The following is a 56,093-nucleotide window of genomic DNA, read 5'->3' as shown; positions in this document are numbered from 1 at the left end:
CAAGATGAATATTCAAGTTGCCGAGCGGAGTATCGCGCCCATGACCGGTCACAGCGCGGGCGAGCCCGTGACCCGCAACGAGGAGGCCCACCACGAGCTCTCCATCCGTGTGCGCGACCTCAACCTCTGGTATGGCGCGTCCCAGGCCCTCAAGAATATCAACATCGATGTCTACCAGCAGAACGTCACCGCGCTGATCGGGCCCTCGGGGTGCGGCAAGTCGACCTTCCTGCGCTGCCTCAACCGCATGAACGACCTGATCCCCGGCGTGCGCATCGACGGCCTGGTGGAAATGGACGGCCGCGACGTCAACGAGGCCAGGATGGACGAGGTGGCCCTGCGGCGCCGGGTGGGCATGGTGTTCCAGAAGCCCAACCCCTTCCCCAAGTCGATCTTCGAGAACATCGCCTATGCGCCGCGCATGCACGACCTGGTGAGCCGCAAGGCCGACGTCGACGAGCTGGTCGAGCGTGCCCTGCGCGATGCCGGCCTCTGGGAGGAGGTCAAGGACAAGCTGCACCAGCCCGGCACCTCGCTCTCCGGCGGTCAGCAGCAACGCCTGTGCATCGCCCGGGCCATCGCGGTGCAGCCCGACGTCATCCTGATGGACGAGCCGACCTCGGCCCTTGACCCGATCTCCACGGCGACCATCGAGGACCTGATGGACAAGCTCAAGCGCCAGTTCACCATCATCACCGTGACCCACAACATGCAGCAAGCCGCCCGCGTGGCCGACTACACGGCCTTCTTCCACCTGGGCGAGGTCGTCGAGTACAACGACACCCAGACGATGTTCTCCAACCCGGCCACCAAGAAGGCCGAGGACTACATCACCGGTCGCTACGGCTGACGCGGCGTCGCGGCACCGACAACGGGGAGGCGAGTCATCGCCTCCCCGTTCTCGTTTACGGCCCTGTCACGGCGCGGTCATCGGGCTCGTCTATATATGGGATTCCATATATACTCCCCGCCAGCCCCATGGCCAAGTGGCCGCGGGCGCCGACTTCGCCATGCCGTCCACCCCAGTCACTCGAGAGGCCCTCATGACCCTACGCATCGGCATCAACGGCTTCGGCCGCATCGGACGCCTCGTGCTGCGCTGCCTCTGGCCACGCGTTGCGGCCGGCGAAGTCGCCGTGGTGCGCGTCAACGACCCGGGCGGCGATGCCGCCACCTTCGCCCACCTGCTGGAGTTCGACTCGGTGCACGGCCACTGGGCGCCGGGCCAGGGCATCCAGGCCGAGGCCGATGCCATCGTGGTCGACGGCGTGCGCAGCACCTTCAGCGCCCACCGCGGGACGGCGGACACCGACTGGTCGGACTGCGACCTGGTGATCGAGGCCTCCGGGGTGATCAAGACCCGGGAGGCGCTCACCGCCTACCTCGACCAGGGCGTCGGCCGGGTGGTGGTCTCGGCGCCGGTCAAGGAGGAGGGCGTGCTCAACGTGGTGATGGGCGTCAATGATGACCAGTACGACCCCGGGACACACCGCCTGGTCACTGCGGCGAGCTGCACCACCAATTGCCTGGCGCCGGTGGTCAAGGTGATCCACGCGACCTTCGGCATCCGCCACGGCTCGATGACCACGGTGCACGATATCACCAATACCCAGGTCATCCTCGATGCCCCGAGCTCTCCCAGCAAGCCCGACCTGCGCCGATCCCGGGCCTGCGGCATGAGCCTGATTCCGACCACCACCGGGTCCGCCAAGGCGATCACCGCGATCTTCCCCGAGCTCGAGGGCAAGCTCAACGGCCATGCGGTGCGCGTGCCCCTGGCCAACGCCTCGCTCACCGACATGGTCTTCGAGCTCGCGCGCGAGGTCACGGTGGAGGAGGTCAACGCGGCGCTGCACGCCGCCGCCGAGGGGCCGCTGGCGGGCATCCTGGGTTACGAGCAGCGCCCGCTGGTGTCCATCGACTACCGCACCGACCCGCGCAGCTCGATCATCGATGCGCTCTCGACCATGGTGATCAACGGCACCCAGCTCAAGCTCTACGCCTGGTACGACAACGAGTGGGGCTACGCCAACCGCACCGCCGAGCTGGCCTTGAAGGTGGGGAGTGAGCAGGTGGGCAATGCCTGAGGCAGGCGGTCTCACCGGGCGTCTCAGCACGCTGCCCTTCGAGGTGCGCCAGTACCTGCTGATCACCGGCAACTACTGGGCCTTCACGCTGACCGACGGTGCCCTGCGCATGCTGGTGGTGCTGCACTTCCACCAGCTGGGCTACTCGCCGCTGGAGGTGGCGCTGCTGTTCCTCTTCTACGAGGCCTTCGGCGTGGTCACCAACCTGGTGGGGGGCTGGCTGGGCGCGCGCCTGGGCCTCAACCGCACCATGAACATCGGCCTGGGGCTGCAGGTCGTGGCGCTGGCCATGCTGACGGTGCCCGCCGAGGCGCTCAGCGTGCCCTGGGTGATGGCCGCCCAGGCGCTCTCCGGCATCGCCAAGGACCTCAACAAGATGAGCGCCAAGAGCGCGGTCAAGGTGCTGGTGCCCAAGGACAGCCCCGGTGCCGGGAGTGCCCTCTACCGCTGGGTGGCGATCCTCACCGGCTCCAAGAACGCCCTCAAGGGGGCCGGCTTCTTCCTCGGTGGGCTGCTGCTGACGCTGATCGGCTTCCGGGGCGCCGTCATCGCCATGGCGGTGATGCTGGTCGCGGTGCTTGCGCTGTCGCTGGTGCGGCTCAAGGCCGACCTGGGGCGCCAGACGCGCAAGCCCAAGTTCACCGAGGTGTTCTCCAAGTCGCGGGCCATCAACGTGCTCTCGGCGGCGCGGCTGTGCCTGTTCGCCTCCCGTGATGTCTGGTTCGTGGTGGCCCTGCCGGTATTTCTCCATGATCAGCATGGCTGGAGCCACTGGACGGTGGGGGGGCTGCTGGCCCTCTGGGTGATCGGCTACGGCGGCGTGCAGACCCAGGCGCCGCGCCTGACCGGCCTGGTCAAGGGCGGCGCGCGGGGCGTCACGGCGTTCTGGGCCCTGATACTGGCTGGCCTGCCCGCGCTACTGGCGTTGCTGCCGCTGGCCGAGGCGGGCTGGCTCGTCGGCGGATTGCTGGCCTTCGGCGTGCTGTTCGCCATCAACTCCAGTTGGCACAGCTACCTGATCGTTCACTATGCGAGGGCCGACGGCGTCTCCATGGATGTGGGCTTCTACTACATGGCCAATGCCATGGGCCGGCTCGCCGGCACGCTGCTGTCGGGCTGGCTCTACCAGGTGCAGGGCCTGGCCGCCTGCCTGTGGGTCTCGGCGGCCCTGGTGGCGGCCAGTGCGCTGATGGCCCTGGCCTTGCCGAGCGACGAGATGGCGGGGAGGTCGGCATGACCCTCGAGGTGACCGATGTGCTCAAGTGCCTGGCCGACGAGACCCGGCTGAGCCTGATGCTGCTGATCCGCCGGGAAGGCGAGCTCTGCGTGTGCGAGCTGACCCATGCCCTGGAACTCTCGCAGCCCAAGGTGTCGCGTCACCTGGCGCACCTGCGCCGCGGTGGCCTGCTCGCCGACCGCCGCGACGGCCAGTGGGTCTACTATGGCCTGGAGCCGGGCATGCCCGACTGGGTGATGGCCATCCTGGCGGCGGCCGCCGAGGGGGACGAGGCCCGGCTGGACGCCTTGGCCGCTCGGCTGGCGCGCATGGGCGACCGCCCCGGGCGGCGGGCCGCGCTGTGCTAGGGCGTGTTAGAGCCGCTCTCGCAGCCGGTCAGCCCCGCGCCGGTACCCCCTGAAGCCCGCGTAAGCCCCAGAGGCCCAGCAGCGGCCCGGGAAGCAGCCACCACACCACCCAGGGCCCCTGGCTGGCCCACAGCGAGGCGGTCAGCCAGATGCCCGGCAGGGTCAGCGCAAAGCCCACGGCGTTCATCACCGCCAGGGTCGAGCCCACCTGGGCCCGCGGCGCGGTGGCGGCGGCCAGCGCGGAGAACTGCGGCGAATCGGCAATCACCGTCAGCCCCCAGAGGGCCAGCAGGCCCAGCAGCAGCGGCGGCGGCGCCCAGGCCAGCAGCGGATAGGCCAGCCCGACCAGCCCCGAGGTGGCCAGCGCCCGGCGGGCCACGGTGAGGCTGCCCAGACGGCGGCTCAGCTGGCCACCCGCCACGCAGCCGACCAGTCCCAGGGCGATCATGCCGAAGGCCAGCCAGGGCACCAGGCCGGCCGGCGCCGACAGTCGCGCCACCTCCCTGGCGATCAGGAAGGGCGCCAGGGTCCAGACCGCATAGAGCTCCCAGCAGTGGCCGAAGTAGCCCCCGGCCACGGCACGGAAGCGGCCGTCGCGGAGCGCGGCCAGCCCTTCCCCGAGGCGCGCCCGGCCGCTCGAGGGCGGTAGGTGCGGGCCGTCGCCCAGGGCCAGCACCAGGGCGCCGCCCGTGAGGGCGAGGAGGGAGGCGCCGAGCAGCGGCCATTGCCAGGGGAGCCCCAGGGTCGCGCCGCGCAGCAGGTGCGGCAGGGCGGTGCCGAGCGTCAGCATGCCCACCAGCCAGGCCAGGGCGGCGCCGGTATGGCGGGGCGTCCAGCCGATCACCAGCTTCATGCCCAGGGGATAGATGCCGGCCAGGCAGACGCCGGTGAGAAAGCGCAGCCCCAGGGCCGGCCCCGTATGGGGCGCCGCCAGCACGAAGCCCGCGTTGATCAGGGCACCGGCCAGGCTCGCCGCGGCGAAGACATGGCTGGCACGGAAACGGTCGCCGAGGCCGCTGACGGCCAGGCCCAGGGCGCCGAGGATGAAGCCCAGCTGCACGGCCAGCGTCAAGCGGCCCAGGTCGGCCGCGGTGAGCCCCAGGGTCTCGGCCAGCGACAATCCCACGCCGTTGACGCTGAACCACAGCGAGGTGCCGCAGAGCTGCGCCAGGACGATGATCGCCAGCGGATGGCGCGCCAGCGATCGCCTCATGGGGCGGGAAAGCGAGCGCGGGTGGCGTTGGCGATCCGCACCAGGGCGAGCATCAAGGGGACCTCCACCAGCACTCCCACCACGGTGGCAAGCGCCGCACCGGACTGCAGGCCGAACAGCGCGATGGCGGCGGCCACGGCCAGTTCGAAGAAGTTGCTGGCGCCGATCATGGCGCCCGGCGCCGCCACGCAGTGGGGGACCCGCCAGGCCCAGGCCCAGCCGTAGGCCAGCAGGAAGATCAGGAAGGTCTGCAGGATGAGGGGAATGGCGATCAGCACGATATGCAGGGGATGGGTCAGGATCACCTCGCCCTGGAAGGCGAACAGCAGCACCAGGGTGATGATCAGGCCGATGGGCGTGATCGGGGCGATCCGCGCCAGGAAGACCCTCTCGAACCAGGCCGGACCCTGACGCTGGATCAGGGTTCGACGGGTCAGGTAGCCCGTGCCCAGGGGAATGACGATGTACAGCACCACCGACAGCGCCACGGTGTTCCACGGCACCTGGATGTCCGACACCCCGAGCAGCAGCACCACGATGGGGGCGAAGGCGAACAGCATGATCAGGTCATTGAGCGACACCTGGACCAGGGTATAGGCGGCATCGCCGCGGGTCAGGGTGCTCCACACGAAGACCATGGCGGTGCAGGGGGCGGCCCCCAGCAGGATGGCGCCGGCCAGGTACTGGCTGGCCAGGGCCTCGGGGATCCAGGGGCGAAAGACCACGGTCAGGAAGAAGCCGGCGATGACGAACATGGTGAACGGCTTGATCAGCCAGTTCACCGTGGTGGTGATGACCAGGCCCTTGGGCTGACGGCGTACCCCGAGCACCGCCGAGAAGTCGATCTGGGCCATCATCGGGAAGATCATGGCCCAGATCAGCACGGCCACCGGGATCGACACCTGGGCGACCTCGAAGCGCGACAGGGTCTCGGGAACCACCGGAGCGAACTGCCCCAGCAGCACGCCGGCCAGGATGGCCAGGGCCACCCACAGCGAGAGAAAGCGCTCGAACAGGCCCATGGGGGAGGGAGCATCGCCGCTCCGGGTCTCGATGTTGGTGGTCATGAGGCGCTCCCTGGGTGGCTTCGAGTCGAGGGGGGGAGACGGCCTTCGACCGCTCCCGGCCCGGGCGACGGGCTGGCGCACCCCGGGCGGCAGGGGGCGCCGAGGGTGGCCGAGGTCGCCTGCCAAGATATATGCATTTCCATATGTCATCAATCCTCCCGTTCGCCCCTCGCGGCCGATGACGAGCAGCTGCTAGGCTCAACGGGCTTTGCCCGCCTTCTCGAATCCTGGAGTTACCATGACCGGCCATCCGCCCTTGTGCCTCGATCGGCTCGCCGTCGGCGACCTGCAGCCGGTGTCGCTGTGCGTGGCCGCCGGGGAGGTGCTGTGTCTCGCCGGCCCCAGCGGGGCGGGCAAGAGCCGGCTGCTGCGGGCCATCGCCGACCTGGAGCCCCACCGGGGAGCGGTCACCCTGGGAGAACTGGCCCAGGACGAGCTGCCGGGCCATGCCTGGCGCCGCCGGGTCATGCTGGTCCCGGCGGAGAGCCAGTGGTGGGCCGAGCGGGTGGGAGATCACTTTCCCGCGGGGGACGTTCGGGGTCTGTCGGCCCTGGGCCTGACGCCGGCGGTGCTCGACTGGCCGGTGGCCCGTCTGTCGTCCGGCGAGAAGCAGCGCCTGGCGCTGCTGCGGGCCCTGGCCCGAACCCCCTCGGTGCTGCTGCTGGACGAGCCGACGGCCAACCTGGACGACGTCACCACCCGCCGGGTGGAGGCCTGGTTGATGGCGCGCCTCCGGGATGGGGGCTGGCCGGTGATCTGGGTCGCCCATGACCAGGTGCAGATCGCCCGGGTCGCCACGCGGCGGGGGCGTCTCGAGGATGGACGACTGGTCGAGGAGGTCCCGGCGCCATGCAAGTGATCGACCTCGCCTGGTGGCAACTGGCACTGGCCGCCCTGCTGGTGGTGGCGCTCGCCGGATGCACGGTGGCCGGGCGCCTGGGGATGGGCCGCACGCTGCTGATCGCGGCGGGACGGACGGTGATCCAGCTGGCGCTGGTCGGGCTGGTCCTCGAGGCGCTGTTCGCCTCGGCGCGCTTCCATTGGGTCGCGCTGATGGCCGTGGGCATGCTGCTGATCGCCGGCCGCGAGGTCGTGGCCCGCCAGAAACGCCGCCTGCTCGGCGGCTGGGCCTTCGGCATCGGCACCCTGGCGATGTTCCTGTCCTCCTTCACCGTGGCGGTACTGACCCTGACGGTGATCATCGGCCCCGAGCCCTGGTACCGGCCCCAGTATGCCATCCCGCTGCTGGGCATGATGCTCGGCAACACCATGACCGGCGTGGCCCTGGCCCTCGACCGTCTCACCGAGGGTACCTGGCAGCAGCGGGCGGTGATCGAGAATCGCCTGATGCTCGGCCAGACCTGGCGGGAGGCCATCGGCGATATTCGCCGCGAGGCGATGCGCAGCGGGCTGATGCCGGTGGTCAATGCCATGGCCGCCGCCGGGGTGGTCAGCCTGCCGGGCATGATGACCGGTCAGATCCTGGCCGGCACCGCGCCGGCGCTGGCGGTGAAGTACCAGATCCTGATCATGTTCACCATCACCCTGGGCACCGGCTTCGGCACCCTGGCCGCGGTGGCCCTGGCCAGTCGCCGGCTGTTCGATGATCGCGAGCGGCTACGCCCCGACCGCCTGGCGGCGCCCCGCAAATGAAGGCTCTTCGCCGATCGGCGTGACACGGGCAGGGCCTGGTGTCTCTCGTCCATGCCGCGTGTCCGGGCAAAGGGCGATGAACCGAAAACAAGGACGCCCGCCGCAAGGCGGGCGCATTGGATGGCGAGGGTGCCAGGCTCAGTCGACCAGTTCCACGGCCACCGCCGTGGCCTCGCCGCCGCCGATGCACAGGCTGGCGATGCCGCGCTTGCCGCCCCTGGTACGCAGGGCGTGGATCAGGGTGGCGATGATCCGCGAACCGGTGGAGCCGATCGGGTGGCCCTGGGCGCAGGCCCCGCCGAAGACATTGACCTTGTCGTGGGGCAGCCCCAGGTCGTCCATGGCCATCAGGGTGACCACGGCGAAGGCCTCGTTGATCTCGAACAGGTCGACGTCGTCGACGCACCAACCGAGGCGTTTCATCAGCTTGTCGATGGCGCCCACCGGGGCGATGGTGAACTCGCTGGGATGACGCGAGTGGGTGCTGTGGCCCAGCATGCGCGCCAGGGGCCTGGCGCCGACCCGGTCCGCCGCGGCCTGGCTGGCCAGGATCAGCGCCGAGGCACCGTCGGAGATGGAGCTCGAGTTGGCGGCGGTGATGGTGCCGTCCTTGGCGAAGGCCGGACGCAGCGAGCGAATCTTGTCGAGCCTGGCCTGGAAGGGCTGCTCGTCATGTTCCACCAGGCTGTCGCCCTGGCGGCCGGAGACGGTCACCGGCGCCATCTCGGCGTCGAGGTGACCGGCGTTGGTGGCCGCCATGGCGCGCTCCAGCGAGGCGATCGCGAAGTCATCGAGGCGCTCGCGGCCGTAGTCGCGGCGTGTGGCGATCTCCTGGGCGAAGCCGCCCATCAGCTTGCCGGTCTCGGCATCCTCCAGGCCATCGAGGAACATGTGATCCAGCAGCTGGCCGTGGCCCAGCCGGTAGCCGGTGCGCGCCTTGGCCAGCACATGGGGGGCATTGGACATGGACTCCATGCCGCCGGCCAGCAGGATCTCGCCGGAGCCGGCGCGGATCAGGTCATGGGCCAGCATGGTGGCCTTCATGCCGGAGCCGCACAACTTGTTGACGGTGGTGGCGCCGATGCCGTCCGGGATGCCGGCCTGACGCATGGCCTGACGGGCGGGGCCCTGCTTGACGCCGGCGGGCAGCACGCAGCCCAGGATGCCCTCGTCGATGGCGGCGGCCTCGATCCCGGCCCGCTCGATGGCGGCACGGATCGCCGTGGCCGCGAGTTCCGGCGCGGCGAGGCTGGACAGGCTGCCCAGCATGCCGCCCATCGGGGTCCGCGTCGCGGCGAGGAAAACGATATCGTTGGACTGGCTCATGGCATGTCTCCCGAACGTCGATGGTCGTGATGGTGGCGGAGTCCCGGCCGGGGAGGCGGCGGTGCGTTGACCTGTCGGCGGGGCTATGGTTCTCTCAGGGTCAACCAAGCAAGCGCTAGTGTAAACGTCGATGAATGTAATGAATGACTCGCCTCGCCGCAAGGAACTGACGCGTCAGGCCGCCCAGTTGTTCGTCCAGGAGGGCTTCGATCGCACCACCGTGCGCATGCTGGCCCAGGAGATGGGCATCAAGTCCGGCAGCCTCTTCCACCACTTCCGCGACAAGCAGGAGATCCTCGCCGCGGTGATCGAGGAGGGCACCGAGAATGCCCTGGCGATCGCCCGACAGGCCCTCGACCAATGCGACAGCGACCCCGAGGCGAGGTTGCATGCCATGGCGCGGGCGCATCTGGAGACCCTGCTGACCGACCGCAACGCCCATGTGGTCGCCCTCTACGAATGGCGGCGCCTGGCCCCCGAGGCACGCGACCACCTGGGCCACCTGCGGGATGCCTATGAGGCGTTGTGGGAAGAGGTGCTCGACGAGGCCCTGGCCGCCGGCCTGATCCGGGGTGACCGGTTCCTGGTCTCGCGCTTCGTGATGGGAGCGCTCAACTGGACGGTGCGCTGGTACGACCCCCATGGCGAGCGCTCTCCCGAGGACCTCGCCCGGGAACTCATCGCCATGATTACCCACCCCGCCCACTGAGCCTGCCGCGTCGGGGTCGACCATGGTCTAGCCCCGTCGCTCGTCCCACCCCTTGCCCTGCCGAGACGAAGTCACTAGCTTGTACCTAGCGCTTGATAGGTTGACGCTTACGTCAACTGTAGGTTCCGGCGGCGGGTCGATCCCCGGTCGCCGGACGCGATGACAGTGAAGGCCAGATGGCCGATGGCCGACAACAAGCACAATGGGCCTCCGGACGGCGATGCCGATGGAGCCGACAAGCAGAGAGGCAGCTTATGAGCACACCCGCGACCCTTCCCGGCTATTCCGCCTATTGCGAACGCTTTGCCGTCGATGACGTCATCGCCCGCCTCGATGACCACCGGGACGGCAGGCTCAACGCCTTCGAGGCCTGCTGTGGTCGCCACCTGCGCGAGGGGCGCGGCGAGGTGCCGGCCCTGGTGCACCAAGACCCCCAGGGTCGGGTCACCACCCTGAGCTATGGCCAGCTCGCCGCCGAGAGCGACAAGCTCGCCGGCTGGTTCGTCGAGCGGGGCCTGGGGGAGGGTGACCGCATCGCCTGCATGCTGCCCCGCTCGCCGCAGTTGCTGATCGCCGTGCTGGCCACCTGGCGCATCGGTGCCGTCTACCAGCCGCTGTTCACCGCCTTCGGCGCGGATTCCGTGGACTACCGCCTGGGTCGCGCCGACACCCGGCTGGTGATCACCGATCACGCCAACCGCTTCAAGTTCGACGGTCTCACGCAGTGCCCGCCGGTGCTCGCCGTGGGCGGCCCCGATGCCGAGCACGGCGAGGACCTGGACTGGGCCGCGGCCCTGGCGCATGCGCCGCTGACGCCCCCGCCGCCGCGCCAGTCCCCGGACGCCGCCTTCCTGCAGATGTTCACCTCGGGCACGGTGGGCAAGCCCAAGGGCGTGGCCGTCCCGCTCTCCGCCATGCCGGCCTTCGCGCTCTACATGGAGCTGGCCATCGGCCTGGAGCCCAGCGACCGCTTCTGGAACATGGCCGACCCCGGCTGGGCCTACGGCCTCTACTACGCCATCGCCGGGCCGCTGCTGCTGGGCGTGACCACCCACTTCTGCGAGGCCGGCTTCAGCGCGGAGGGGGCCCTGGCCTTCATGCAGCGGCACGGCATCACCAACTTCGCCGCCGCGCCCACCGCCTACCGCCTGATGAAGGCCTCCGGGCTGTTCGACGCTGCCCACCAGACGCTGTCGCTGCGTCGCGCCAGCTCCGCGGGCGAGCCCCTCAACACCGAGGTGGTGACCTGGGTGGAGAGCGCCCTGGGCTGCCCGGTCATGGACCATTACGGCCAGACCGAGACCGGCATGACCTGCTGCAACCACCATGCTCTCGACCACCCCAAGCATGTCGGCGGCATGGGCGTGCCGATGCCCGGCTATCGGCTGGCGATCCTCGACGCCGAATACCGTGAACTGCCGCCGGGCGAGCCCGGCGTGCTGGCGGTGGATATCGCCCGCTCTCCGGCGCACTTCTTCGCCGGCTACACTTGGCAGGAGAAGCATCCCTTCGCCGAGGGCTACTACCTCACCGGCGACGTGGTGATGCAGGGCGAGGATGGCACCTTCCAGTTCGCCGGCCGCGACGACGACATCATCACCACCGCCGGTTACCGGGTCGGCCCCACCGACGTGGAGAACTCCGTACTGACCCATCCGGCCGTGGCCGAATCCGCCGCGGTGGGCCAGCCCGACGAGATCCGTGGCGAGGTGATCAAGTCCTACGTGGTGCTGCGCGAGGGCGTCGAAGCCAGCGACGCACTGGCCGACGAGATCCGCCAGCAGGTCCGCGAGCGACTGTCCACCCATGCCTTCCCCAGGGTGATCGAGTTCGTCGACGCCCTGCCCAAGACGCCCAGCGGCAAGATCCAGCGCTTCAAGCTGCGCGCGGATGCCGCCGAGAAGGCGGCACCCGAGGCCGCCCAATGATCGTGGAGACATTGCGATGCAAGTGAAGGACAACACCTTTCTGATCACCGGCGCCGCCTCCGGACTGGGGGCGGCTACCGCCGAGCGCCTCGTCGCCGCGGGCGGCCGGGTGGTGCTGTGCGACCTCAGCGAGGCCGTCGAGGCCCATGCCGAGACCCTCGGCGAGGCCGCCCGGGCCGTGCGTGGCGACGTCACCGCCGCGGACGACATCCAGGCTGCCGTGGATGCCGCGGTGGCCCTCGGCGGCGAGCGGGGCCTGGCCGGGGTGGTGCACTGCGCCGGGGTGGTCAGCGTGGCCAAGCTGCTCGACCGCGAGGGCCACCCCGCAGACCTCGAGGCCTATGCACGCACCGTCCAGATCAACCTGGTGGGGACCTTCAACGTCATGCGCCTGGCCTCGGCGGCCATGGCCGGCAACGCCCCCGGCGAGGACGGCGAGCGCGGCGTGATCATCAATACCGCCTCGGTGGCCGCCTTCGACGGCCAGGTGGGGCAGTGCGCCTACAGCGCCTCCAAGGCCGGCGTGGTGGGCATGAGCCTGCCGGCGGCCCGGGAGCTCTCGCGACACGGCATCCGGGTCATGGCCATCGCCCCGGGGGTCTTCGAGACGCCGATGATGGGCGATATTCCCGAGGACGCCGTGGCCGCGCTCTCGGCCGCGGTACCCTTTCCCAAGCGGCTGGGCAGGCCCGACGAGTTCGCCCGGCTGGCCGAGCAGATCGTCACCAACCCGATGCTCAACGGCGAGGTGATCCGCCTGGACGGCGGCATTCGCATGCAGTGACCCGGCTTCGCCGGGCGCTGGAAGAGCCGGACGTCGCCTGGAGCGATAAGCCATAAGCTGTAAGCGCAACCCCCCCGGGCGAAAGCCTCCGGGGGGTTGCTGATGATGCTGGCTTCCCGCTTCCCGCTTCCCGCTTCCCGCTTCCCGCTTCCCGCTTCCCGCTTCCCGCTTCCCGCTTCCCGCTTCCCGCTTCCCGCTGCTTGCCCCTGGAGCAAAACGAACGCTTGACTCTCGATCGGTTCGAGGCTAGTTTCAAACACATGTTTGAAAGCGGCCGTCACCGCCGCCGCTGCCCGACTTCGAGGAGAGACGAGATGCCCGACTACCAGGCCCCGCTGCGTGACCTGCGCTTCGTGATGGACGAGCTGCTGGACTATCCCGCCCACTATGCGCGCCTGCCCGGCGGCGAGGAGGCCAGCCCGGACGTGGTGGCCGCGATCCTGGAGGAGGGCGGACGCTTCGCCCGCGAGGTGCTGCTGCCCCTGAACCAGAGCGGCGACCGCGAGGGCTGTCTGCTGGAGGGCGGCGAGGTCAAGACGCCCCGGGGCTTCAAGGCGGCCTACCGGCAGTACGTGGAGGGTGGCTGGCCGGGCCTGGCGGCGGACCCCGCCCAGGGCGGCCAGGGCCTGCCACCGTCGCTCGCCATGGTGCTCAACGAGATGATCTGTGCCACCAACCTGGCCTGGGGCATGTACCCGGGACTCTCCCACGGCGCCGCCGACGCCCTGCGTCATCATGGCACCGAGGCCCAGAAGGCCACCTACCTGACCAAGCTGGTCGAGGGCGTCTGGACCGGCACCATGTGCCTGACCGAGCCGCATTGCGGCACCGATCTGGGCCTGATCAAGTCCCGCGCCGTGCCCCATGATGATGGTAGCTACGCCGTGACGGGGACGAAGATCTTTATCTCCGCCGGTGATCACGACCTCGCCGAGAACATCGTCCACCTGGTGCTGGCCAAGCTGCCGGACGCCCCGGCGGGCTCCAGGGGGATCTCGCTGTTCGTGGTGCCGAAGTACTTGCCAGAGCAGCTGCCCGACGCGGCCGGCGAGCCCGGCGCGCGCAACGGGGTCAGCTGCGGTTCCCTCGAGCACAAGATGGGCATCCACGGCAATGCCACCTGCGTGATGAACTTCGACGCCGCCCGGGGCTACCTGGTGGGCGAGCCCCACAAGGGCCTGGCCTGCATGTTCACCATGATGAACGCCGCCCGCATCGGGGTGGGCATCCAGGGGCTGGGTCTCACCGAGGCCAGCTTCCAGAATGCCCTGGCCTATGCCCGGGATCGCCTGCAGATGCGCGCCCTGTCGGGGGCCAAGGCCGAGGACAAGCCCGCCGACCCGATCATCGTGCACCCGGACGTGCGGCGCATGCTGCTGACCCAGAAGGCCTTCGCCGAGGGCGGGCGCATGCTGGTGCTGTACGCCGCCCAGATGGTCGACGTGGTGGAGCATGCTCAGGACGCCGCCGAGCGCGAGCGTGCCGAGACCCTGCTCGGCCTGCTGACGCCCATCGTCAAGGCCTTCCTGACCGAGGTGGGCTTCGAGGCCACCAACGAGGGCGTGCAGGTCTTCGGCGGGCACGGCTTCATCCAGGAATGGGGCATGGAGCAGCTGGTGCGCGACGCCCGCATCACGCGGCTCTACGAGGGCACCACCGGCATCCAGGCCCTCGACCTGCTGGGCCGCAAGGTGCTGATGAACCAGGGCGAGACCCTCAAGGTGTTCACCAAGGAGATCCACAAGTTCTGCCAGGCCGAGGCGGCGAACCCCGCCATGGCCGAGTTCGTCCGTCCCCTGGCCAAGCTCAACACGGAATGGGGCGAGCTGACCATGGGCGTGGGCATGAAGGCCATGGGCGACCGCGAGGAGGTCGGCGCGGCCAGCGTCGACTACCTGATGTATTCGGGCTATGTGACCCTCGCCTACCTCTTCGCCCGGGCCGTGAAGCAGGCCAGGGCCAGCCTGGATGCCGGCACCGACGACGCCGCCTTCTACCGGGCCAAGGTCAACACGGCGCGCTTCTACTTCGAGCGCCTGCTGCCGCGGACCCGGGCCCATGCCCAGATGATCCAGGCCGGCGCCGAGCCGCTGATGGCACTCTCCCCCGAGGACTTCGGGCGCGGCTTCGCGCTCTGACTCCGGCACTCTCTCTGATCAGGCGCTCTGATCGGTGGTTGCGCGGCGGGCCCTGGCCCGCCGCTTTTTTGTGCACGGCCGGGAGGTTCCCAGCCGGCAGGCGGTCGAGTCGCTGGTGTCGCGGCGGGCAAGCTGCCATGCTCAACCGGCGCGGGGTGCGCCACGCGCCGAGCCCCCTCCCGTTACCCTGCCGCCAGGATGACCGCCGATGGACAAGATCCTGATCAGTGCCTGCCTGCTCGGCCAGCCGGTCCGCTACGACGGCCGCGCCAAGCCCCAGCACAGCGCCATCCTCGCCCGCTGGCGCCGGGAGGGTCGCCTGGTGGCGGTCTGTCCCGAGCTGCAGGCCGGCCTCGCCACCCCCCGTGCCGCGGCGGAGATCCAGGGCGGCGGCGGCCTGGCGGTGCTGGACGGCGCCGCCCGGGTGGTCACCATTGACGGCGTGGACGTGACGTCGGCCTTCCTGCATGGCGCCCGGCTGGCGCTGGACCTGTGCCGGGCGCATGATGTCCGCTACGCCCTGCTCACCGAGGCCAGCCCCTCCTGCGGCAGTGGAGAGATCCACGATGGCCGCTTCGCCGGCCGCCGGGTCGCCGGTGCCGGCGTGACGAGCGCCTTGCTGGCGCGACATGGGGTACGGGTCTTCTCTCACCACCAGATCGCGTCGCTGGCCGAGGTGCTCGCCGCGGGTGAGCGAGCGAGGGCCTGAGTTCCAGCCAACCAAGGAGTCTGCCATGTCCCGAAAGACCCGCCTGCACGACCTGCTTCAGGTAATGCGCCAACACGATGGCCGCATCGGTGGGCCCGACCTCGCCGAGGCGCTCGGCATATCGCTGCGGTCGCTGTACCAGGATATCGCCGTGCTGCGGGCGGTGGGGGTCGAGATCGCCAGCGAGCCGGGGGTCGGCTATGTCCTTGCCCCCGGCATCACGCTGCCCCCGCTGAGCCTGACCGAGGCGCAGTTCGACGCGCTCGCGCTGGGCCTGAGTCGCGTCAGGGGCGATGCCACCGGGCCGCTGGCGAGCCCTGCCGCCGAGCTGCTGGAGCGGGTATCCGAGGCGCTCCCCGAGGAGCTCGGGGAAAGGCTGGCCAGGATCGGTCGCCAGGCAGAGGCCCAGGACGCCGGGCCCCGGGCGACCGCCGAACCCCGCTCGGATGACCTGATCTTCTACACCAACCCGCTCTCCCGGGCCGGCATCGTCCACTGGATGCTCGAGGAGATCGGCGTGCCCTATCGCACCGTCACCCTCGAATACGGCACCACGATGAAGGCGCCGGACTACCTGGCCATCAACCCGATGGGCAAGGTGCCGGCGATCCGCCACGGCGACACCGTGGTCACCGAGGCCGCCGCCATCTGCGCCTATCTCGCCGATGCCTTCCCCGGCGCCGGGCTGGCACCGCCCCCCGAGGCCCGCGGCGACTACTACCGCTGGCTGTTCTTCGCCGCCGGGCCGCTCGAGGCCGCCGTCTCGCTGCACGACCACCTCGGGCTCCAGCCGAGCGCCGAGCAGCAGATGCGGATCGGCTGCGGCAGCCTCGCGGCGGTGCTCGACACCCTCGCCGGCGCGCTCGACGGGCGTCGCTACCTCGCGGGAGAGGCCTTCAGCGCGGCGGACGTCTATGTCGGCGCCCATCTCGGCTGGGGCATGCAGTTCGGCTCGATCCCCAGGCGTCCCGAGTTCGAGGCCTACTGGGCGGGCCTGCAGGATCGCCCGGCCCGGCTGCGCTGCGCGGCGTTCGTCGATCAGGCCATGGCGCAGGGCGCCTGACACCCGGGTGTCAGGTCGGCGGTGGCGCGTGATGCGCCAGCCGCCCGCGATGCCGCCGTCACTTCCACTTGATGTTGCAGCCCATGGAGGGTTTCTGGTCGGGGCTCGGTGCCCGGTCGGCCAGCACCGCGTCGGCGGCGGCACGCAGGTCGCGGCCGTCGACGGGGGTGTCCTTGCTGGGCCGGCTGTCGTCGAACTGGCCGCGGTAGGCGAGGCGGTGGTCCCGGTCGAAGAGGAAGAAGTCGGGCGTGCAGGCGGCCTCGAAGGCACGGGCGACCTCCTGGCTCTCGTCGACCAGGTAGGGGAAGGTGTAACCCCGGGCCCGGGCCTCCTCGACCATCTTCTCCGGGCGGTCGTCCGGGTGGGCCCGGAAGTCGTTGCTGTTGATGCCGACCACCGCCAGGCCCCTGGCCTGGTACTCCCGGGTGAAGTCCGCCAGGGCGTCCGCCACGTGCTTGACGAAGGGGCAGTGGTTGCACATGAAGACCACCAGCAGCGGCTGGTCCGGGTAGTCGTCGCTGCCCACCGTGTGGCCCTCGGCATCGGGCAGGCGGAAGGCGGGCAGGGGGGAGCCGAGCTCGAGCATGCTGGAAGGCGTGAGGGCCATGGTGTGCTCCTGTCGGGTGGGGGGTTCTCTCTACTAAGGGTATCAGAGCCCCCTAGCAGCCTGTTGGGTTTGACCGATCGTCACGAGAATCACGGATTTCGAGTCAAATTCATCGGTCGATTGAGGCGAATAACCCGCTATTTAACGAAATGGATCGAATGGAGTTGGCCGAAAGACCGGGATTCACAGTAGATCAGCGTCAAGCCCGACAGGCTGCTAGCCGGCGCACAGTCGTCGGCGGGCCGATGCGGGGTCGAGCTCGTGACCGGAGGGCAGGACGGTCGCGGGGTCGTGCAGCCAGGCGGCGAGGTCGGCCTCGGTGCGGTCGCGCCGGGTATACCGGGTGAGCATATGGTAGCCGCCGGGATAGAGGACGAATCGCCAGGCCGGCGCACCGCCGTTCGCCTCGGGCAGCCGGTCGAGCAGGGCGCAGATCGCCTCGGGGGGAATCACCTGGTCCTCGTCGCCGTAGAGGATCAGCGCCGGGCCACGCAGATGCTCGGCGGCTTCCAGGGCGAGGCTCATGGTCTCGGCCACCCCGTAGAGGGTGTCCACCCGGGCGCGGCGCAGGATCAGTGGGTCCTCGGCGAGCTGCCGGCGGATCTCGGGGTCATCGGTGGGATGGATGCCGAGCCGGTGTGCCGTCTTGGCGGAGAAGCTCACGGAAGGGATCAGGCGTATACCGAGCCACAGGCTCAGCCGCTGGTACCAGGGCATGGCGTCGAGCCCCCAGACCGCCGGGGAGATCAGGATGCTGCCGTCCACCGGCGGTGGGCGGGCGTCGGCCAGGGCGAGCAGCACCACGGCGGCGCCCATGCTCTTGCCCACCAGATACAGCGGCGTCTGCGGATGCCGTTCACGCAACTGGCCGGCGACTAGCCTGACGTCGGCCGTCAGGCGCTGGTGTCCGGGCCAGAGGCGGCGTTGGGCGGTCCGCCCGAAGCCACGCTGATCGTGGGCGTAGACGCTGATGCCATGGGGTGTCATGGCCTCGGCCATCACCGCGAAGCTGCCGCCATGGTCGTTGAAGCCGTGCACCGCCAGCACCACGGCGTCGGCCTCCCCCTCGGCGGGCCAGTGCCGCAGCGGCAGGCGATAGCCGTCCTCGGCGATCACTCGGTCGTGTTCGATGCGGGCATGTGCGGCCCCGGGACCCGGTTGTTGCCGGATCGCCTCGCCACAACCGACCAGCAGCAGTCCGGTGAGCAGCAAGGCCAGGGGGCGATGAAGCGAGCTGACGATCATGGGGCTACCCGATGGTGCCGGCCGAGACCGTTGAGTGGGGCTCAGGGGTAGCCCAGGACCAGGCGCAGCCGCTCGGCGTGGCGGGCGACCCAGACGGGATCGATGGGACCCCAGTCGCGCACCACATAGTGGCCGACGTTGTGGCGCTGTCCCGGTGCCGGCTCGAACTCGCAGCGGATGTCCAGCTCCGCCAGGGCGGCCAGGGTATCCTGGGCCGTGCGCCGGGGCATGCCCGTGGCGTCCATGATGGCCGGCACGCTGGCGGTGCCGTTGGCCACCAGGTGAGCCACGTAGAGGCGCCGGTAGAAGCTGCTTTGCGTCTTGCTGAGTGCCATTGCGGTGTCCTGCCTCATTGTCAGCCTGTCAGCCTGACAGCCATGGCCGATCGACGCCAGGCACCGATGCCCCCTGTCCCCCGGCCGGCTTGGTTCACGGCCGGATCCTCCTCATTCGGTCAAGACAATGTCTCGAAAACGGACCATGCTTAACGTAAGGGCGCGCGATGGCGCCTCGTCGAGTGCTGCCCGACCGATCAGTCTGGCGAGGCGGGGAGAGGGGTATGGCGTGGAACGTCTTCGTGATTGGCCATGACGACTTGAGCCGACGCTTGCTGCCGACACTGCGACATGCCGAGGACTATGCCTTTCATGGGCTGCTGCCCCTGAACGAGGCGGTCCATGCTCAGGAGTATCACTTCGATCGCCTGGTGGCCGATGCGCTGGTCGAGCTGCAGCGCTTCCCCGACCCGGTGGATGCCATCGTGGGCGTCTGGGACTTTCCCACCACGGCGCTGCTGCCGGTGCTGCGCGATGCCATGGGCCATCGGGGGCCCACGCTGGAGGCGGTGCTTAAGTGCGAGCACAAGTACTGGAGTCGCCTGGAACAAGCGAAGGCGGTGCCCGAGTGCGTGCCCGCCTTCCAGGCCCTGGACCCCTTCGACGACCAGGCCATCGATACCCTCGAGGTGGACTACCCGTTCTGGATCAAGCCGGTCAAGGCGCACTCCTCCCAACTGGGGTTCCAAATCGACAACGAGCAACAGCTTCGCGAGGCCCTGCCCCAGATCCGGCGGGGGATCGGCAGGTTTGGCCAGCCGCTGGCCGAGGTGTGCACCCATCTCGACCTACCCGACGAGCTGGCCGAGATCGATGGCCACCATTGCGTGGTGGAGCAGATCATCTCGGCGGGCCGGCAATGCACCCTCGAAGGTTATGTCCAGAACGGGCGGATGCAGCTGACCGGCATCATCGACAGCGTCCGAGACACCCGGCACCCCTCCGTGCTGATGCGCTTCGAGTATCCCAGCGCGCTGCCCGATGACGTCCAGGCGCGTATCATCGACATCAGCCGCCGAGTCATGACGCATATCGGCTACGACGATGCCCCCTTCAATATCGAGTTCTACCATGATGACGAGAGTGATCGCATCTGGTTGCTCGAGATCAACCCCCGGCTGTCCCGCTCCCATGCGCCGCTCTTCAAGCTGGTGGATGGAGCCCCGCACTACCAGGTGATGGTGGACGTGGCCCTGGGCATGACGCCACGCATGCCCCACCGGGAAGGCCGCTACGCAGTCGCCGCCAAGCAGATGCTGAGGGTCTTCCAGGGCGGTGTCGTTCGCCGTGTACCGACGGCGGAGGAAATCCGCCTGGTGGAGGCGGCCTATCCGGGTACCCTCGTCGAGCTGAATGTGCGGAACGGCATGGCCCTGGAGTCGTTGCTGCATCAGGATTCCTTCTCCTGGGAGCTGGGGGTGCTGTTCACCGGCGCCGACAGCTACCAGGGGCTGCTGGAGCGGATACGGCTGTGTCGGGAGGGACTGCCGTTCGTCATCGCGCCACCTTCCCGGGAGGGCGCCTGAGCGGGGCCTGCCGGCCAGGGCAGGAGGAGGCTTGCATGAGAGAGGTGAGCGACTTTCCCCATGCCGTCGAGTGTCTCGATCCCGTGTGGATACCGATGGAAGACGGGGTCCGCCTCAACGCGCGCATCTGGTTGCCCGAGGCGGCCCGACGGCGGCCGGTGCCCGCCGTGCTCGAGTACATTCCCTATCGCCTGCGTGACGGTTCGGCGCGGCGGGATGCCGTGCATCACCACTATTTCGCCGGGCATGGCTATGCGGCGGTGCGGGTCGATCTGCGCGGCAGCGGAGACTCCGAGGGCGTGTTGGAGGACGAATACCTCGAGCGAGAGCTGGCGGACGGCGAGGCCATCCTGCGCTGGCTGGCGGCCCAGCCCTGGTGTGATGGTCGGGTCGGCATGATCGGCATCTCCTGGGGCGGCTTCAACGGCCTGCAGCTGGCGGCCCGCCAGCCCCCGGAGCTCAAGGCGGTGGTCAGCGTCTGTTCCACGGATGACCGCTACGCCGACGACGTGCACTACATGGGCGGTTGCCTGCTGGGCGACAACCTGTCCTGGGCCTCGACCATGTTCGCCTACAACTCCTTGCCCCCGGATCCCGCCGTGGTGGGCGAGGCCTGGCGCGACATGTGGCGCCAGCGCCTGGAGGGCAGCGGCCTGTGGCTGGCCACCTGGCTCGAGCATCCGCACCGCGACACCTACTGGCGACATGGATCCATCTGCGAGGATTTCTCCCGGGTGCGGGTGCCGGTGCTGGCCGCCAGCGGCTGGGCGGACGGCTATTCCAATGCCGTGATGCGCCTGGTCGAGCACCTGCCGGGGCCCTGTCAGGGCCTGATCGGCCCCTGGAGCCACAAGTATCCCCACCTGGGCGAGCCGGGGCCGGCGATCGGTTTCCTGCAGGAATGCCTGCGCTGGTGGGATCAGTGGCTGAAGGGGCAGGAGCGGGGCATTCGCGAGGACCCGGCGCTCAGGGTGTGGATGCAGGACAGCGTGCCGCCCACCACCCGCTACGGGCACCGCCCGGGGCGCTGGGTCGCCGAGCCCCGCTGGCCGTCGCCGGCCATCGAGCCCTGGCGATTGCCACTGGCACCGCGGCGGTTATGCCTCGACGGCCAGCGGCGGCGCGAGCACTCGGCGCTGACGGTCCAGTCGCCGCTGACCTGTGGCCTGTTCGCCGGCAAGTGGTGCTCCTATGCCGCCGGCCCCGATCTCGCCCATGACCAGCGCCAGGAGGATGGCGGGGCGCTGATCTTCGACAGCCCGCCGCTGGGCGCATCGGTGGAGATCCTCGGCGGCCCGCGACTCGAGCTGGACGTCTCGGCCGACCGGCCCGTCGCCATGGTGGCGGCGCGCCTCTCGGACGTCGCTCCCGATGGCAAGGCGACGCGGGTGACCTATGGCCTGCTCAACCTCACCCATCGGGACGGCCATGCCGCCCCCGAGGCGCTGGAACCGGGGCGCCGCTACCGGGTAGCGGTGCGGCTCAACGACGTGGCCCAGGTGTTCCCCCAGGGCCATCGGCTGCGGCTGGCGATCTCCACCTCCTACTGGCCGCTGGCCTGGCCGTCTCCCCTGTGCGCGCGCCTGACCATCCACGACTCGGGCAGCGTGCTGGAGCTGCCCCGCCGGCCGCCGCGTGCCGAGGATGACGCGGTCGTCTTCGACGCGCCGGAGGGGGCACCGACCATCCCGGTGACCCTGCTGGCGCCCGAGCATCACAACTGGTATGTGCATCGTGACCTGGCCGAGGACCTCTCGACGCTGGAGGTGGTCAACGACCGGGGGCGGTTGCGGCTCGAGGACTCCGGGCTGGAGGTGCAGGTCAAGGCGGTGGAGCGCTACTGTTCCCGGGCCGACGACTTCGACTCCCCGACGGGCACCACCTGCTGGGAGCGCTCGCTGAAGCGCGGCGACTGGGAGGTGACCACCATCACCCGCACCGTCCTCGCCGCCACGCCCGAGGACTTCCAGCTGCATGCCACCCTGGACGCCTACGAGGGAGAGCGTCGCGTCCATTGCCGCAGCTGGGACCGGCGCATTCCTCGCCGGCTGGTCTAGGCCGACAGGAACCAGTCCTTCATCGCCCCGGTGATGCGGCGCATGTCGTCCTCGTCGGTGATATAGGCCGGCATGGTATAGAGCCAGCGGCCGAAGGGGCGCAGCCAGACGCCTCGCTGCCTGGCGAAGGCGGCCGCACCCTCGAGACTCGTGGCGTCGTGGACCTCGATCACCGCGGTGGCGCCGAGCACGCGCACGTCGGCGACCGCCGGATGGTCGGCAAGCGCCGCGTCGTCGCGCAGCTCCTCGCACAGCACGCCATTGAGGGTCTGGATGCGGCCCAGGTAGTCGTCCTCCTCGAAGACCGCCAGACTCTCGAGGGCCACCCGACAGGCCAGCGGGTTGCCCATGAAGGTGGGGCCGTGCATGAAGGCATGCAGTTCGCTGTCGCCGATGAAGGCGTCATGGACCCGGTCGGTGGCCAGGGTCGCGGCGTGGCCCAGGTAGCCACCGGTGAGGCCCTTGGAGAGCACCATGATGTCGGGGGTCACGTCGGCATGGTCGGCGGCGAACAGCCGCCCGGTGCGGCCGAAGCCGGTGGCTACCTCGTCGAACACCAGCAGCACGTCGAATTCCTCGCACAGCGCCCGGGCGCCGCGCAGGTAATGGGGCGAGGTCATGTTGAGCCCGCCGGCGGCCTGCAGCAGCGGCTCCATCAACAGCGCGCCGATTTCCTGGTGATGGGCCTCGAGCACCTGGCGCAGGGCGTCGAGGTCGGCCTGCACCTCGGCCTCGCTGGCCTCGAAGGAGGCGGTGGGGGCGGGAGCGAAGTGATGCTGGGGCAGGAAGCCGGCGAACAGCGAGTGCATGCCTTCTTCCGGATCGCACACCGCCATGCAGCCGGCGGTATCGCCGTGGTACGCCTTCATCAGCGTCAGCATGCGATGCTTGGCCGGCTTGCCGCGCAGGTAGTGGTACTGCACGGCCATCTTCATGGCCACTTCCATGCCCACCGAGCCGCTGTCGGAGAAGAAGACATGGTTCAGTCCCTCGGGCGAGATGCGCACGAGTTCCCGGGCCAGGCGGTCGGCGGGGTCGTGGGTCAGCCCCCCGAGCATCACGTGGCAGAGTTCGTCGGCCTGGCGCTGGATGGCCTCGACCAGTCGCGGGTGGCGGTAGCCGTGGATCATGCACCACCAGGAGCAGGTGGCGTCGAGCAGCGACTCGCCGCCCTCCAGGGTGAAGCGGGGGCCCTCGCCGCCGACCACCTTGGGGGCGGGAGACTGGGTCTTGAGGTGGGCATAGGGGTGCCAGACGGGGGATGGCATCGGGCCTCCTGGGCGCAAGCGGACGGTGGACGGGCGGGTGCCCGAGCCGGCGGGGCGACCGCCGATTGGCTCCCTACCTTACATGTAAACCCGGTGTCGATGAAGGGGTTGACCATGGGCGCGGCCAGCGGTTCGGGCCGGTACGGGCACGACGGCATGCAGGAGCATGCTCCGGGCGATAAGGAGGAGCGGCCGGGGCGATTCCCGGATACCACGGGAGCAGAGATGATGGTGCGGATGGGGAGACTTGAACTCCCACGCCCGAAGGCACCAGAACCTAAATCTGGCGTGTCTACCAATTCCACCACATCCGCACGGGCTAGGCAGGCGTCAACATTGTACGGACGCCCGGTGCCAAGTCAATTGTGATCGGGTAGCCGCAGGTGATGCGCCGCGGCCCGCGCCCGGGCGTCCGGCGTCTCGGCATCGAGCCGTGGCACCACGCCGAGGCAGGGGGCCGCCAGGCAGCGCTCCAGGGTGGCCAGGTTGTCCCGGTAGAGGGCCGCGTCCTCGGCGAAGCCGGGGTCGATGAGGTTGCCCACCCAGCCGGCCAGCGCCAGGCCGTCGGCACGCACCGCCTCGGCGGTGAGCCGGGCATGACTCAGGCAGCCGAGCCTCAGGCCCACCACCAGGATCACCGACAGCTCGAGGCGCCGGGCCAGCCCGGCGAGGTCCTCATCGTCATTGAGCGGCACCCGCCAGCCACCGGCTCCCTCGATCAGCGTCAGGTCGCGGGCCTCGGCCAGCGCCTCGGCGCTACGCTCGACCAGGGCGTCGAGGGTTGGTATCTCGCCGGCCCGCCGGGCGGCCAGGTGCGGGGCGATGGCCGGCGCATAGGCGAAGGGGTTGACGGTGGCATAGGGCGGGGCGGGCACGCTCTGTGCCTGCAGCGTCAGGGCGTCGATGTTGCGCAGGCCCTGCGGCGTGGACTCGCAGCCGGAGGCGATCGGCTTGAGTCCCAGGGTGGTGAGGCCCTCGCGATGGGCCAGGGCCAGCAGGCCACTGGTCACCAGGGTCTTGCCGGCGTCGGTGTCGGTGCCGGTGACGAAGTAGACGGCCATCTCAGCGCTCCAGGGTCAGGGTCAGCAGGCGATAGGAGACGGGCAGGCCCGCCGGGGTGCGCAGGGCCTCGAAGCGCCGCGCGGCGCGGGCCACATCGTCCCGCGACAGCCGCGAACCGCGGCGGGCCACCTGGGCCCCGACGCCCTTGATGGAGGCCATCACCGCGGCCAGGTCCGGGTAGTGGAAGCGCTCGGTGCGCTCCTCGAGGGTCACGCCGCGAAAGCCGGCCCGGTGGCCAGCCAGGCGATGCGCCCCGGCGTCGCGAAAGCCCAGCAGGGCGGCGGGCCGTTCCGGCCGCGACCAGGCCTGGTGCACCTCGGCCAGGGTCCCGGGGCCCAGGGTATTGATCAGGGCGCGCCCCCCGGGTCGCAGCACGCGGTTCAGCTCGGCCATCACCGCATCCAGATCCGGGCACCACTGGATCGCCAGGTTCGAGACCACCAGGTCGAGGCTGGCCGTGGCCAGCGGCAGGGCGCTGGCGTCGCCGACCAGCCAGCGGATGCCGGTGGGGTGGCGCCGGCGGGCCTGGTCCAGCATGCCGGGGGCCAGGTCCAGGCCGGTGACCCGGCAGGCGTCGCCGTAGCGCCGGGCCAGGTCGGCGGTCATCGCCCCGGGGCCGCAGCCCAGGTCCAGCACTCGCTCGGCACGGGCCGGCAGGCGCTCGAGCAGGGTCTCGCCCATGGCCTGCTGGGCCAGGGCCCGCTCGCGGTAATGGGGCGCGGCCCGGGAAAAGGCGCGGGCCACCCGGGCCCGCCACTCGGGGTCGTCCGGGCGCTGCTTGTCGAGCATCGGCTGGGCGGTCATGACAGGGCCTCCGGTGCGATGGGGGGCGCGGCCGGGGTGGCGGCGACGGCGGCCAGCAGCGCCGCCAGGCGCACGGGCTGGCTGAGCATCGGACAGTGGCCGGCGTTGGCCAGCCGCCAGTCGGCGGCCTCGCGCACCGCGGGGGCGAGCAGCGGGTCGGCCTCCCCCGCCAGGCGGTACACCGAGCAGGGCGCGGCCCCCTGTTGCCGGCCGGTGTCCAGGCGTGCCAGCTGGTCGAGGCCGGCGGCCAGGGTCGTCAGGCCGGCCACCGGCGCCTGACCGATCCGCGCCAGCAGCTGGCGATGGGCGGCCCGGGGCGACGGTTCGCCGCGCAGCTGCCAGCGCAGGAAGTGGGCGCGGGTGGCCTCGGGATCGCGGCGGAAGGCACGACGGAAGGTGGCGAGTTCCTCGTCGCCGACGCCCTCCGGGTGACAGAAGCGCGGGCCCATGCCGATGACCACCAGGGCGCGGGGGGGCGGCAGGTGATCGAGCAGGGCCTCGGCCAGCAGGCCGCCCAGGGACCAGCCCACCCAGACGGCGTCTGCCGGCAGCGCCTCGGCCATGACCCTGGCCGTGTCGGCCAGGCAGGTCGGTTCCTGACAGTCCGGCTGCGAGCCGTAGCCGGGCCAGTCGGGGGCGCTCACCCGTACCCCCGGCGGCCAGTGGCCCTCCAGGGCCTGCCAGATGCGGGCGTCGCAGCCCCAGCCGGAGAGCAGCACCAGGCGGCTCATGCCGTCTCCTCCCGGGCGCAGCTCGCCAGCGCCTCCAGCAGGGCGTCCAGGGCGTCGTCGCCATGGGCAGCACTCAGGGTGACGCGCAGCCGGGCCTCGCCCTGGGGCACCGTGGGGGCGCGGATGGCGCCGACCCGCAGGCCGCTCTCGCCCAGTCTGGCCGCCCAGCGCATCACCCGCTCGCTGTCGCCCAGCACGACGGGCTGGATGGGGGTGGTCGACGCCCCCAGCGGCAGGCCGAGCGTCGCCGCCTCGCGGCGGAAGCGGGCAATGCGCTCCTGAAGCCGACTACGGTGCTCGGGTTCGCTTGCCAGGATGTCCAGGGCGGCCAGGGTCGCCGCGGCCACGCCGGGGGGCTGGGCGGTGGTATAGACGTAGGGGCGGGCGAACTGGATCAGCTGCTCGACCAGTGCCTCGCTGCCGGCGACGAAGGCGCCGGCGGTGCCCAGCGCCTTGCCCAGGGTGCCGACCAGCACCGGTACGTCGTCCACGCCGTGGGCACGGCCCACGCAGCCATCGCCATGCTCGCCGAGCACGCCGAGGCCGTGGGCGTCGTCGACCATCAGCCAGGCCCGGTGGCGCCGGCAGGTGGCGGCGAGGCCGGCGATATCGGCGGTGTCGCCGTCCATGCTGAAGACGCCGTCGCTGACCACCAGGCGCGGGGCCTCGTCGGGGGCGCGCGCCAGCAGGGCGGCGAGGTCGTCGAGGTCGCGGTGGTGGAAGCGCCGCGAGGGGCTGCCGGCGAGCCGGGCCCCGTCGAGCAGCGAGGCGTGGTTGAGGCGATCCTGAAAGATCCGGCAGTGCCGGTCGCAGAGGGCCTGGAGGGTGCCCAGGTTGGCCATGTAGCCGGTGGAGAACAGCAGCGCCCGGGGCCGGCCGGTGAGCTCGGCCAGGCGCTGTTCCAGGGCCTCGTGGACCGTCAGGTGGCCGCAGACCAGGTGCGAGGCCCGGGCGCCGGCGCCGAAGCGGCGGGCCCCCTCCGCCTGGGCCTCGGCCAGGCGCGGGTCCCGGGCCAGGCCCAGGTAGTCGTTGCCGGCGAAGTCGATGAGCGGCTCATCGTCCGCCAGGGTGGGCCGCTGTCGCCACAGGCCCTCGGCCCGGCGTGTCTCGGCACGCTCGGCCAGGCGGCGCTGCCAGGGGTCGACGCTGACGGTCATGGCCGATCAGGCCTGGGCCGCGTCGTAGAACAGCTCGCTGCCGCGCTGGCGCTGGATGGCCCCCTCCAGGGCGGCTTCCGCCTGGCCGTCGTCGGCACAGGTCTCGCGGCGCTCCGGGTGCAGGCCGAGCTTGTCGAACAGTGCCCGGTCGCGCTCCACCTGGGGGTTGCCGGTGGTCAGCAGGGTATCGCCGTAGAAGATGGAGTTGGCACCGGCGAGGAAGGCCATGGCCTGGGTCGACTCGGACATCTGCTCGCGTCCGGCGGAGAGCCGCACATGGCTCTTCGGCATCAGGATGCGGGCCACGGCGATGGCACGGATGAATTCCAGCGGGTCGAGGTCCTCGACGTCTTCCAGCGGCGTGCCGGGCACCTTGACCAGCATGTTGATGGGCACGGACTCCGGATGCGGCTCGAGACGCACCAGCTGCTGGAGCAGGGCGGCCCGGTCCCGCGGCGCCTCGCCCATGCCGAGGATGCCGCCGGAGCAGACCTTCATGCCGGCCTCGCGGACATTGGCCAGGGTATCCAGGCGGTCGGCATAGCTCCGGGTGGTGATGATCTCGCCGTAGTAGTCCGGCGAGGTGTCGAGGTTGTGGTTGTAGTAGTCGAGGCCGGCCTCGGAGAGGCGCCTGGCCTGGTCGGTGTCGACCATGCCCAGCGTCATGCAGGTCTCCAGTCCCAGGGCCTTGACCCGGCCGACCATCTCCAGCACCACCTCGAGGTCGCGCTCGCGTGGGCTCTTCCAGGCCGCGCCCATGCAGAAGCGGCTGGCGCCGGACTCCTTGGCGGCGCGGGCCTGCTCCACCACCTTCTCGATCTCGAGCAGCTTCTCCTTGCCGAGTCCGGTGTTGTAGTGCCCGGACTGCGGACAGTACTTGCAGTCCTCGGGACAGGCGCCGGTCTTGATCGACAGCAGCGTGGAGACCTGGACGGCATTGGGATCGAAGTGCGCCCGATGAACCTGCTGGGCACGAAACAGCAGGTCATTGAAGGGCAGCGCGAACAGGGCCTCGATCTCCTCCAGGCTCCAGTCATGGCGGATGGCCGGCCGGGCGGCTAGGGTCAAGGCATCCGGGGCGGTATCGGGGAGTTGGGCAGGCATGGCGGGCTCGCTTATGGTCAACGGGTCGCGGATCGCGGGGTTGATCGACAGGGTACGGGGACGGTGGGGCATGTCAACCTTCCGCCGGCGGGAAGTTGACGACTGGTTGCGTCTCGTCCTGCCGGGGCGCTGCCTGTTCTGCCTGGCGGACAGCGAGGGCGGCCGCCCCTGGTGTGCCGCCTGCTTCGCGGCACTGCCCTGGAATCGCACGGCCTGCCCGCACTGCGGCGAGCCCCAGTCCGGCCAGGCGCAGGGACGAGTCTGCGGACGCTGTCTGCGACGTCCGCCGGCCTTCGACCGGAGCCGGGTAGCCCTGCGCTACGAGGACGAGGTGGCGGCACTGCTGCAGCGCTTCAAGTTCCATGCCTCACCGCGGGCCGGAGCGGTGCTGCTGGCGCTGCTGGAGGCGGGCTGTCGGCCACCGCCGGGAGAGGGGCCCCAGGCCCTGCTGGCGGTGCCCCTGCACCCGCAGCGGGCACGCCAGCGGGGCTTCGACCAGGGCCGCTGGCTGGCCGAGCGACTGTCGGCACGGCTGGGGATCCCGTTGCGCCGGGCGCAGCGTCGTCGTGACACGCCGAGTCAGCGCGGCCTCGATCGTCGCCGGCGACGGGGCAACCTGCGCGGCGCCTTCCGGGTCGACGAGCCCCTGCCCGAGCGGGTGGCCCTGCTCGACGACGTGATGACCACCGGCGCGACCCTGGATGCCCTGGCGCGCGCCTGTCGCCGGGCGGGCGCCGAGGATATCGAGGCCTGGGCCATCGCCCGCACGCCGCTCTAGATCTCCTGAGCCGCGCAGCAGGGCTCAGGGCGCACAGCGATGATCCGCCAGCCACTCGCCGGCGGCCAGGGCCTCGCGTTCGTGGGGCTCGTCCCGCCAGGGCTCGGCCAGGGCGGCGCGATACCAGTCCTGCATGCCCGGCCGGGCCAGCAGGCGCTCGACGTAGTCGCGGGCGCTCGACCCCAGGGCCAGTTCGAAGCCCTGCACCCGGAAGGCGACGGGGGCAAAGAAGGCGTCCACGGCGCTGAAGGCTTCACCGGCCAGGAAGGGGCCGCCGAAGGCCTCGAGCCCTTGTTGCCAGAGTTCCTCGAGCCGCGCCAGGTCGTGGCGCAGCGGGGTGGAGGGTGTCGTCACCCGTACCCGCAGGCCACAGTTCATCGGGCACTCGCCTCTCAATGCGCTGAATCCCGAGTGCATCTCGGCGCAGGCCGAACGGGCCCAGGCGCGCGCTGCGCTGTCCTCCGGCCAGACGCCGGCGTGGCGCTCGGCCAGGTATTCCACGATCGCCAGGGAGTCCCAGACGGCGAGCTCGCCGTCGATGAGGCAGGGCACCTTCCCCGTGGGAGAGAAGGCCCGGAACGATGCCCAGCTCGAGCCGGCGTCGAAGGGCGTCAGCCGCTCCGCGAAGGGGATCTCGAGCTCGCGCATCAGCAGCCAGGGGCGCAGCGACCAGGACGAGTAGTTCTTGTTGGCGATATGCAGTCGATACATGGCGGACTCCGGCGCAGGGAATAGCGATCGTTTCAGGGCGACGAGGCGATCAGTGAGCCGCCGGCGGCCATGAACAGGCCGCCGGTGGCGCGATGGAAGCACCTGGCGCGCCGCGGGTGGCGGAACCACTGGCCCAGCCCCGACCCCATGGCGGCGTAGAGCGACATCAGGCCGAGATCGACCACCAGCCAGGTGGCAGCCAGGATGGCGAACTGGACGAGCCGGGGCTCGCCCACGGCGATGAAGTTGGGGAAGAGGGCGGCGAAGAACAGCAGGTCCTTGGGGTTGCCGATGCCGACCAGCAAGCCCTGGCGGAACAGCCGGGCCACGGGGACGGCCGGGAGACGGGCCTCGGGCGTCGCCGCGGGCAGCAGGGCCTCGCCGCCGGGGCGTCGCCAGGCCTGCACGCCGAGCAGGATCAGATAGGCCCCGCCCACCACCTTCAGGACGTGGAAGGCCGTCTCCGAGGCCGCCAGGATGGCGCCGAGCCCCAGCGACGACAGCAGCATCAGCACCAGGGACGCCAGCGTGCCACCCAGCACGGTGGCCGAGGCGCGGCGACGGCCGAAACGCAGGCCGTGGCTGGTACAGAGCAGGGCGACCGGGCCGGGGAAGATGATCAGTGCGACGATCACGCCGACATAGGTGATCCAGGTGAGTCCGTCCATGGGCAATGTCTCCGACGGGGGATCGAGCGCTCATCGGCCTCCCGCCGATGGATCCTCGAGCATAGGCCAGCCGGCATCCGATGGCCAGGCCGGTGGCGCGGCGGGGCAGGCGGTTTTGCTATCATGGGGCTTTGCCCCGACCGGAGTGCCCATGAACGACGCGACCCACCCCTTCGCCCGCCTCGCCCCCGCCCGGGTGGTGGCGGCGGTGGAGTCCCTGGGCTTCTGGCTGCCCGGCGAGCCCTTCGCGCTCAACAGCTACGAGAACCGGGTCTACCTGGTGCACGACGACGAGCGGCGCCGCTGGGTGGTCAAGTTCTACCGTCCCGCGCGCTGGAGCGATGCCCAGATCCAGGAAGAACACGACTTCCTGGCCGAGCTCGAGGCCGCGGGCGTGGCGGTGGCCGCCCCCTGGCGCGATGCCGCCGGCGTCAGCCTCCACCACGCCGAGGGGTTCCGTTTCGCGGTGTTTCCCCAGTTGCCGGGCCAGGCGCCGGAACTGGAAGACCCGGCCCACTTGTTCGCCCTGGGCGAGGTCATCGGCGCCATGCACGCGGTCGGCGCCCGCCGCCCCTTCGCTCATCGTCGGGTCATGGACCTGGACGCCATGGTCGCGGAGGCCTGCGAGGGCGTGCTGGCGAGCGGCTGGCTGGACCGCCGCCAGCGGCTCGCCTACCAGCGGGTCACCGAGGCCCTGCGTCCCGCCCTGGTGGCCCAGGCCTGGCCATCCACATGGAACCTGCGCGTCCACGGCGACTGCCATCTGGGCAACATGCTGGGGCGCGACGAGCACTTCGCCCTGGTCGACTTCGACGACTGCCTGATGGCCCCGGCGGTGCAGGATCTGTGGATGCTGCTCACCGCCCAGGAGGAAGGCGAGCGGCAGATGCAGCTCTCGGAGGTGGTCGAGGGCTACGAGCAGCATCGCGACTTCGACCGCCGCGAGCTGGCGCTGGTGGAGCCCCTGCGGACCCTGCGCCTGCTGCGCCACAGTGCCTGGCTGGTGGCCCGCTGGGACGATCCGGCCTTTCCCCGGGCCTTTCCCTGGCTGGCCGACGCGGGCTACTGGGACACGCATATCCGCGAACTGGAGCAGCAGCGCCAGGTGCTGTCGCGTGCGCCGCGCTGGCTCGCCCGGTGAGCCGGCCCCGGGGCCCAACGCAAGACGCCCCCTCGCAGGGGGCGTCGGCGATCGCGGTGTCGCAACGGGTCGCGGTTATTCGCCGCTGGCGGCGTCGTCCTGGTCGGGATCGGCCTGGCGGCGCTCGGCATTGAGCCGGGCCGAGGGGTTGGCCTGCTGCTCGATGTGGATCGGGTGGGTGATGGTCAGCAGGAAGCTGTCGTCCGGTGTCAGGCGACACTGGTCGTCTTCGCAGGCGGCGATGCCGAAGTGGCCGTCGCGGTCGTAGGCGCCGGCCGTGAGTTCACCGCTGTAGATCTCGCTGTCGCCGCCCTCGGCCTCGATGCAGGTCAGGGAATGGGTGGTCAGGCGGATGCGCTCGCCGTCGCGCTGGGCGTCGCCGATCACCACGCAGTAGTCCGGCAGTCGGTGGCTGCCATCCCCGCCGTCCACCGGGCGTAGCACGATATCGTCGCGGCGCGGGGTCTGGGCGTCGAGCACGAGGTCGTCGACGACCTCCATCTCGACCCGGGCGTCGGCGGGCAATTCGAGGGTGTCGCCCATGGCCAGGCTCGGCAGTGCCAGGGCGGTGGCCATCAGCAGCAGGGTGGGGGTCTTGATCATGTCGGCTCTCGGGAGTGACTTGGGCTCAGCATGAAGGTGGTCTTACCTTACCACAGGCCGGGGGGGCGGGCAGCCGTGCGCCGTCATGGCACGCGCGACATTCTGCCACTGGCCGGGCGGCGCCGGCCACTGCGCCCGGCGCCGCCATGCGCTAGAATTGTGGCCTTCCGGACCCATCTGCTTGTACGTGGATGGGGTGATGTATAGTTTGTGTATAACGGTGTGGTGGCCGGGCCTGTGCCCACGCACCGCGACAACGACACTGCATGGGACCTGACCATGACCGAACAACTCGCCAACCACTATCGCCGGATCATCGAGGAACTCGGGGAGAACCCCGAGCGTGAAGGCCTGCGCGACACCCCCAAGCGGGCCGCCAAGGCCATGCAGTTCCTCAATCACGGTTATTCCCAGTCGCTGGAAGAAATCGTCAACGGGGCGGTCTTCGAGTCGGACACCGATGAGATGGTGCTGGTCAAGGACATCGAACTGTACTCGATGTGCGAGCACCACCTGCTGCCCTTCATCGGCAAGTGCCACATCGCCTACCTGCCGCGGGGCAAGGTGCTGGGCCTGTCCAAGTTCGCCCGCATCGTCGACATGTATGCCCGGCGCATGCAGATCCAGGAGAACCTGACACGCCAGATCGCCGAGGCCGTCCAGCAGGTGACCGAGGCTCGGGGCGTGGCCGTGGTGATCGAGGCGCGTCACCTGTGCATGATGATGCGCGGGGTGGAGAAGCAGAACTCGAGCATGACCTCTTCGGTGATGCTGGGGACGTTCCGGGAAAAGATGAGCACTCGCCAGGAGTTCTTGACATTGATAAAGCCCGTCTGAACTCGTCATTCCCCCTCCTGATCGCTGCACGATGAGCTGTACAGCACAGGAGGGGCTTCAGGAGGGCATGAAACAAGCCGGCCTTGGCCGCAGGGTCAGAGTGCAGCCCCTGATCTTTCAGCTAAGGTGTTGTATCCACGTCCCATGTCGAGCTCAACATCGAAGAACTCGCCACGGTTCATCATGGTATGAGCATCCGGCCGATCGCTCGCTCGATGGAACGGTTCCCCTCAACCCTCGGTCGCCAGCTACAGCCCAACCCGAAGCACCGTGGCGGTACCTTGGTCATCATGCCAAGATCTTCGGCAAGCCCGGCGGACCAGGTGTCGTCGAGACAACAGTCGGTGCCAGCTAGCAAGTGCTTTGAGCTGGTGCGGTACATGCTGCGCCAGCGCCTGTCACCCGAGCAGATCGCCGGCAAGCTCAAGCGAATACGCTACCTGGTCGCAGAGGCGCCTACGTCTTTCGCAAGACGAACTACGACGCCGACTATGCCTTGCCCGTCGGCGAGCTGGAAAAGTCTCATTCATCGCCTAAGCTTTGTCTGAAAAGTCGACGAGCGATGGCCAGACAAGGCAAAAATCGGAGAAAAGACGGAGTTTACGCGGTGTAAATGAGTACTTTGAGCCGATTTTTAACGCCGGATGGGCGAGCGCAGGCAGTTGTCAGACAAAACGTAAGGCTGGGTAGATCGACTCGCAAGCCTCGAAAGGGGCGGGTCGACAGGTGCCACCAGATCCCTGATATGGTCAGCGTCCAGCTTCGTCGCCCTGAGGTTGAGAAGCATGAGGTGTCCGGCCATTGGAAGGTGGCCTGATCAAGGGCAACGACAATGCCTCCGCCATCGGTACCCGGGTCGTCCTCATACGCGGCTAGCCGATCCTGGCGAGAATGAATGACGCCACGGCCACCCCTGCAGGGGAGGGCTTCAGCGCCGCGCGCAATCGCAAGTGTCTGGTCGCACGCAAGCGCATGACCCACGACCCGGAAAGAGGCATGGCCAAGCATGCGGAGGTGAGCCAGGAAACCGGGGTGGCTCTACGTGTGTGACCCGCACCGTCCGTGGCGGCGGGGGGCCAACGAGAATGTCAAAGGATTGACCCATCGGTCCCTGGCCAAAGGGACGAATCTGGCCGATCACCGCCAGGAGACGATGGGTGCCACTGTCTTCGAGCTCAACAAGCGTTCACGCAAGCGTTTCGATATCAACTGCCAGATAGAGGTGATGAGTGAACGGATGGTGAAGTATCAGGAGGCCCATCATCAATGCAATGACGGTGTTGCATTCAGCACCTGCATCCGTCCTTTCCAGGGTGTGCGTTCCTCAGGCTGTGAAGCGTGGCGTGACCAGTTTTGTGTTCTGATAAGGTGACGTCATGGAGATCAATCTCGGATGCTTACTGTTTGATGTTGGCAAGATGCCTGTCGTGCCTGACGAAAAGGGAGCTTTACCACTGGTATCGAGAGCGAAAGTCAGTTTGTCTGGTGTGTGCTCGACAGGGAAGATTGTATGGGTGTTCTCGAAGATGGAGAATTGCTCCGTGTCGAGTTCGATCACATCAACAAGGCGGAGAGCTCTGCTTCCCCTTCGTCGACTCTTGAAAGAGAGCACTCGAGGGTCAGGTGCCACGGGTCATGGATATCGCGTCCTGGACTGTTGGTTCTGGCGATGTGTTGTCCTCGAAGCGGCATTCGCAAGCGAATCTTTCTAGTCCGAAAACATGGTCTCCATGCATATGTGTGATGAATATTGCTTCCATATCGGTGATCGATGCTCCTTGTGTGGAGCCCAGGCTTGATGGTGTGGCCACGGTCGATCAGCAAACTCCATGATCATATTTTATGACGATGGATGAGTCGTAGTGCGTGAGAAATTCAGGATGTCCACAACCAGGGAGCATGAAGGGAGCATGATCCCGTATTGCATATTACGATCCATTAATAGACTGTTTCGTCACTTTGCATCAGGGATTGCGAATTATCCATTGTCAAGCCTCGATGTTGCTTGGTGCCATGGCCGATCGAGGGCTGAGATCTTCGGTAGCTCCTTGGCGTCTGCTATGATTGCTTGGCTTAGTCAGTGGATATATTCTTTGGTGTGAAGCTGTTACATGCCTCTTTAGGAGTCGACCATGGAAGCCCTGAAGGAAACCCAGCTCTACTGTCCCTTCGCCTATATCGACGGTAGCTGGGTCGCCGCCGATAGCGGTGAGCAGATCGACGTGATCAATCCGGCCACCGGCGAGACGATGGGCAATGTGCCGCGGCTGGGCCGCGCCGAGACCGAGCGGGCCATCGATGCCGCCGATGCCGCCCTGCCGGCCTGGCGTAGCCTCACCGCCCAGGAACGCGCCGATATCCTCATGAAGTGGCACGACCTGATGCTCGAGCATCAGGATGACCTGGCCATGATCATGACCCACGAGCAGGGCAAGCCACTCAAGGAGGCGGCCGGAGAGATCGCCTACGCGGCGAGCTTCCTGCGCTGGTTCGCCGAGGAGGCACGCCGGGTCTATGGCGAGACGGTGCCCGCGGCCAAGCCCCAGCAACGTATCCTGGTGACCAAGCAACCCATCGGCGTGGTCGGTGCCATCACCCCCTGGAACTTCCCCGCCGCGATGATCACCCGCAAGGCCGGCGCCGCCCTGGCCGCCGGCTGCACCTTCGTGGTCAAGCCGGCCAGCCAGACCCCGTTCTCGGCCACGGCCCTGGCCCTGCTGGCCGAGCGAGCCGGCGTGCCCCGTGGCGTGTTCAACGTGGTGCCCGGCCGCGCCGCGGAGATCGCCGCGGCCCTCACCGAGTCCCCGCTGGTGCGCAAGATCACCTTCACCGGCTCCACCGAGGTGGGGCGCGAACTGATGGCCCAGGCCTCCCGTCACGTGCAGAAGATCTCCCTGGAACTGGGCGGCAATGCCCCCTTCATCGTCTTCGAGGATGCCGACCTGGACGCGGCCGTGGATGGTGCCATGGCCGCCAAGTTCCGCAATGCCGGCCAGACCTGCGTCTGTACCAACCGCTTCCTGGTGCAATCCAGCGTGGTCAACGCCTTCTGCGAGAAGCTGGCGGTGGCCATGAACAGCGAGCTCAAGGTCGGCGACGGCACCGAGAGCGGCATCAACATCGGCCCGCTGATCGATGACAAGGCCGTGGCCAAGGTCACCGAGCATGTCCAGGACGCCGTGGACCACGGGGCCGAGCTGCTGCTGGGGGGGCATGCCCACCCGCTGGGCGGCAACTTCTTCACGCCGACCCTGATCAGCGATGCCAGCGGCGCCATGAAGGTGGCCAGAGAAGAGACCTTCGGTCCCCTGGCCGCGGTCTTCCCCTTCGAGGATGAGGAGGACGCCGTGGCGATGGCCAACGACACCGAGTTCGGCCTGGCCTCCTACTTCTACTCCCGTGACCTGGGGCGCGTCTGGCGGGTGGCCGAGGCCCTGGAATATGGCATGGTGGGCATCAACACCGGGCTGATCTCCAATGCCGCTGCCCCCTTCGGCGGGGTCAAGGCCTCGGGGCTGGGGCGCGAGGGCGGCCACCAGGGCCTCGACGAGTTCCTCGAGACCAAGTACCTGTGCATCGATCTCGGCGACTAAGAGCACTTTTCACAATGTCCAATGAGATGAGCGCCGGGGACAAGTCGGAGCGAGGGTCTTTTGCCATGGATGGCAAAAGTAGCGCCCATGGAAGGGTTTACAGCGCCCTCGCATAGGCTTGTCGCCGGAAAAGCTCATCGCTCGCCGGGTTGTGGAAGAAGCGCTAAAGCGGGAAGCCTGAAGAGCGCCGCTTCGCGGTTGGAAGCGGGAAGAAAACCACCCCCGCCGGGTTACCGGCGGGGGTGGTTCTTTATACGGTATCTGAGAAAACGGCTGGACGATGGTCAGGCTAGGCGAAAATCGGCGCGAAAGCGGAGTTTGCGTCAGCAAATGAGCATCTTGATGCCGCTTTTCAACGACGCATGGCCGAGTTCCAGCGTTTTCCCCTCCGCTTAGTGGCGGAAGTGGCGCATGCCGGTGAACACCATGGCGATGCCGGCCTCGTTGGCGGCGTCGATGACCTCCTGGTCGCGCATGGAGCCGCCCGGCTGGATCACCGCGGTGATGCCGGCCGCCGCCGCCGCGTCGATGCCGTCGCGGAAGGGGAAGAAGGCGTCGGATGCCATCACCGACCCCGGCACCGAGAGGCCCTCGTCGGCGGCCTTGATGCCGGCGATGCGGGCCGAGTAGACACGGCTCATCTGGCCGGCGCCCACGCCGATGGTCTGGCCGTTCTTGGCGTAGACGATGGCGTTGGACTTGACGTACTTGCCGACCTTCCAGGCGAAGGCCAGGTCGCGCATCTCCTGCTCCGAGGGCACGCGCTCGGTGACCACGGTCAGCTCGTCGCGGCCGACCATGCCGAGATCCCGGTCCTGGACCAGCAGGCCACCGGTGACGCGCTTGAAGTCGTGGGCATGCTCGCGCTCGCCGGGCCAGTGCGCACCGATGTCGAGCAGGCGCACGTTCTGCTTCTCGGCGACGATCACCCGGGCCGCGTCCTCGACCCCGGGGGCGATGATCACCTCGACGAACTGGCGGTCGATGATGGCCCGGGCGGTCTCGGCGTCCAGCGCCCGGTTGAAGGCGATGATGCCGCCGAAGGCGCTGGTCGGGTCGGTGGCGAAGGCCTTGTCGTAGGCCTCCATGGGGCTGCCGCCGACGGCCACGCCGCAGGGGTTGGCGTGCTTGACGATCACGCAGGCGGTGTCGGTGAAGGTCTTCACGCATTCCAGGGCGGCGTCGGTGTCGGCGACGTTGTTGAACGACAGCGGCTTGCCCTGCAGGGTCTCGGCGGTGGCCACGCTGGGCTCCCGGCAGTCGGCCTCGACATAGAAGGCCGCGGACTGGTGGGGGTTCTCGCCATAGCGCATGGCCTGCTTCTTGTTGAGCTGCAGGTTGTAGGTGCGCGGGAAGCCGTCCTCGCCGCCCGGCACGCGGCTCCCCAGGTAGTCGGCGATGGCCGCGTCATAGCCGGCGGTGTGCTCGAAGGCCTTGACGGCCAGGTCGAAGCGGGTGGACTGCTGCATGCCGCCCTGGCCGACTTCCCCGAGGACCCGCTCGTAGTCGCCGGCGTCCACCACGATGGTGGTGTAGGCATGGTTCTTGGCGCAGGCACGCACCATGGTCGGCCCGCCGATATCGATGTTCTCGATGGCCTCCTCGAGGGTGCAGTCGGAGCGCGCCACGGTGGCCGAGAAGGGGTAGAGATTGACCACCACCAAGTCGATGGGCGCGATGTCGTGCTCGGCCATGACCGCGTCGTCCTGGCCCCGGCGGCCGAGGATCCCGCCATGGATCTTCGGATGCAGGGTCTTGACCCGGCCGTCCATGATCTCGGGGAAGCCGGTGTGCTCGGAGACCTCGGTGACCGGAATGCCTTGCTCCTGGAGCAGGCGATAGGTGCCGCCGGTGGAGAGCAGCGCGACGCCCAGCTCGCTGAGGCCGCGGGCGAAATCGACGATGCCGGTCTTGTCGGACACGCTGATCAGGGCGCGGTGGACCGGGGTGGGGGAGGGGGCTTGGGACATGGGCGTCACTCTATTGCGGGCGTTGGGATCGAAAAAGCGAGGAGCGAGAACGCGCAAGGGCGCCCGAGGGGCACCCTTGCGGACTTCAGATCAGGGCGTAGTGCTTGAGCTTCTTGCGCAGGGTGCCGCGATTCAGGCCGAGCATCTCGGCGGCACGGGTCTGGTTCCCCTGGGCGTGCTCGAGCACCGAGGCCAGCAGCGGCGCCTCCACCTCGGCCATCACCATGGCATGGAGGTCGGTGACGTCGCTGCCGTCGAGGTGCGCGAAATAGCGGCGCATGGCGGCCTCGACGGCCTCGCGCAGGGGCATGTCATCCCGCGGCAGGCTGCCGCCTTCGGTGACCTCGGCAAGATCACGGGAGGCCCGGGCATCAAGCTCGGACAGCGCGGGATTCTGGTCAAAGGCTTGGCTGCTGGTCATGCGGCACAGGTTCCATCCGGCGTCATGGCCTCGGCGACACGGCGGGGTGCCGTGTCCGGCTCATGACGAAACAGTTCGTCGATGAAGTGGCACTGGGCATCGGCGCTGTCCAGGCCATTGAAGGTGGCACGCAGGGCGCGTCGGCCGGTGTCGTCGAAGCGGGCATCCCCGGCCAGGTACCAGCCGAGGTGCTTGCGGGCGATGCGCACGCCCATGTGCTCACCGTAGAAGTCATGCAGGGCCACCAGGTGGCCGTGCAACACCCAGGCGCGCTCGTTGTCGTCGGGGGGCGGTAGCGGGCGGCCATGGCGAAGGTAGTGGTCGATCTCGCGGAAGATCCAGGGGTTGCCCTGGGCCCCGCGCCCGACCATCACCGCATCTGCCCCAGTATAGTCGAGGACCCGGCGCGCCTTCTCGGCAGAATCGATATCGCCGTTGGCGAACACCGGGATGTCCACGGCCGCCTTGATCGCGGCGATGGTGTCGTACTCCGCCTCGCCCCCGTAGCGCTGCTGGCGATGGCGGCCATGCACGGCCAGGGCCTGGATGCCCGCGTCCTCGGCCAGCCGTGCGACACGCACGCCGTTGTTGCTTTCGGCACACCAGCCGGTGCGGATCTTCAGCGTCACCGGCACGGCCACCGCGGCGACCACCGCCGCGAGGATCTCGGCGACCAGCGCCTCGTCGCGCAGCAGCGCAGAGCCGGCGGCCTTGTTGCAGACCTTCTTGGCGGGGCAGCCCATGTTGATGTCGATGATCTCGGCGCCCATCTCGGCGTTGAGCCGCGCCGCCTCGGCCAGCATCTCGGCGTCGCCGCCGGCGATCTGCACGGCACGGGGCCCGGGCTCGCCGCGGTGGTCCATGCGCAGGCGCGACTTGCGGGTGTGCCACAGGCTCGGGTCCGAGGTCACCATCTCGCCGACCACCAGCCCCGCCCCCAGGCGCCGGCACAGCGCGCGGAAGGGCCGGTCGGTGACGCCGGCCATGGGCGCGAGCACGACCCGGTTGGGCAGGGCGTGGCGGCCGATGCGGGGCAGGGGACGGGAGTCGGGCATGGTCACGGTCGGTGGCTCGAAGGGTGTCATATCATACGCCCCCGGGCATCCGGGGTGAAGGCGCCGTTGGTCGCGGCGGGTTCAGGCGCCATGCGGGCCGCCGGAGCGTTCCCCGGTCAGCCGTACCCAGCCCTCGCGCACCACGGGCTCGTCCATGGCCAGGCCCTGGGCCGCATAGGCGGCCTGCACCTCCTCGGCCTGTGCCTGGAGGATCCCGGACAGCGCCAGGCGACCGCCCGGCGCGACGCGCCCGGCGATCTCCCCGGCCAGCTCGACCAGCGGGCCGGCGAGGATATTGGCGATCACCACCGGAAAGCTCGCCGAGGCGTCGAGCTGCTCGGCATAGCAGAGCCCGAAGGCCGTGTCGGGGATCGCGTTGCGCTGGGCGTTGTCGCGGCTGGCGGAGAGCGCCTGGGGGTCGATGTCGGTGCCCGTGGCGCGGCGGGCGCCCAGCTTGAGGGCGGCGATGGCCAGGATGCCGGAGCCGCAGCCCACGTCCAGCACCTCGCGGCTCGCCAGCTCGCCGGCCACGGCCAGGCCATCCAGCCATTCCAGGCACAGCGCCGTGGTGGGGTGGGTGCCGGTGCCGAAGGCCAGCCCCGGGTCCAGGTGCAGGTTGACCGCCCCCGGATCCGGCGCCGCGTGCCAGCTGGGCACGATCCACAGGCGCTCGCCCATCCGCAATGGCTGGAAGTCTTCCATCCAGGCCCGTTCCCAGTCCCGGTCGTCGAGCAGCTCGTGCTCGATCTCGGGGCAGGGTTCCCCGGGCATGGCCTCGGCCCAGGCGGCCGCCAGGCGCTCGAGCATCGCCGACAGGCCCGCGAGGTCGTCATAGAGGCCGGTCAGCACCGTCTCGTCCCATAGCGGGGTGGTGCCCCGCTCGGGCTCGAAGACCGGTGCGTCATGGGCATCCTGCAGGGTGATGGCGGTGGCGCCTTCGGCCAGCAGCAGGTCCTCGAGCAGTTCGGCCTGCTCCGGGGCGATGCGCGCCTTGAGTTGCAGCCAGGGCATGGTGGGACTCCCGGGGATCGGAGTGGGGAAACGACGACGGGGCGGCGTCGGCCGCCCCGTGGGCAAGGAGCGACGCCGCGGCTAGAGGCCGAGCTTCTTCTCCAGGTAGTGGATGTTCACGCCACCCTGCTGGAAGTAGCCGTCACGGACCAGGTCCTTGTGCAGGTCGGTGTTGGTCTTGATGCCTTCGACCAGCAGCTCGTCGAGGGCGTTGCGCATGCGGGTCAACGCGGTCTCGCGGTCGACGCCCCAGGTGATCAGCTTGCCGATCAGCGAGTCGTAGTGCGGCGGGACGGTGTACCCGGTGTAGACGTGGGAGTCCATGCGTACGCCGAGCCCGCCCGGCGGGTGGTAGAGCGTCACCTTGCCGGGGGACGGCATGAAGGTCCTGGCGTCCTCGGCGTTGATCCGGCACTCGAAGGCGTGGCCGGTCAGTTCGACGTCCTCCTGGCGGATCGACAGCGGCAGGCCGGAGGCGATGCGCAGCTGCTCGCGGACGATGTCGACGCCGGTGACCATCTCGGTCACGGGGTGCTCGACCTGCACCCGGGTGTTCATCTCGATGAAGAAGAACTGGCCGTCCTCGTAGAGGAACTCGAAGGTGCCGGCGCCGCGGTAGCCGATGGTGATGCAGGCCTCGCGACAGGCCTCGAGGACCCTGGCGCGGGCCTCGGGGTCGAGTCCCGGCGCCGGGGCCTCCTCCAGCACCTTCTGGTGACGGCGCTGCAGGGAACAGTCGCGGTCATAGAGGTGGATGGCATTGCCCTGGCCGTCGGCGAGCACCTGGACTTCCACGTGGCGCGGCTTCTCGAGGAACTTCTCCATGTAGACGGTGCCGTCGCCGAAGGCCGAATGGGCCTCGGTGCGGGTCACGGTCACCGCGGAAATCAGGTGGGCCTCGGTGTGCACCACGCGCATGCCCCGGCCACCGCCGCCGGCGGCGGCCTTGATGATCACCGGGTAGCCGATGCGCCGCGCGGTCGCCACGATCTCGCCCTCGTCGTCGCCCAGCGGGCCGTCGGAGCCGGGCACCGTGGGCACGCCGGCCTTCTTCATCGACTCGATGGCGCTGACCTTGTCGCCCATCAGGCGAATGGTCTCGGCGCGGGGGCCGATGAAGGTGAAGCCGGAGCGCTCCACCTGCTCGGCGAAGTCGGCGTTCTCCGAGAGGAAGCCATAGCCGGGATGGATGGCGCTGGAGTCCGTGACCTCGGCGGCGCTGATCAGCGCCGGGATGTTCAGGTAGGACTGCGCGGAGGAGGCCGGACCGATGCACACGGCCTCGTCGGCCAGGCGTACGTGCATCAGCTCGCGGTCGGCCTTGGAGTGGACCGCGACCGTACGAATGCCCAGCTCCTTGCAGGCGCGCAGGATGCGCAGGGCGATCTCGCCGCGATTGGCGATGAGAACCTTGTCCAGCATGAGGGGGTCCGCCAGGTTGGTGGAAAGATCAGGAGATGACGACCATCGGCTGCTCGAACTCGACCGGCTCGCCGTCCTCGACGAGGATGGCCTCGATCACGCCGTCACGGTCGGCCTCGATCTGGTTCATCATCTTCATGGCCTCGACGATGCATATGGTCTCGCCCTTCTTGACGCTCTGGCCGACATCGACGAAGGCCTTGGCGCCGGGCGCGGGGGAGCGGTAGAAGGTGCCGACCATGGGCGACAGCACGGCCTGGCCCTGGTAGGTGGGGCCTTCCTCGGCCACCGGATCGGCCGAGGCGGCCGGCTGGGGCGCGGCGGGGGCCGGCTGGGCCGGTGCCGGCCAGGCGGGGGCCTGGGGCTGGGGATAGGCGCTGCCGTTGGGGTGACGGCTGATGCGCACCGATTCTTCGCCTTCCTGGATCTCGATCTCGCTGATGTTCGACTCTTCCAGCAGCTCGATCAGTTTCTTGACCTTGCGGATGTCCATGACGATGTCTCGCTCGGGTGGATTCGGGGCTCGCCCGGCGCTGTCAACCGGGTCCAACTCGCAATAGATCGCGGCAAGATGTCGACTCTTGGCGTCTCTATTGGCCTTGAATAGCGCTGTGGGCGGAGTTTGCCGAAAATCGACGGCGATGTCCAGCGGGGTTCGAACGGCGTTCGCCGGCGGCCGCCACGGCCGGGCGAGCGGTCAGCTGCGCCGGCCTGTCAGCCAGTCGCCGACGCTCTCGAGGTGGCCGGTCAGCTCGGCCGCGTCGACTTCGCCCTGGATTCGGGCCTCGCGCACTTCGCGGTCGCCGTCGAAGAATAGCAGGCTCGGCGGACCGAACAGCTCGAGATGGTCGAGCAGGGCGCGGCTCTCGGCATCGCTGTCGGTGACGTCCACGTCGATGCGGCGGAAGCCCGACAGCGCGGCAACCACCGGCGGCGCCGGGAAGACCTCGCGCTCCATGATCTTGCAGGAGATGCACCAGTCGGCCGTGACATTGACCAGCGCGGGGCGCGTGCCGTCGGCCAGCGCCGTCTCGAGCGCGTCCAGGCTCTCGACCACGGTGACCGGGCTTGCCGGCGCGCCGGTCTCCGCGCTGGCCGCCGTGGGGCCGTCAGCCGGCCGGGGCGCCAGCGGGCGCCAGGGGTCATGGGCGCCCCGGGAGGCGCCGATCACCAGGGTCACCCCCCAGACCAGCAGCAGGATGCCGGCGGCCTGGCGGACCCGCGGCCAGCCCTGGGCCTGCTGCAGGCTCAGGGCACCCAGCGCCAGCGCCGTGCCCACGGCCAGGGCCGCCCACAGCAGCAGGGTGACCGGTGGTGGCAGCAGGCGCTCGACCAGCCACACGCCGATGCCCAGCAGGAGGATGCCGAAGGCGGCCTTGACGCCGGTCATCCAGGCCCCGGTCCGCGGCAGCAGGGTGGTGCCGAAGGTGCCGACCAGCAGCAGCGGGACCCCCATGCCCAGCGCCAGGGCGAGCAGGGCGGCGCCGCCCATCAGGGCATCGCCGGTGGAGGAGATGAACACCAGGGCCCCGGCCAGCGGTGCCGAGACGCAGGGGGAGACCACCAGCACCGACAGGGCGCCGGCCAGGGCCAGGCCGGCCGGGCCGCTCTTCTGGGCCCGGGTCTGGAGGGCATCGATGCGTCCGGCCAGGCGCGGCGAGAGGCGCAGGTCGATGGCGCCGAACATGGCCAGGGCGAACAGGGCGAACAGCCCGGCGAGGGTGATCAGCACCGGCGCCGATTGCAGGCGGGCCTGGAGGTTCAGGCCGGCGCCGAACAGCCCCATCAACACGCCGACGCTGGCGTAGGTGAGTGCCATGCCGGTCACGTAGCTGGCCGAGAGGGCGAAGGCGCGGGATCGACTGGGGTGCTGGCCGACGATGATCGAGGAGAGGATCGGTACCATGGGCAGCACGCAGGGCGTGAAGGTCAGCCCCAGGCCGGCGAGGAAGAACAATCCCAGCACCAACGGCAGGCTGGCCTCGCGAATCAGGGCGCGGAAATGGCCGTCCTCGCTGCGGGGCACGCCGGGCCCGGCGACCGATGGCGCGTCGCCCTGCGTGGTGGCGGTGTCTGGCGCGACCTCGCCGGCGAAGGCCGCCGGCGGCTGCGCCTGTGAGGCCTGCAGGGTCACCTTCTCCGGCGGGTAGCAGAGACCGGCGTCGGCGCAGCCCTGGAAGGTCAGGGCCACCTCCAGGGGGCCCGAGGTGGACGTGGTCAGGGGGACCTCGAACACCACCCGGTCGTAGAAGACGTTGACGTCGCCGAGGAATTCGTCGGTCTTGGCCTGGCCGGGCGGCAGCAGCGGGTCACCCAGGCGCACCCCCTCCTCGAGGGATGCCACCTCGAAGCGGTGGCGGTAGAGGTAGTACCCTTCGGCATTCTCGATGCCGATCCACAGGGTTTCGCCGTCATGCCAGGCCTGGGGCTGGAAGGCCTCCATCACCGGCAGGAAGTCGGTGTCGTCGCGGTCGGCAAACCACTGGGCCTGGGCGGCCAGGGGGATCAGCAGCAGGAGCAGGGCGGCGGCGAGACGACGGGCGTTGAGCACGGGGGGTCCTTCATCGAACGGCAATGGCGCGGTTATGACTCGTGGGGTGTCCTGGGGTTCCGCCACGGGCACCGCTATGATCAGATGCTAGGATATCGCAGCGACGCGGGGTTGTGGATGACCGCCGTCGCGCGAGGTCGCGCCGAATCGTCGCGGCCTCGACTCATCAGCAGCTAGGGAAACAAGGATCATGGCGTTGACGCGAAAGGCGGCCGACAGGCGCCGCAGCAAGGTCGAGGCGCTGGAGCGCCCGCAGTATGGCTGGATCTGGAAGCCGCTTCTGGCGGTACTGGTGATCTATCTGCTGGTGGCGCTGGGACTGGGAATCTGGTGGAGCCGCACCCCGCCCCGCTTCGCCCTGGAGTCAGCCGTGGCCGAGCAGCGCGAGGCGACCACGGCGGCCCGGGGGGCGGTGACCATGGCCGGCCTCAGGGCGGTGGTCGAGACGCTGCTCGACAAGCCCGGCGGCTATCTGCGCAATGACCTCGCCCCGCCGGGGCTGTGGCTCGACAACATGCCGGCCTGGGAACTCGGGGTGGTCAACCAGAGCCGCCGCCTGGCAGGCGCCTTGCCGGCCATGGCGCGAGGCGAGGCGGGGGATCTCGAGCGGGTCGGGGAGCAGCTGCAGGGCGACAGTCGCGACTGGTTCTATCCCTCCACCGAGCATCGTCTCGAGGAGGCGTCGAGCGGCCTCGCCGCCTACCTCGAACGCCTGGAGGGCGGCGAGGCCAGCTTCGCCGATGGCGGCCGGGGCCTGGCGCCCTGGCTGGTCGACGTGGCCGATGGCCTCGATGACCTGGGGGGGCGGCTGTCGGCCAGCGTTGCCCGTCCCGCGGCCCTGGCCGACCTGGATATCGAGGCCGAGGGACTGCCCCGCGAAACGCCCTGGTACCGGGTCGACAACGTCTTCTTCGAGGCCCGGGGGCAGGCCTGGGCGCTGCTTCACCTGCTCGAGGCGGTGCGTCATGATCAGGCCGACGTGCTGGTCGCCGCCGGCCTGGCGGGGCGCTGGGAGATGCTGGTCGCCGAGCTCGAACGCAGCCAGCGTCGGCTGTGGAGCCCGGTGGTCCTCAACGGTTCCGGGTTCGGCATCTTCGCCAATCATTCCCTGGTGATGGCCAATCACGTGGTGCGCGCCCGGGATCTGGCGCGGGAGCTGGCCAGGACGCTTGAGCAGGCGGTGCCGGTGACCGTGCCCGGGGCGGCCGACGAGGCCGCGGAAGACGCCGGCTCGCCGACCCAGCCGCCCGCCGAGAGCGACGAGCCGGTCGCGGCGGGCGAGGCGGCATCGGCCGATCAGGCCGCGGAAGACGCCGGCTCGCCGACCCAGCCGCCCGCCGAGAGTGACGAGCCGGTCGCGGAGGGCGAGGCGGCATCGGCCGATCAGGCCGCGGAAGACGCCGGATCGCCGACCCAGCCGCCCGCCGAGAGTGACGAGCCGGTCGCGGAGGGCGAGGCGGCATCGGCCGATCAGGTCATGGAAGACGCCGGATCGCCGACCCAGCCGCCCGCCGAGAGTGACGAGCCGGTCGCGGAGGGCGAGGCGGCGCACTGATGGCCATGAACGGCAACGGGCCGCCCGAGGGCGGCCCGTCTCGTGAGCGCGACGCTGGCGGCGGCGATCAGGCCTTCTGGTAGGCGGCCACGGACTTCTCGATGGCCTTGCGGGCGGCCTCGACGCCTTCCCAGGACTCCACCTTGACCCACTTGCCCTTCTCGAGATCCTTGTAGTTCTCGAAGAAGTGGGCGATCTGCTGACGCAGCAGTTCCGGCAGGTCGGTGACTTCCTGGATGTCATCGTACAGGCTGGACAGCTTGGGGTGCGGCACGCACACCAGCTTGGCATCCTCGCCGGCCTCGTCGGTCATGTTGAGGATGCCGACCGGACGCGCCCGGATCACGCTGGCCGGCGCGACCGGGTAGGGGGTGACGACCAGGGCGTCGAGGGGGTCGCCGTCGTCGGCCAGGGTGTGCGGGATGAAGCCGTAGTTGGCCGGGTAGAACATCGGCGTGGCCATGAAGCGGTCGACCAGCAGCGCTCCCATGTCCTTGTCGATCTCGTACTTGACCGGAGCGTGGTTGGCCGGGATCTCGATCGCCACATAGATGTCGTCGGGCAGATCCTTGCCGGCGGGGATGTTGTCGAAGTTCATGATCGCGTCCTTCTTGGCGGATGGCCGGGTCGAGTGGAGAAAAATCTGGCGAATTATACGAAGCCAGGTCGGCGATTACCAATCCGACATAGGTGCCGGAGCGTTCGCTGTTCACCGTGGCCCTGCGGGGCGAGCCAGTGGCGCCGATGGCGGTGTATCATGAGGGACCGATGGAAGGGTCGGCCCGGCCGGCGAGAGGCGCGACCGCAAGGAGACTGTTCTTGGCACCCGTACAATTGTCACTGAGTTACGGCCAGGCCTTCGTGGCGCCGGAGCGCCGCCGGCATCGCAGCTCCATGTCCGTGCGCCTCCCCGAGGCGCCGCTGCTGACGGCGAAGGGTGCCTGTGCCCTGATCAGTGACTCCACCTCGCGCAACCCCCTGGCCAAGCAGGCCGGTGACATCAGCGTGCGGGGGTTTCTGGCCGACTACTTTTCCACGCCCGATCACTGGGAGGTGAAGACCTCGGCCACCCGGGTACTGCGCGCGCTCAACGCCTGGTGTTTCGGCCAGAGCTGCCAGCTCAGCGACGGCGGCTTGGTCAGTTCGCTCTCGGCCATGGTCTATCGCGGACGCGAGGCGCACCTGTTTCATGTCGGCGACACCCTGGTGTTCCGGCTGCGTGGCGCCGAGTTCGAGCAGCTGTCACGGGATCACGTGACCGACCTCGGCGGCTATCGCTACCCGTCCCGCGCGCTGGGCATGGATGCCAGCGTCGACATCGACTATGCCCGGCTGCCCCTCAAGCAGGGCGACATCTTCCTGTTCACCACCCAGGGCGTGCAGGGCACGCTGATGCCTTCCGACTATGTGCGACTGATCCGCGAGGATGCCAGCGACCTGGACGCCGCCTGCGAGCGGCTGGCGCAGACCGCCCGGGAGCGTGCCCGGGAGCGCGGCTACGGCAGCGATCAGTTCTGCTTCCAGCTGGTGCGCATCGATGCCCTGCCCGAGGAGCAGCAGGATCACCCCGGCAAGGTCTACGGGGACCTGCCGATCCCCCCGGAACTGGCCGTGGGCGAACGGCTCGACGGCCTCGAGGTGCGCGAGGTGCTGTCGCGCACCGCCCAGTCGCGGGTCTATCGCGTCCGCGACGTGCGCACCGACCGTGACCTGGTGATGAAGGCCCCGAGCCCGGAGCTCTCCAACCGCAACGCCTACCTCGAGCACTTCCTGCTCCAGCAGTGGGTGGTGGAACGGGTCCATTCGCCCTTCGTGGTGCGGGTGATGGAGCCCTCGCGGCCGCGGCGTTTCCTCTATTACCTGATGGCCTACGTCGAGGGCGAGACGCTCACCGAATGGGCGCGTCGCCACCCCCAGGCGGGGCTCGACCAGCGGCTCGATATCGCCGTCCAGCTGGGCAAGGCCATCCAGGCGCTGCATCATCGCGACCTGCTCCACCAGCGGGTCCATCCCGACAACGTGCTGATCGACCCCCACGGCCAGGTGGTGCTGGCCGACTTCAGCGCCTGTCACCTGCGTGATGTGGATGGCCACCGCCGCTCCCGGGGGCTGCTGCGCCAGGTGGGCATCACCGAGCACAGCGCCCCGGAATATGCCCTGGACGACGAGGTGGGACGCCGCAGCGACCAGTTCTCGCTGGCCTCCACCGTCTACTGGCTGCTCACCGGGGCGCTGCCCTATGAGTTGCCGCTCAAGGAACTGCTGCGCCATACCGACCTGGAGCGGATGACCTACCGCAGCGCCCGGCCTCTCAACCCGGAGATCTCCCCGGCGCTGGACGATGCCCTGCGCCGGGCCCTGTCGCCGCAGCGGGCCCTGCGCTTTCGCCGCCTGTCGGAGTTCCTGCACGCCCTGCGCATGAACGGCGAGCCGCGCCACAGGACCTCCGGTGCGCTGGGCGAGCCGACCCGGTTCTGGCAGGGCGTGGCGGGGATCCTGCTGTTGCTGCTGGTGCTCTCCTGGCTGCTTCGTTAGCCAGGCGCGAGAGCGAGGGGGCTAGGGGCTCGGAGTCAGACGCTACGAGCCACGCGCCACGCGCTGGCAATGGGTCCGCAGCGCCTAGCCCGCATCCCGCCGCCTAGATATTGAACTCTGGCAGCTTGCGCTCGACCCGGTGCTTGGCGAGCTTGGCCACCTTCGGCAGGCCGTTCTCGAACGGGGGGAAGTCCTCGCCCTGGATCAACGGCGACAGGTAGCGACGGCAGGCCTCGGTGATGCCGAAGCCGTCCGCGCGGATGAAGTCGCGGGGCATGAACTTCTCGCGGTTGGCGACCTCGGCCAGCGGGGCGGCCTCGACGGTCCAGCCGTAGGGTTCATCGCCGGTGCGCTTGATCGCCGGCATCTGGGCGTTGTGCCCGGCGAGTGCCAGCTCCACGGCCTTCTCGCCCACCGCATAGGCCTGGTCGACGTCGGTCTTGGAGGCCAGGTGGCGGGCGGCACGTTGCAGGTAGTCGGCCACCGCCCAGTGGTACTTGTAGCCGAGGTCCTGCTTGACCATGCCGGCCAGCGTCGGCGCCACGCCGCCCAGCTGGCGGTGGCCGAAGGCGTCGGTATTGCCGGAGTCGGCGAGGAAGGTGCCGTCCTCGTAGCGGGCGCCCTCGGAGACCACGATCACGCAGTAGCCGTACTGCTTGACGGATTCCTCGACGCGGGCCATGACCGCGGCCCGGTCGAAGGCCACCTCGGGGAAGATCACCAGGTGCGGCGGCTCGCCCTCGCCCTCGCCGGCCAGGGCGCCGGCGGCGGCGATCCAGCCGGCATGGCGGCCCATCACCTCGAGGACGAAGACCTTGGTCGAGGTGGCGCACATCGAGGCGATGTCCAGGGAGGCCTCCAGGGTGGAGGTGGCGATGTACTTGGCCACGCTGCCGAAGCCGGGGGAGTTGTCGGTGATCGGCAGGTCGTTGTCCACGGTCTTGGGGACGTGAATGGCGGTCAGCGGATAGCCGAGCTTCTCGGACAGCTGCGAGACCTTCAGGCAGGTGTCGGCGCTGTCGCCACCGCCGTTGTAGAAGAAGTAGCGGATGTCGTGAGCCTTGAAGACCTCGATCAGGCGCTCGTACTGGGCGCGGTGGGTCTCGATGTCCTTGAGCTTGTAGCGGCAGGAGCCGAAGGCGCCGGCGGGGGTGTGGCGGAGCGCCGCGACGGCCTCGTCGCTCTCGCGGCTGACGTCGATCAGGTCCTCGGTCAGGGCGCCGATGATGCCGTTGTGGCCGGCGTAGACCTTGCCGATCTGATCGGGGTGGCGGCGGCAGGCTTCGATGACGCCACAGGCGCTGGCGTTGATCACGGCGGTGACGCCGCCGGACTGGGCGTAGAAGGCGTTGTGCTGAGCCATGGGGCTATCCTGTTGCTGGTCGCATCAAGGGAAGCGCGCGGTGGCCGTCTCGCCAGGCGTGTCGGGCGCTTCCGGTTCGGGTCCGGACAAGGCCGCCGATTCTAGCCTATCGGCCCTGCGGCTGCATCCCGTCGACGATACGCGACGCCCGGCGTGGGGCTATCGCAGTCAGCGTTGTCACACGGGGCGGACCCGCCGACAAGCCTCGGGTGGCGGACCCTCGAGGAGGCGTCGTGAATACCGCCCTGTACGCTACCGACGCCCTGCGGCGCTCACGCGTCCCGCTCCGCCTGCAGGTCGGTGCGGGCCATTCATGGCCAGCCCGTTCGGGGCCGTGCTGCTTACCCCTGGCGTCGGATCTGCTCTTCGGCCTGTCCCCGGTGCTCCTCGTCGGGCCCGAAACAGTGGCCCTGACGTCCGGGGTGCGGCGCTGGAGGGCGCGCGGGGGCCATGCTAGTCTGCCGATTTCCACCGGCCGGCCGGGCCGCCGGTACGATCGTTCGGCAGCGGAGACTCCATGCATCTTCATATCCTCGGCATCTGCGGCACCTTCATGGGCAGCCTGGCCCTGCTGGCCCGGGAACAGGGGCATCAGGTCAGCGGCGCCGACGCCAACGTCTACCCCCCCATGAGCACCCAGCTCGAGGAGGCCGGGATCGCGTTGATGGAGGGCTATTCGGCCGACCACCTCGTGCCGCGGCCGGACCTGGTGATCATCGGCAATGCGCTGTCGCGGGGCAATCCCGAGGTCGAGGCCGTGCTCGACGCCGGCCTGCCCTACGTCTCCGGGCCGCAGTGGCTGGCCGAGCAGGTGCTGCCGGGGCGGCGGGTCATCGCCGTGGCCGGCACCCACGGCAAGACCACCACGGCCAGCCTCGCCGCCTGGCTGCTCGAGTCGGCGGGGCAGTCACCGGGCTTTCTGATCGGCGGCGTGCCACGCAATTTCGGCGTCTCGGCGCGGCTCGGGGCCTTCGATGCGCCCTTCGTGGTGGAGGCCGACGAGTACGACACCGCCTTCTTCGACAAGCGCTCCAAGTTCGTCCATTACCGACCCGAGATCGCCATCCTGGGCAATCTCGAATTCGACCATGCCGACATCTTCCCGGACCTCGCGGCCATCGAGCGACAGTTCCATCACCTGGTGCGCACCGTGCCGGGCAAGGGGCGCCTGCTGGTGGCCGACCGCGAAGCGGCCCTGGAGCGGGTGCTCGCCGAGGGCTGCTGGACCCCGGTGTCGCGCTTCGGCGGAGCGGCCGACAGCCCCTGGCGCTTCGTCCTGGAGCGCGAGGATGCCAGCCGCTTCCGGGTCATCCACAGTGCGGGAGAGGTCGAGGAGGACGCCGTGGTCGACTGGGGGCTGACCGGCGAGTACAACGCGCGCAATGCCCTGGCGGCGCTGGCCGCCGCCCACGCCTGCGGTGTCGACCTGGCCCGGGGCTGCGCCGCCCTGGCGCGCTTCGAGACGCCTCGGCGACGCCAGGAGGTCCGCGGGGAGGTGGCCGGCATCCAGGTCATCGACGACTTCGCCCACCACCCTACGGCCATCGCCGCCACCCTGGCGGGGCTGCGGGCGGCCACCGCCAGGGGGCGACTGCTGGCGGTGATCGAGCCGCGCTCCAACACCATGCGCCTGGGCACCCTGCGCGACCGGCTCGCCGACAGCGTGGCCCGTGCCGATGCGGCCTACTGGTACCAGCCGCCGGGGCTGGACTGGTCGTTGGCGCCGCTGATCGAGGCCGGCCCGGTGCCGGGGCGGGAATACGACGACCTGGAGGCCCTGGTCGCCGCCTTGGTCGCCGAGGCCAGGCCCCATGACCGCATCGTGGTGATGTCCAATGGCGGCTTCGGCGGCATCCACGAGCGACTGCTCGCCGCCCTGGAGGACGCCCATGGCTGATGGCTTTCGAGCGCCGGTCACCGTGGCCATCACCGGGGCCTCGGGGGCCCAGTACGGGCTGCGACTGATCGACGCCCTGGTGGCGGCGGACCACGAGGTCTGGGTGATGATCTCCAAGGCCGCGCACCTGGTCATCGCCACCGAGACGCAGGCCGAGCTGCCGGCCCGCCCCGAGCGTCTCGCCGCGTCCCTCGGCGAGCGCAGCGGGGCGCGGCCCGGGCAGATCCGCTGCTTCGGCCGCGAGGACTGGATGGCGCCGGTGGCCTCGGGCTCCGGCACCAGCTCGGCGATGGTGATCTGTCCCTGTTCTACCGGCACCCTCTCGGCGGTAGCCTGCGGGGCCAGCAACAACCTGATCGAGCGGGCCGCCGACGTGGTCCTCAAGGAACGCCGCCGGCTGATCCTGGTCCCCCGGGAGACGCCGCTCTCGGCGATCCACCTGCAGCACATGCTCGAGCTGAGTCGTCTCGGTGCCGTGGTGCTGCCGGCGGCGCCGGGGTTCTACCATCGGCCCCAGACGGTCGATGACCTCGTCGACTTCATCGTCGCGCGCATCCTCAACCAGCTGGGCATCGAGCACCGCCTGATGCCGCGCTGGGGTGAGTAGCGGGGTGAGCAGAAGGTCGGCTGTCCTGAATCCTCCACGGCTAACGGCTGACCGTCACAGCGGGGGGCGGTGACGACAAGGACGTCAAGTTGATGATCACGCTTTCGGTGCTCTCGGTCTTCGTGCCGACCTTCCTGCTCGTCTCGCTGACCCCGGGGATGTGCATGACCCTGGCCATGGTGCTGGGCATGACCCAGGGCGTGCGACGCACCCTGTGGATGATGGCCGGCGAGCTGGTCGGGGTGGGCCTGGTGGCGGTCGCCGCCGGGGCCGGCGTGGCCGCGCTGATGCTGCGCCTGCCCGAACTCTTCGCGGTCTTCAGGTGGGTCGGCGGCGCCTACCTGGGCTATCTGGGGGTCATGATGTGGCGCTCGCGGGGGCGCATGGCGATTCCCGAGACGCTGGATGCCCGGGCCCGGGCGGGCCGTCGCGAACTGGCCGTACAGGGCTTCGTCACGGCGGTGGCCAACCCCAAGGGCTGGGCCTTCTTCATGGCCCTGCTGCCGCCCTTCCTGGATGCCTCGCGGCCCCTGGCGGGTCAGCTCGCCGGGCTGGTCGCCATTATCCTGACCATCGAGTTCGCCAGCCTGCTCGCCTATGCCTCCGGGGGCCGGACCCTGCGCCACCTGCTCGGCGAGAGCGACAAGGTGCGCCTGCTCAATCGGCTCGCCGGCACCCTGATGGTGGGGGTGGGGCTCTGGCTGGCCCTGGGCTGAGCCCGGCGGAGCCGAGGCCAAGCCGGAAGCGCCCGGACTGCGTCCGCTAGCTTGAAGCGGGAAGTGCGGTGCTCCGTGCCGGGAAGCGCGAAGACCCACCTCGAGCCAGGCTCTGGAGGCTACCAGCTGCCTTCCAGTCGGGCGAAGCCCGGTCTAGGCCGGCCCCAGCCAGGCCACCCGGGCCACGCTCAGCCCCAGCGAGGCCGCCACCAGCAGTGGCCAGGGGCAGGGGGCCAGGGGCGCGCGAGGATGGCGCTGCCAGGCCAGCTGCACCAGGGCGCAGATCACCAGGCCGAGCAGGGCGCCGCCGATCAGGTCGCTCAGCCAGTGAACGCCGATCACCAGTCGTGACAGCGCCATGGGCACCACCACGGCGATCGCGCCCCAGTAGACCCAGAAGCGGTGCCCCAGCGCCAGCTCCCGGGCCGTGAAGGCGGCCGCCAGGCCGAACACCACCACGGCGGTGGAGGTGTGGGCGCTGGGATAGGCCAGCGAGTCGACCAGGTAGTCCGGCACGCTGGGCCGGGTGCGGCCGATCGCCGCCTTGCCCAGGATGTTGAGCAGCGCGATGCCGGACAGGCCGGCGGCGATATGGCCGAAGGCCGCCCGATGCCCTCGCCACAGCAGCCACAGGCCCCAGGGCAGGGCCAGGGCGATCACGCCATAGAGGTCGCCGATCTCGGCCATCCGCTCGGCCAGCCATGCCAGGCCGGGGACCGCCAGTGCCGCCATGGCGGCGTTGAGCCGCGTATCCATCGGCAGCGGGCCGTCATGGTGCAGCACCACCAGGGTCCAGGCCGACAGCGCCGTCAGCGAGGCCACCAGCAGCAGCCAGGTGCCCAGCGGCGGTTCCCGGTCATGGGGGCGCGCCAGCAGGCGCCAGGCCAGCCGGCTGCGGGGATGGCGACGGGACAGGCGTGCCAGCCCCCGGTAGACCAGGCCATGGCGATGGGTCTGGTGGCGCAGCCAGGAGAAGATCAGCGCCAGCGCCACCACCATCACGCCGAGCCCCACCAGCCATGGCCGCAGCGCCTCGGGAAAGCCCGGCAGGCGCTGCCAGGCGCGCCCCAGCAGGTAGCCCGGCAGCACATAGGCCGGTGCCCAGAGCGCCGCCGAGCCGAGGTTCGCCCAGGTGAAGGTGCGCGGCGGCATGTGCATCATTCCGGCGATCAGCGGCACCACCGGGCGCACCGGCCCGACGAAGCGCCCCAGCAGCACCGACAGCGGGCCGTGGCGCTGGAAGAAGCGGGCGCCCTGGGCGAGCCATTCCGGATATCGCGACAGGGGCCACAGGCCGGTGACGCGCTCCCGTTGGGTGTAGCCGATCCAGAAGCTCAGGCCGTCGCCGGCCACGGCGCCGAGAAAGGCCGCGGCCAGCACCGTGCCGACGGCCACCTCCTGGTGGCCGGCCATCGAGGCGGCGGCGGTGATCAATACCACGCCCGGCACCAGCAGGCCCACCAGGGCGAGGGATTCGATCAGCGCGATGGTGGCGATGAGGGCGATCAGCAGCGGCGGCGATGGCGTCAGCTGGTAGAGGGCATCGGCAAGGTTCACGTGACTCTCCGTTGTCGTGATCCACTGCGGCGGGAATCAGCCATCGGCCAGGCTGTGGGTCAAGGCTTGCAAGCGCTGCTCGAAGTGCGGCCAGGACTCCTCGGGGCGGGGAAAGGCGAGCCGGATGCGCAGTTGCAGGGGGCCGGTCTCCACCAGCACCATCTGGCTCAGCGCCTGGCTGAGGCGATGGCGAACCAGCAGCGCGCCGCTCTCGGTGGTGTCCGGCAGCAGCAGCCAGAAGACGGCGTCGCCCTCACGACCCAGCACGTCATGCTCCCGACAGCGGCTGATGATCCCCCGGCAGAGTCCCTCGAGCAGGGCCGCGCGGGCCTTGGCGCCGAATTGCTCGCCGGCCATGTCGACCTGGGGCAGGTAGATCAGCAGCACCGCCAGGGGGCGTTCGAGGAATTCGGCCCGCTCGAACTCGCCGGCCAGGCACTCGTGCAGGCTGTCATGGGTGACGGCCCGGCACTCGCGCTCCCAGGGATCGGTGGCGCGCAGCAGCGCCTGTTGGCGGAGTCGCTCCCAGGGCACCAGGGCGGCCACCGCCACCAGGGCCAGGTAGACGAGCAGCAGATCCTGCTCCAGTTCCCCGTTGCCCAGCAGGGCCAGCCAGACCGGCGTCAGCGCCAGGTTGAGCAGCATGGCCGGCCCCAGAGGCAGCAGCAGCAGGGCCAGGACCGGCGGCAGGCCCACCCACAAGGCCGGCAGTCCGGCCTGGCGGGGCAGTTCCATGGCGGTCAGCAGGAAGCCGCAGATCAGCACCAGATACGCCGACGCCCGGGAGGGGCTATGTGCCCCGACCGCCAGCAGGGTCGCCACCAGCATTACCGGCGACAGCAGGGCCGGCATCAGGATGCGGCCATAGTCGCCCATCAGGTAGAACCACAGCGCCTGTCCCAGCAGCAGCAGGGTGGCGACGGCCAGGACGACGGGGAAGAGTCG

General features: G+C 69.6%; 50 protein-coding genes and 1 tRNA gene (1 of these 51 cut by a window edge). 23 read left to right on the top strand and 28 right to left on the bottom strand.

The window, feature by feature from the left end:
* Nucleotides 1-67: 67 nt before the first annotated feature.
* From pstB to QWY76_RS05130, 4 genes are all read left to right on the top strand, one after another.
* Nucleotides 68-850: a phosphate ABC transporter ATP-binding protein PstB gene (gene pstB / locus QWY76_RS05145; protein ID WP_290310051.1), complete on the top strand. Its 783-nt coding sequence runs from the start codon at nt 68-70 to the stop codon at nt 848-850.
* A 193-nt stretch (nt 851-1,043) separates the two neighbouring features.
* The gene (locus tag QWY76_RS05140; RefSeq protein ID WP_290310036.1) at nt 1,044-2,087 is read left to right on the top strand and encodes an ArsJ-associated glyceraldehyde-3-phosphate dehydrogenase; all 1,044 of its coding nucleotides are present in this window, start codon (nt 1,044-1,046) and stop codon (nt 2,085-2,087) included.
* Nucleotides 2,080-3,324: an organoarsenical effux MFS transporter ArsJ gene (gene arsJ / locus QWY76_RS05135; protein ID WP_290310035.1), complete on the top strand. Its 1,245-nt coding sequence runs from the start codon at nt 2,080-2,082 to the stop codon at nt 3,322-3,324. The genes QWY76_RS05140 and arsJ overlap by 8 nt, the downstream gene beginning before the upstream one ends.
* A complete protein-coding gene (locus QWY76_RS05130; protein WP_290310034.1) occupies nt 3,321-3,671 on the top strand; it encodes a metalloregulator ArsR/SmtB family transcription factor in 351 nt (116 codons plus the stop codon). Before arsJ ends, QWY76_RS05130 begins: the two co-directional genes overlap by 4 nt.
* 28 nt (nt 3,672-3,699) lie before the next feature.
* Here the strand turns inward: QWY76_RS05130 and QWY76_RS05125 are convergent, their stop codons facing one another.
* Nucleotides 3,700-4,884 carry an MFS transporter gene (locus tag QWY76_RS05125; protein WP_290310033.1) on the bottom strand — a complete coding sequence of 395 codons (1,185 nt, stop codon included), beginning with the start codon at nt 4,882-4,884 and terminating at the stop codon, nt 3,700-3,702.
* A complete protein-coding gene (gene arsB, locus QWY76_RS05120) occupies nt 4,881-5,951 on the bottom strand; it encodes an ACR3 family arsenite efflux transporter (RefSeq protein ID WP_290310032.1) in 1,071 nt (356 codons plus the stop codon). Before arsB ends, QWY76_RS05125 begins: the two co-directional genes overlap by 4 nt.
* Nucleotides 5,952-6,189: 238 nt before the next feature.
* Here arsB and QWY76_RS05115 point away from each other — a divergent pair, with 238 nt between their 5' ends.
* Complete coding sequence (locus QWY76_RS05115) at nt 6,190-6,810, top strand: ABC transporter ATP-binding protein (protein WP_290310031.1); 621 nt, start codon at nt 6,190-6,192, stop codon at nt 6,808-6,810.
* Complete coding sequence (locus QWY76_RS05110; RefSeq protein WP_290310030.1) at nt 6,801-7,604, top strand: ABC transporter permease; 804 nt, start codon at nt 6,801-6,803, stop codon at nt 7,602-7,604. The genes QWY76_RS05115 and QWY76_RS05110 overlap by 10 nt, the downstream gene beginning before the upstream one ends.
* 138 nt (nt 7,605-7,742) lie before the next feature.
* Here the strand turns inward: QWY76_RS05110 and QWY76_RS05105 are convergent, their stop codons facing one another.
* Nucleotides 7,743-8,930, bottom strand: coding sequence for an acetyl-CoA C-acyltransferase (locus tag QWY76_RS05105; protein ID WP_290310029.1), 1,188 nt, complete (start codon nt 8,928-8,930; stop codon nt 7,743-7,745).
* 139 nt (nt 8,931-9,069) lie between these two features.
* On the opposite strand from QWY76_RS05105, the gene QWY76_RS05100 reads away from it, so the two are divergent.
* From QWY76_RS05100 to QWY76_RS05075, 6 genes are all read left to right on the top strand, one after another.
* Nucleotides 9,070-9,639: a TetR/AcrR family transcriptional regulator gene (locus tag QWY76_RS05100; RefSeq protein WP_290310028.1), complete on the top strand. Its 570-nt coding sequence runs from the start codon at nt 9,070-9,072 to the stop codon at nt 9,637-9,639.
* 254 nt (nt 9,640-9,893) lie between these two features.
* Nucleotides 9,894-11,567: an AMP-binding protein gene (locus QWY76_RS05095; RefSeq protein ID WP_290310027.1), complete on the top strand. Its 1,674-nt coding sequence runs from the start codon at nt 9,894-9,896 to the stop codon at nt 11,565-11,567.
* Between the two features lie 16 nt (nt 11,568-11,583).
* Nucleotides 11,584-12,351, top strand: coding sequence for an SDR family NAD(P)-dependent oxidoreductase (locus QWY76_RS05090; protein WP_290310026.1), 768 nt, complete (start codon nt 11,584-11,586; stop codon nt 12,349-12,351).
* 314 nt (nt 12,352-12,665) lie between these two features.
* Nucleotides 12,666-14,489 (top strand): acyl-CoA dehydrogenase C-terminal domain-containing protein, encoded by a 1,824-nt coding sequence (locus tag QWY76_RS05085; protein ID WP_290310025.1) that lies wholly within the window; start codon nt 12,666-12,668, stop codon nt 14,487-14,489.
* A 208-nt stretch (nt 14,490-14,697) separates the two neighbouring features.
* A complete protein-coding gene (locus tag QWY76_RS05080; RefSeq protein ID WP_290310024.1) occupies nt 14,698-15,198 on the top strand; it encodes a 2-thiouracil desulfurase family protein in 501 nt (166 codons plus the stop codon).
* 25 nt (nt 15,199-15,223) lie between these two features.
* Nucleotides 15,224-16,261 carry an HTH domain-containing protein gene (locus tag QWY76_RS05075; protein ID WP_290310023.1) on the top strand — a complete coding sequence of 346 codons (1,038 nt, stop codon included), beginning with the start codon at nt 15,224-15,226 and terminating at the stop codon, nt 16,259-16,261.
* Nucleotides 16,262-16,319: 58 nt separating this feature from the next.
* On the opposite strand, the gene QWY76_RS05070 is transcribed toward QWY76_RS05075, so the two are convergent.
* The 3 genes from QWY76_RS05070 to QWY76_RS05060 all read right to left on the bottom strand — a co-directional run bounded on the left by QWY76_RS05070 (nt 16,320) and on the right by QWY76_RS05060 (nt 18,448).
* Nucleotides 16,320-16,868, bottom strand: coding sequence for a thioredoxin family protein (locus QWY76_RS05070; RefSeq protein ID WP_290310022.1), 549 nt, complete (start codon nt 16,866-16,868; stop codon nt 16,320-16,322).
* A 216-nt stretch (nt 16,869-17,084) separates the two neighbouring features.
* Nucleotides 17,085-18,113 (bottom strand): alpha/beta hydrolase, encoded by a 1,029-nt coding sequence (locus QWY76_RS05065; RefSeq protein WP_290310021.1) that lies wholly within the window; start codon nt 18,111-18,113, stop codon nt 17,085-17,087.
* A 41-nt stretch (nt 18,114-18,154) separates the two neighbouring features.
* Complete coding sequence (locus QWY76_RS05060) at nt 18,155-18,448, bottom strand: winged helix-turn-helix domain-containing protein (protein WP_290310020.1); 294 nt, start codon at nt 18,446-18,448, stop codon at nt 18,155-18,157.
* Nucleotides 18,449-18,672: 224 nt separating this feature from the next.
* Here QWY76_RS05060 and QWY76_RS05055 point away from each other — a divergent pair, with 224 nt between their 5' ends.
* Both QWY76_RS05055 and QWY76_RS05050 read left to right on the top strand, forming a co-directional pair.
* On the top strand, nt 18,673-19,974 hold the full coding sequence (locus QWY76_RS05055) for an ATP-grasp domain-containing protein (RefSeq protein WP_290310019.1): 1,302 nt from the start codon (nt 18,673-18,675) through the stop codon (nt 19,972-19,974).
* 35 nt (nt 19,975-20,009) lie between these two features.
* Nucleotides 20,010-22,031, top strand: a complete 2,022-nt coding sequence (locus tag QWY76_RS05050; RefSeq protein ID WP_290310018.1) for a CocE/NonD family hydrolase — start codon at nt 20,010-20,012, stop codon at nt 22,029-22,031.
* Here the strand turns inward: QWY76_RS05050 and bioA are convergent.
* The 7 genes from bioA to bioB form a co-directional block, all read right to left on the bottom strand.
* Entirely contained in the window at nt 22,028-23,299 is a 1,272-nt protein-coding gene (bioA, locus tag QWY76_RS05045) for an adenosylmethionine--8-amino-7-oxononanoate transaminase (protein ID WP_290310017.1), read from the bottom strand. The two genes, QWY76_RS05050 and bioA, sit on opposite strands and share 4 nt — an antisense overlap.
* Before the next feature lie 229 nt (nt 23,300-23,528).
* Nucleotides 23,529-23,613 (bottom strand) — tRNA-Leu (locus QWY76_RS05040).
* Between the two features lie 45 nt (nt 23,614-23,658).
* Nucleotides 23,659-24,360: a dethiobiotin synthase gene (gene bioD, locus QWY76_RS05035; RefSeq protein WP_290310016.1), complete on the bottom strand. Its 702-nt coding sequence runs from the start codon at nt 24,358-24,360 to the stop codon at nt 23,659-23,661.
* A gap of 1 nt (nt 24,361) precedes the next feature.
* The gene (locus QWY76_RS05030) at nt 24,362-25,165 is read right to left on the bottom strand and encodes a methyltransferase domain-containing protein (protein ID WP_290310015.1); all 804 of its coding nucleotides are present in this window, start codon (nt 25,163-25,165) and stop codon (nt 24,362-24,364) included.
* Complete coding sequence (locus QWY76_RS05025; RefSeq protein WP_290310014.1) at nt 25,162-25,896, bottom strand: alpha/beta fold hydrolase; 735 nt, start codon at nt 25,894-25,896, stop codon at nt 25,162-25,164. The genes QWY76_RS05030 and QWY76_RS05025 overlap by 4 nt, the downstream gene beginning before the upstream one ends.
* Entirely contained in the window at nt 25,893-27,053 is a 1,161-nt protein-coding gene (bioF, locus tag QWY76_RS05020; protein ID WP_290310013.1) for an 8-amino-7-oxononanoate synthase, read from the bottom strand. Before bioF ends, QWY76_RS05025 begins: the two co-directional genes overlap by 4 nt.
* A 6-nt stretch (nt 27,054-27,059) precedes the next feature.
* The gene (gene bioB / locus QWY76_RS05015) at nt 27,060-28,157 is read right to left on the bottom strand and encodes a biotin synthase BioB (protein ID WP_290310050.1); all 1,098 of its coding nucleotides are present in this window, start codon (nt 28,155-28,157) and stop codon (nt 27,060-27,062) included.
* A 70-nt stretch (nt 28,158-28,227) separates the two neighbouring features.
* On the opposite strand from bioB, the gene QWY76_RS05010 reads away from it, so the two are divergent.
* On the top strand, nt 28,228-28,935 hold the full coding sequence (locus QWY76_RS05010; RefSeq protein WP_290310012.1) for a ComF family protein: 708 nt from the start codon (nt 28,228-28,230) through the stop codon (nt 28,933-28,935).
* 24 nt (nt 28,936-28,959) lie between these two features.
* On the opposite strand, the gene QWY76_RS05005 is transcribed toward QWY76_RS05010, so the two are convergent.
* Together QWY76_RS05005 and QWY76_RS05000 are read right to left on the bottom strand one after the other, a co-directional pair.
* A complete protein-coding gene (locus QWY76_RS05005) occupies nt 28,960-29,646 on the bottom strand; it encodes a glutathione S-transferase family protein (RefSeq protein WP_290310011.1) in 687 nt (228 codons plus the stop codon).
* Between the two features lie 32 nt (nt 29,647-29,678).
* Nucleotides 29,679-30,314: a LysE family translocator gene (locus QWY76_RS05000; protein WP_290310010.1), complete on the bottom strand. Its 636-nt coding sequence runs from the start codon at nt 30,312-30,314 to the stop codon at nt 29,679-29,681.
* A gap of 151 nt (nt 30,315-30,465) precedes the next feature.
* Between QWY76_RS05000 and QWY76_RS04995 the strand changes: the two genes are divergently transcribed.
* A complete protein-coding gene (locus tag QWY76_RS04995; protein ID WP_290310009.1) occupies nt 30,466-31,455 on the top strand; it encodes a serine/threonine protein kinase in 990 nt (329 codons plus the stop codon).
* Nucleotides 31,456-31,530: 75 nt separating this feature from the next.
* On the opposite strand, the gene QWY76_RS04990 is transcribed toward QWY76_RS04995, so the two are convergent.
* The gene (locus tag QWY76_RS04990; protein ID WP_290310008.1) at nt 31,531-32,058 is read right to left on the bottom strand and encodes a TraB/TrbI/VirB10 family type IV secretion system protein; all 528 of its coding nucleotides are present in this window, start codon (nt 32,056-32,058) and stop codon (nt 31,531-31,533) included.
* 279 nt (nt 32,059-32,337) lie between these two features.
* Between QWY76_RS04990 and folE the strand changes: the two genes are divergently transcribed.
* The gene (gene folE, locus QWY76_RS04985) at nt 32,338-32,895 is read left to right on the top strand and encodes a GTP cyclohydrolase I FolE (protein ID WP_290310007.1); all 558 of its coding nucleotides are present in this window, start codon (nt 32,338-32,340) and stop codon (nt 32,893-32,895) included.
* 1,619 nt (nt 32,896-34,514) lie between these two features.
* Here the strand turns inward: folE and QWY76_RS20080 are convergent.
* Nucleotides 34,515-34,706: an MBL fold metallo-hydrolase gene (locus tag QWY76_RS20080; RefSeq protein WP_353960391.1), complete on the bottom strand. Its 192-nt coding sequence runs from the start codon at nt 34,704-34,706 to the stop codon at nt 34,515-34,517.
* A gap of 321 nt (nt 34,707-35,027) precedes the next feature.
* Here QWY76_RS20080 and QWY76_RS04980 point away from each other — a divergent pair, with 321 nt between their 5' ends.
* Nucleotides 35,028-36,488: an NAD-dependent succinate-semialdehyde dehydrogenase gene (locus QWY76_RS04980; protein WP_290310006.1), complete on the top strand. Its 1,461-nt coding sequence runs from the start codon at nt 35,028-35,030 to the stop codon at nt 36,486-36,488.
* Between the two features lie 392 nt (nt 36,489-36,880).
* On the opposite strand, the gene purH is transcribed toward QWY76_RS04980, so the two are convergent.
* The 7 genes from purH to dsbD all read right to left on the bottom strand — a co-directional run bounded on the left by purH (nt 36,881) and on the right by dsbD (nt 44,918).
* Nucleotides 36,881-38,458, bottom strand: a complete 1,578-nt coding sequence (purH, locus tag QWY76_RS04975; RefSeq protein WP_290310005.1) for a bifunctional phosphoribosylaminoimidazolecarboxamide formyltransferase/IMP cyclohydrolase — start codon at nt 38,456-38,458, stop codon at nt 36,881-36,883.
* Nucleotides 38,459-38,543: 85 nt separating this feature from the next.
* Nucleotides 38,544-38,879 carry a DNA-binding transcriptional regulator Fis gene (gene fis / locus QWY76_RS04970; protein ID WP_290310004.1) on the bottom strand — a complete coding sequence of 112 codons (336 nt, stop codon included), beginning with the start codon at nt 38,877-38,879 and terminating at the stop codon, nt 38,544-38,546.
* Nucleotides 38,876-39,934, bottom strand: a complete 1,059-nt coding sequence (dusB, locus tag QWY76_RS04965; RefSeq protein ID WP_290310003.1) for a tRNA dihydrouridine synthase DusB — start codon at nt 39,932-39,934, stop codon at nt 38,876-38,878. The genes fis and dusB overlap by 4 nt, the downstream gene beginning before the upstream one ends.
* An 81-nt stretch (nt 39,935-40,015) precedes the next feature.
* Nucleotides 40,016-40,945, bottom strand: coding sequence for a 50S ribosomal protein L11 methyltransferase (gene prmA / locus QWY76_RS04960; RefSeq protein ID WP_290310002.1), 930 nt, complete (start codon nt 40,943-40,945; stop codon nt 40,016-40,018).
* 81 nt (nt 40,946-41,026) lie between these two features.
* Nucleotides 41,027-42,367 (bottom strand): acetyl-CoA carboxylase biotin carboxylase subunit, encoded by a 1,341-nt coding sequence (accC, locus tag QWY76_RS04955; protein ID WP_290310001.1) that lies wholly within the window; start codon nt 42,365-42,367, stop codon nt 41,027-41,029.
* Between the two features lie 28 nt (nt 42,368-42,395).
* The gene (accB, locus tag QWY76_RS04950; protein ID WP_290310000.1) at nt 42,396-42,860 is read right to left on the bottom strand and encodes an acetyl-CoA carboxylase biotin carboxyl carrier protein; all 465 of its coding nucleotides are present in this window, start codon (nt 42,858-42,860) and stop codon (nt 42,396-42,398) included.
* A gap of 204 nt (nt 42,861-43,064) precedes the next feature.
* Nucleotides 43,065-44,918: a protein-disulfide reductase DsbD gene (gene dsbD, locus QWY76_RS04945; protein WP_290309999.1), complete on the bottom strand. Its 1,854-nt coding sequence runs from the start codon at nt 44,916-44,918 to the stop codon at nt 43,065-43,067.
* 190 nt (nt 44,919-45,108) lie between these two features.
* Here dsbD and QWY76_RS04940 point away from each other — a divergent pair, with 190 nt between their 5' ends.
* Nucleotides 45,109-46,473, top strand: coding sequence for a DUF2333 family protein (locus QWY76_RS04940; RefSeq protein WP_290309998.1), 1,365 nt, complete (start codon nt 45,109-45,111; stop codon nt 46,471-46,473).
* Between the two features lie 67 nt (nt 46,474-46,540).
* Here the strand turns inward: QWY76_RS04940 and ppa are convergent, their stop codons facing one another.
* On the bottom strand, nt 46,541-47,071 hold the full coding sequence (ppa, locus tag QWY76_RS04935) for an inorganic diphosphatase (protein WP_290309997.1): 531 nt from the start codon (nt 47,069-47,071) through the stop codon (nt 46,541-46,543).
* A gap of 221 nt (nt 47,072-47,292) precedes the next feature.
* Here ppa and QWY76_RS04930 point away from each other — a divergent pair, with 221 nt between their 5' ends.
* Nucleotides 47,293-49,008, top strand: a complete 1,716-nt coding sequence (locus QWY76_RS04930; protein ID WP_290309996.1) for a bifunctional protein-serine/threonine kinase/phosphatase — start codon at nt 47,293-47,295, stop codon at nt 49,006-49,008.
* A 103-nt stretch (nt 49,009-49,111) separates the two neighbouring features.
* Here the strand turns inward: QWY76_RS04930 and QWY76_RS04925 are convergent, their stop codons facing one another.
* Nucleotides 49,112-50,371, bottom strand: a complete 1,260-nt coding sequence (locus QWY76_RS04925; RefSeq protein WP_290309995.1) for a 6-phosphofructokinase — start codon at nt 50,369-50,371, stop codon at nt 49,112-49,114.
* A 517-nt stretch (nt 50,372-50,888) separates the two neighbouring features.
* On the opposite strand from QWY76_RS04925, the gene mpl reads away from it, so the two are divergent.
* The 3 genes from mpl (at nt 50,889) to QWY76_RS04910 (ending at nt 53,591) form a co-directional block, all read left to right on the top strand.
* The gene (mpl, locus tag QWY76_RS04920; protein WP_290309994.1) at nt 50,889-52,268 is read left to right on the top strand and encodes a UDP-N-acetylmuramate:L-alanyl-gamma-D-glutamyl-meso-diaminopimelate ligase; all 1,380 of its coding nucleotides are present in this window, start codon (nt 50,889-50,891) and stop codon (nt 52,266-52,268) included.
* Entirely contained in the window at nt 52,261-52,875 is a 615-nt protein-coding gene (locus QWY76_RS04915) for a flavin prenyltransferase UbiX (RefSeq protein WP_290309993.1), read from the top strand. Before mpl ends, QWY76_RS04915 begins: the two co-directional genes overlap by 8 nt.
* 92 nt (nt 52,876-52,967) lie before the next feature.
* Nucleotides 52,968-53,591, top strand: coding sequence for a LysE family translocator (locus tag QWY76_RS04910; RefSeq protein ID WP_290309992.1), 624 nt, complete (start codon nt 52,968-52,970; stop codon nt 53,589-53,591).
* Nucleotides 53,592-53,744: 153 nt separating this feature from the next.
* Here QWY76_RS04910 and QWY76_RS04905 read toward each other — a convergent pair whose 3' ends face one another.
* Together QWY76_RS04905 and QWY76_RS04900 are read right to left on the bottom strand one after the other, a co-directional pair.
* A complete protein-coding gene (locus tag QWY76_RS04905) occupies nt 53,745-55,148 on the bottom strand; it encodes a bifunctional DedA family/phosphatase PAP2 family protein (protein ID WP_290309991.1) in 1,404 nt (467 codons plus the stop codon).
* Nucleotides 55,149-55,184: 36 nt separating this feature from the next.
* Nucleotides 55,185-56,093, bottom strand: the 3' portion of a protein-coding gene (locus QWY76_RS04900; RefSeq protein ID WP_290309990.1) for a GGDEF domain-containing protein. The gene runs 27 nt beyond the window's last position; 909 of the gene's 936 nt are visible here — the last part of the coding sequence; its start codon lies off the right edge, out of view — the gene reads right to left on this strand; it ends in the stop codon at nt 55,185-55,187.

The sequence above is a fragment of the Halomonas maura genome (assembly GCF_030409305.1).
Classification (GTDB): domain Bacteria; phylum Pseudomonadota; class Gammaproteobacteria; order Pseudomonadales; family Halomonadaceae; genus Halomonas; species Halomonas maura.
Note: the sequence above shows the minus strand (reverse complement) of the source record. Positions and strands in the feature narration are given on the sequence as shown.

Bases quoted from the DNA above. Each gene is read 5' to 3' on its own strand.
- QWY76_RS05140 (WP_290310036.1), top strand. From the start codon at position 1,044: ATGACCCTACGCATCGGCATCAACGGCTTCGGCCGCATCGGACGCCTC.
- arsJ (WP_290310035.1), top strand. From the start codon at position 2,080: ATGCCTGAGGCAGGCGGTCTCACCGGGCGTCTCAGCACGCTGCCCTTC.
- QWY76_RS05130 (WP_290310034.1), top strand. From the start codon at position 3,321: ATGACCCTCGAGGTGACCGATGTGCTCAAGTGCCTGGCCGACGAGACC.
- QWY76_RS05125 (WP_290310033.1), bottom strand. From the start codon at position 4,884: ATGAGGCGATCGCTGGCGCGCCATCCGCTGGCGATCATCGTCCTGGCG.
- arsB (WP_290310032.1), bottom strand. From the start codon at position 5,951: ATGACCACCAACATCGAGACCCGGAGCGGCGATGCTCCCTCCCCCATG.
- QWY76_RS05115 (WP_290310031.1), top strand. From the start codon at position 6,190: ATGACCGGCCATCCGCCCTTGTGCCTCGATCGGCTCGCCGTCGGCGAC.
- QWY76_RS05110 (WP_290310030.1), top strand. From the start codon at position 6,801: ATGCAAGTGATCGACCTCGCCTGGTGGCAACTGGCACTGGCCGCCCTG.
- QWY76_RS05105 (WP_290310029.1), bottom strand. From the start codon at position 8,930: ATGAGCCAGTCCAACGATATCGTTTTCCTCGCCGCGACGCGGACCCCG.
- QWY76_RS05100 (WP_290310028.1), top strand. From the start codon at position 9,070: ATGAATGACTCGCCTCGCCGCAAGGAACTGACGCGTCAGGCCGCCCAG.
- QWY76_RS05095 (WP_290310027.1), top strand. From the start codon at position 9,894: ATGAGCACACCCGCGACCCTTCCCGGCTATTCCGCCTATTGCGAACGC.
- QWY76_RS05090 (WP_290310026.1), top strand. From the start codon at position 11,584: ATGCAAGTGAAGGACAACACCTTTCTGATCACCGGCGCCGCCTCCGGA.
- QWY76_RS05085 (WP_290310025.1), top strand. From the start codon at position 12,666: ATGCCCGACTACCAGGCCCCGCTGCGTGACCTGCGCTTCGTGATGGAC.
- QWY76_RS05080 (WP_290310024.1), top strand. From the start codon at position 14,698: ATGGACAAGATCCTGATCAGTGCCTGCCTGCTCGGCCAGCCGGTCCGC.
- QWY76_RS05075 (WP_290310023.1), top strand. From the start codon at position 15,224: ATGTCCCGAAAGACCCGCCTGCACGACCTGCTTCAGGTAATGCGCCAA.
- QWY76_RS05070 (WP_290310022.1), bottom strand. From the start codon at position 16,868: ATGGCCCTCACGCCTTCCAGCATGCTCGAGCTCGGCTCCCCCCTGCCC.
- QWY76_RS05065 (WP_290310021.1), bottom strand. From the start codon at position 18,113: ATGATCGTCAGCTCGCTTCATCGCCCCCTGGCCTTGCTGCTCACCGGA.
- QWY76_RS05060 (WP_290310020.1), bottom strand. From the start codon at position 18,448: ATGGCACTCAGCAAGACGCAAAGCAGCTTCTACCGGCGCCTCTACGTG.
- QWY76_RS05055 (WP_290310019.1), top strand. From the start codon at position 18,673: ATGGCGTGGAACGTCTTCGTGATTGGCCATGACGACTTGAGCCGACGC.
- QWY76_RS05050 (WP_290310018.1), top strand. From the start codon at position 20,010: ATGAGAGAGGTGAGCGACTTTCCCCATGCCGTCGAGTGTCTCGATCCC.
- bioA (WP_290310017.1), bottom strand. From the start codon at position 23,299: ATGCCATCCCCCGTCTGGCACCCCTATGCCCACCTCAAGACCCAGTCT.
- bioD (WP_290310016.1), bottom strand. From the start codon at position 24,360: ATGGCCGTCTACTTCGTCACCGGCACCGACACCGACGCCGGCAAGACC.
- QWY76_RS05030 (WP_290310015.1), bottom strand. From the start codon at position 25,165: ATGACCGCCCAGCCGATGCTCGACAAGCAGCGCCCGGACGACCCCGAG.
- QWY76_RS05025 (WP_290310014.1), bottom strand. From the start codon at position 25,896: ATGAGCCGCCTGGTGCTGCTCTCCGGCTGGGGCTGCGACGCCCGCATC.
- bioF (WP_290310013.1), bottom strand. From the start codon at position 27,053: ATGACCGTCAGCGTCGACCCCTGGCAGCGCCGCCTGGCCGAGCGTGCC.
- bioB (WP_290310050.1), bottom strand. From the start codon at position 28,157: ATGCCTGCCCAACTCCCCGATACCGCCCCGGATGCCTTGACCCTAGCC.
- QWY76_RS05010 (WP_290310012.1), top strand. From the start codon at position 28,228: ATGTCAACCTTCCGCCGGCGGGAAGTTGACGACTGGTTGCGTCTCGTC.
- QWY76_RS05005 (WP_290310011.1), bottom strand. From the start codon at position 29,646: ATGTATCGACTGCATATCGCCAACAAGAACTACTCGTCCTGGTCGCTG.
- QWY76_RS05000 (WP_290310010.1), bottom strand. From the start codon at position 30,314: ATGGACGGACTCACCTGGATCACCTATGTCGGCGTGATCGTCGCACTG.
- QWY76_RS04995 (WP_290310009.1), top strand. From the start codon at position 30,466: ATGAACGACGCGACCCACCCCTTCGCCCGCCTCGCCCCCGCCCGGGTG.
- QWY76_RS04990 (WP_290310008.1), bottom strand. From the start codon at position 32,058: ATGATCAAGACCCCCACCCTGCTGCTGATGGCCACCGCCCTGGCACTG.
- folE (WP_290310007.1), top strand. From the start codon at position 32,338: ATGACCGAACAACTCGCCAACCACTATCGCCGGATCATCGAGGAACTC.
- QWY76_RS04980 (WP_290310006.1), top strand. From the start codon at position 35,028: ATGGAAGCCCTGAAGGAAACCCAGCTCTACTGTCCCTTCGCCTATATC.
- purH (WP_290310005.1), bottom strand. From the start codon at position 38,458: ATGTCCCAAGCCCCCTCCCCCACCCCGGTCCACCGCGCCCTGATCAGC.
- fis (WP_290310004.1), bottom strand. From the start codon at position 38,879: ATGACCAGCAGCCAAGCCTTTGACCAGAATCCCGCGCTGTCCGAGCTT.
- dusB (WP_290310003.1), bottom strand. From the start codon at position 39,934: ATGCCCGACTCCCGTCCCCTGCCCCGCATCGGCCGCCACGCCCTGCCC.
- prmA (WP_290310002.1), bottom strand. From the start codon at position 40,945: ATGCCCTGGCTGCAACTCAAGGCGCGCATCGCCCCGGAGCAGGCCGAA.
- accC (WP_290310001.1), bottom strand. From the start codon at position 42,367: ATGCTGGACAAGGTTCTCATCGCCAATCGCGGCGAGATCGCCCTGCGC.
- accB (WP_290310000.1), bottom strand. From the start codon at position 42,860: ATGGACATCCGCAAGGTCAAGAAACTGATCGAGCTGCTGGAAGAGTCG.
- QWY76_RS04940 (WP_290309998.1), top strand. From the start codon at position 45,109: ATGGCGTTGACGCGAAAGGCGGCCGACAGGCGCCGCAGCAAGGTCGAG.
- ppa (WP_290309997.1), bottom strand. From the start codon at position 47,071: ATGAACTTCGACAACATCCCCGCCGGCAAGGATCTGCCCGACGACATC.
- QWY76_RS04925 (WP_290309995.1), bottom strand. From the start codon at position 50,371: ATGGCTCAGCACAACGCCTTCTACGCCCAGTCCGGCGGCGTCACCGCC.
- mpl (WP_290309994.1), top strand. From the start codon at position 50,889: ATGCATCTTCATATCCTCGGCATCTGCGGCACCTTCATGGGCAGCCTG.
- QWY76_RS04915 (WP_290309993.1), top strand. From the start codon at position 52,261: ATGGCTGATGGCTTTCGAGCGCCGGTCACCGTGGCCATCACCGGGGCC.
- QWY76_RS04910 (WP_290309992.1), top strand. From the start codon at position 52,968: ATGATCACGCTTTCGGTGCTCTCGGTCTTCGTGCCGACCTTCCTGCTC.